This window comes from Lysinibacillus sp. EB271-A1-10B (genome assembly GCF_058791335.1).
Genome location: NZ_JBYTDL010000004.1, coordinates 173,015 through 230,685 on the forward strand (window position 1 = coordinate 173,015; position 57,671 = coordinate 230,685).

The window sequence follows — 57,671 nt, forward strand, 5'->3', positions numbered from 1 at the left end:
TTAGCATTGATTGTGACAAAATAGTTTCCCAAATGACTAATAGCTCTCTCCATACCTTTAGCTCATAAAAAACAGCTTGTTCTTGTAGTAATTTAGCCACGATGTCTACTTTTTGCGCCAATTGGCCAGAAAGCTTGACATAAGGCAGTCTATTGTTCGTTATATAAGGCAGTACATATTTAGTGGCAAAAATACTGTCCTTATGTCCACCTAATAGCAACGGGTCCACGTTAATACACAAAATTGTAGCCTGTTCTACTTGAAAAGGCTTTGCTTCATGTAAGCCTGATGCATTGACAAATAGTCCCTCCCCCGCCTCAAGTACAAAAACATCTGCTCCTACACGATATTCCACAAAACCACTTTTCACATAGACAAATTGAATTTCCTTATGCCAATGTAACGGTAAAAAATCTAAACGATCTAATCGCAAAAGCGTCTCATATAGTGCAACTGGAAATTCCTTCGTCCCATGTAACGTTAGTTCTTGTAAATCCTTTGCAATTCTAATATGTGTTAACATCACTACTTAGCACCTCAATATATTGATATTATTAACCCTTTAAATCGATATTTTTTACGTCAAACATTTTTTATAATTTCTTTATATTGATAGTTTAGGAGATGTTTTAAGTTGAATCAATCATCACAGAAAAATCGTACGCTTGGTTTTATGCTCGTCATTCTAGGGGCAAGCTTTTGGGGTATTGGTGGTACCGTCGCTCAAAAGCTTTTTCAGCAGGAAAATATAGAGGTTGGCTGGCTCGTTTCCAGTCGTCTTCTTTTAGCTGGCCTATTGCTCATTACTGCCTATAAACTTACACACCGCAAAGAGTCTATTTTTGTGATGTGGCGTACAAAGCAAAATGCTTTTAGACAAATTTTATTTAGTTTATTAGGAATGCTGGCGGTTCAATATACTTATATGATGTCGATTGCTATAGGTAATTCAGCTGTTGCGACTTTATTGCAATATTTAGCACCACTTTTTATTATGGCCTATTATTTAATAACGAAGCACAGTCAATTGACAAGGCAGGATGGAATCGCTGTAACTTTTACACTTGTTGGTACTTTTTTATTACTAACAAATGGCTCGTTGTCTACACTTTCTGTACCTGCGACGGCCGTGTTTTGGGGGATTTTATCTGGTCTTTCGGCTGCTTTTTATACGTTATATGCAGTCCCACTTTTACAGCAATTTCACTCATTGTTAGTTGTAGGCTGGTCAATGCTTATTGGTGGTATTGTGATGAGCTTTTTCCATCAACCGTGGCAAATTGATGTGTCAAACTGGGCATTGTCGACTATCGCTTATTTTTTGTTTATCGTTATATTTGGGACAATGCTAGCATTTTGGTTTTATATTGCTAGTTTGAATTATTTATCGCCTAAAGAGACTAGTTTACTTGGTAGTCTGGAGCCCCTAACAGCTGTTATAACAAGTGTGCTTTGGCTTAAAATTACCTTCGGAGGTTTTCAATTTATTGGGACAATCCTTATTCTCTGCATGATTATATATCTTACAGTTTTTCAAAGAAAGCAATCATAGGAAGGTTTAATTAATCCGGATTTATTTCGCACCTTAGACTCAAAAGTCTACGAATCCATACATAAAATTTACATATGCTGAACTTTTCATTAGCGGAGGAAATTTTAGTTTGCATCTATGCATATGCAAAGATCACTGACCATGAACGCAGGAACAATAAAAAGTGCGATCTTTACTGATCGCACTTTTCTCATATATAGCTCTTTATAGCTTGTATAAATTCATAAATAAAATATCCAGCAAATCCTATTAGTAATACGCCCGCTACCATTGTAAGCGACTTAATGACTTTACGACTCATCGCTTTTCGAGTAACCGAAACAATGGCCATCAAGCTTATATCATGTAACAATATGCCACTCAGAACACCTGCAGCAATCACTAGAAAGTTCGATGACTCCCCTTGCCCATATGATTTGGCTAGTACAACACCGAAAACGTTTACCCAGAATACTAGATTTCCAGGCGAAATTGCAACTAGTAAACCATTACGATAAGAAGTAAAAAAAGATTTTTTCACTTTCTCTCCTACAAGCGTAATATCATGATCAGCATTTTTAATAGAATCTAGTCCTAAAAGTAATAAAAATCCAGCCCCTATAATCCACATAGGGATTTGAATGATAGGCATTGCTAAAATGGAAGCTAGCCCCATATATAACGCAAAAACCAGTACAACATCAATTGTCATACCACCAAGTCCGACAGCCCAACCGTGCATAAACCCATTTTTTAGTCCTTGCTTTGTCATTTCTACTGTAATGGCCCCAACAGGCATGGCAATCGCAAGTCCTACCAACACATACGCTACATATAAACTCAAATAAACACTTCTTTCATGCAATAGAATATGTTTCATACGTCCGTTTATAGTTGTATTATAGCATAAAAATACACAATTAGAACATTTCACTAATATTTATTCATTTTTACGTTATTATTTTATAAATCATTTGTATGATGGTATTGGGTGACCTATTCCGATTACTATTCATTTTTTTTGATGCCTATAACCAATTTTTGGTGGTGCTTTATAGTACACCGAGCTCAAAGTGTAGACCTAAACTTAAGATGGGGTCTTCAATATAATAGAAGTTATAATGAATGAAGGACTAATAAACGATTACAAGTAGACTGGAATTATATAAAATTTGGACAGATAGACCTTTGCCAGTTTGCTTAATAAAGTGGGAGTCGACCGCAGATGATACGGTTCGACTCCTTTTTTTAGAGGAAACTCAATAAATTTTTTCCCAAGAATACGATCTATATGGAGATGGCGTAACATAAAGAGAATTGTTCCTTTTAACAAATGTGAAATATGCTTCGCCCTTCTCTGTGGACGATACCCATTTGTACTCCTCTCGAAGAGTACCTTTACCTGATAATACTCCAGGGCCACCAAATATTTTGACTACTTCATCATAGGTCATGCCTTCTTTAATAGTAGCAGTACTTTCAGCTGTAACATCTGGGTAGCTTAAAATGGGTAGCTCCTTTCCTTTATAGATCATCATATTTAAATAATTTGTTTTAATGGGCCCAGATATTATAATTTGATTGGCGCCATCATGGAATGATTCTAGAGCCCCAAATAAGTCAACACTAGGCTTTTTAGCAAAAAGATAATCAAGATCGCTTGAGTTAAAATGATCAGCATCAAGAGCTAGAAATTTTTCATAATTAACTGTTGGCTTACCAAAATCTCTCACCTTACTCAATTCTTTATCATAAACATCCTTTTCAAAATCAGATGGGATCAAGTTCACACCTAAACTAGAAATATATATATCTGTGTTTTGGTAATCCCAACAGACATCTATACCAAGCAGTTCCCCTATAAATCTTAAAGGGACTACAGTTCTTCCATTAATAATCTGACTAGGTACATCTGATAGAATATGTTCTACATCTTCGACACCGTTATTATTCAAATAAGAACTTGAAGTTATAGTAGCCGTTTTTTGACCAATTGGTATGACAACAGTGTAGTTAGTGTGTTCGATAGAATAAACAATAGTGACTACTTTCTTTTTCGAATCCCATTTCACACCATTCCCTAAATATTCAGATACAAATCGAAGCGGTACAAAAGTTCGATCATTTTTTATTATAGGTTTTTGATCCAATATTACTTCTTTGGTGTTTACAAATACTTTAATAGAGTCGTTAGCACTAGCAGTATTATGAGATGTAAACAAAAAGGTTGTTGTAATGAAAGCTATTAAAACAATATTATATCTTTTAAACATCTTTCTCTCCTTTTAAATCATAATTTATTATAAATACTTCTAATAAGAGCTGTTCAAAAATAATATCGGATTTTACCTTCTTTATTTTATAGAAAGATTAAATGGTACATGATAAAGATTTTGGTTATCTTTAAATTTGATAATAGGAATGGATTAGACCTTATTTAATAAAGTCCAAATCATCAGTAAATATGATGAGGAGAATGGATCTTAAGTAAGTGCGGTTAAAAATAGAACCACCATAGAACGTTGTCGTGACAATGTTCTTGGTGGTTCTTTTTGAAAAGATTCAACCAAATTCAACTAAATACTTGGTCAAAGCTCGAAAATCTTATGCTACTATTAATTTCGACTTAGACTTTAAAATTTACTTTATTTCTTTAAACAATAACTCCATAAAGTCTCTTTCTTTTTAAATCCAGCTTTAAAATAAACGTGATTTGCCTGATCATTTTGATTATCTACATTTAGTGTTATTTGAGTGATTTCATTAAATCGAAACATTTCTGTTAAAACTTCTTTTAGTAGCTTGGTCCCTATTCCTTTGCCTCTGTATTCAGGATTGATAGCTATATATTCTAAATGGGCTTCTTTTGCTGTTAAGTCCATCTCAAAATAAGCATATCCTTGAACGACCCCATCCATTTCCATAATTCTTAAAACATTTTCTTTATTTAATTGAACTCTCTTTAAAATTGTATCTGCATCGTAATACGTTTTTGAAAATGCATTTGAATGAATCTTTTTAAATTGCTCATAGTCTGATGTTTTATAATAACGACTAGTAATAGCAACTACAGTTTCAAAGGAATCTTTCGAAACTCCAAGTAATAAATGCTCACCTGTTTTATTGGCGTTTATTTGCTCCAGAAATGCTAATTGTCGAGTATTCAGCTCATTAATGAAGAAATAAAAGTTCGAAATTTGTGGATATGTCTGCTGCAATGTGCAAAGTAATTTCTCTTGGATCGTTACATCTTCATCTATAGAAAATGGTCCCCACACTTCAGTTGAATCGCCGTCTATATCTAATCCAATAAGTGCTTGTATATGTTCATTATCGAAAGCAGCTACAATCGATGTAAAATCACCATCGATAAAATCTTCCTGTAATGTACTCAATAGTTCTTGTTCATTTTGACCACAATACCCAATGTTATGTTGTTCTTCGATATTTAGCTGTGCAATAAAATGGGCAACTTCCTTTAATTCGGTTGGGTAAATTCTTTTTATTGTGTAACACATATCGCAATCTCCTTAAAGTGATTTTTCTTAATTTTGATGACATAAACGTAAAACATAATTAAGATCAATATCTTCATGTAAATGTTGCGGTGTCCAAGGTATATAGATGTGAGGCTTTACGCCTGTAACATTGTAATGATATTTTTCATGCATTTTAGAAATGCTATAAACAAATTCGTAATCATCATAATCTACAGTTACGACATTAAAGAAGTCCATAATTCCCATTGTACGGCGTCCAACTACGGTAACTTTTGGTGACTTTTTAACATTCTGGACAAATGTATCACCCGAACTTCCACAGGTTACATCCGTAAGAACATAAACATTTTTAGGGTTTAGCTGACCTTGAATTGTATAATCCAATTCTTCTGGAACTGCCATCAGCCCTTTCGCATAATTTGTTTCAAACTCTGTTATTTCTTCTTGAATCCATTTTTGCATTTCACTATCTAGTTCTTGTGTTAAATACTCGTTCAACTCTTTTATCCATAGCAGACAATTTCGGTCTGTGTAGTTTGTATACATTAGTTCATCTTCATGAAATAAGCTTTTAAATAATATTTCTCTATCAAATACGTAATTGAGTATTGGAAAATAAAATAGGTCATTCCCACCATAGTTTACTCGTACATCAATAATTAAATTATGTGAATGATTTATATCGCTTTTATGATTGTTCAACAACTCCTGAATAGGTTGAGCCTGAGAAAAATCCGTTATTTTTAGATACACCGTTTTGTTATCCAACTTTTTAAAAACGTAGCTCGGTACATATGGAGACCGTTCATATGTGGCTAACGGCAAAATAAATTTATCATCATTTCGATTTACTAATACTCGTTTTGTATGTTGTAATCCTACATGCCAATATTGTCTTTCTGGTACAGGATCCTCTAAAATTTTCGAATAGAGATTTGCAAATTTTTCAATCGTTAAGCCGTCAATCTCAAGTATTTCATCACCTATTTATAATCTAGTTTCATAGGTCACCTCTGTAACATATAAAGCATTTTGATAGCGTCATACTTTAAACCCTCTATTCGGCATTACTGTCTTTTTCGCTTTAAATGATAAATGTCCATCTTTAAAATCGAGTAAATAGGACTGTATCGTTTCTACAAAATCTTTATCTGTCATGTCATCTGTAATGAGATAATTTTCAGGACAGTTAATATGCTTTTTATCTAAAAAACCCGCATAATCTCTTTTCATTATTTGAATTATATCTTCGTAGATTTGTCTTTTACTATGCATCGTATCATCCCATTCCTTTGAATTTGAATGTAAACGCAAAAACAAATAAAAACTCCCTCTGAAAATAGCTTCAGAAGGATTAGTAAATAAATTTATTGTGAACAAAAAATAAGCCTCCAAAAAGGTAAGCTTTATAAAAGTATAATAAATAGACAGACTAATCCTATTTTTATTTGAAAATGCATATACATTTTACGTTTAAAAATAGAATTATTTGTTCATCGTCCATTCATCATCCCTTCAAATTTAGTACATTATTTGTAACATTCAGTTTCCGAAAATTCAAACTAATTTCCTATTGTTATAATGAAATATATAACAATAATCGCATATAAACATAGTACGGAGAAACGTATAGGTTAGTTCAGGAACTATTAAGAACGTTATTTGGAGCATCGTGCATGTCCGTAAAGTTGCAAAAAGTAGGTACAAGAAAAAATCTTGCACCTACTTTTTTTATGTTGTTGCAATTTCCACAACTTCTGCACCCACATGTACGGGTGGTTTTCGATCTTTCCATGGAGCAGATTCTTCTAATTGTTTTCCAAGCTGTAAAAGGGTTAACTCATCGGCGAAGCGTCCTGTAAATTGCAACCCGATTGGTAAGCCAGACGCACTCATTGCGAGTGGTAATGATAATGATGGTTGACCTGTTGCGTTAAACAAATTGGTAAACGGCGCGTATGTGAAAATCTGCTCTGTCCATTCAATTGCCGAAATATTAGGATTATTTGCATTTAGCTCGCCAATTTTCGCTGGTAATGTGCCGATTGTTGGACTTAAAAGAACATCATAATCTTCAAAGAATGTCGCTACTTGACGTGATACGAGTGCATTCGTATTAATGGCTTCTAAAAGTGCGCTAGCTTTTAAGTTTTTGCCATATTCATAGCATTGCCAAATGGCTGCTTCAATAGTATCGCGTGAAGGAATTTTACCTGTTAATTCTGCTGCCCCCACAATCATTTTATAAATATTCGCTGTCCAAATATTTACCGTTGCGCGTGAAAATGGTGCTTCGTCGTAAGCTGGTCGAGCTTCGACTACTTCATGCCCTAATTCTTCTAATAATTTTATGGCCTTATGTACGGCCTCGATACATTCTGGATCAACGAATGCACCAGAATTTGTTTCTGTTGTCCAGGCGATTTTCAGTGGCCGTACCTTTTGCTGAATCGCTTGACTATAAGGCATTTCTGGGCTTTGAATAATCGAGTAGCATCCTAAGTCTGGCCCAGCTACTTGGTCCAGTAATGTAGCGGTATCACGAATGGTTTTTGTTTGTGCAAATTCAATTGCTAGCCCATTTAATGCCTCACTATTATAAGGCCCCATCGGCACGCGACCACGTGAAGGTTTTAAGCCAACGATACCACTACATGATGCAGGAATTCGAATGGATCCACCTCCATCATTACCATGCGCGATTGGAACGATACCACTTGCGACAGAAGCGGCTGCACCGCCACTTGAACCACCAGGGCTATGTTCTAAATTCCATGGGTTACGTGTTGGACCATAAATGACAGCTTCTGTTGCAGCATTATAGCCGAACTCTGGTGTTGTGGTTGTACCGCTTAACACAAAACCAGCGTTTTTAAAACGTTTCATTAATTCGCTATCGACAGACATTACAGCATTTTCAGCAACACGACTGCCCATACTATGTGGCACACCTTCCGCATGAAGCACAACTTCTTTAATTAAAAATGGGACGCCTGCGAATGGTTGATTATCATTTAAAGTTGAAATCGCTTTGTCAGCCTGTTCCTCTAACACACTGGCAACAGCATTAATCGAAGGGTTAACTTTTTCAATACCTTGTAGCGCTAATTTTGTAAGTTCTTGTGGTGTCACTTGCTTTGTTTTTACTAACTCCGCTAATCCAAGACCGTCACATGATGCGTATTCCTGTAAATTCATCTGATCACCTCATTAAAATTTTGACTTACAATTTCATCTTAAATTGAAATAAAAGAAATTTACATTACCCAAAAGGATAATTTGTTTTGAACGAGAATATATGAGTCTAATAGAGAAAGGGAGGAATTATTTTGGATGAACAAAAAGAGGTGGAGTTTTTATTAGAAACAACGTTTAGGATTTCGAATTTGAATATGCAACAAACAAGTGGAGACTTTAAATTGAATATGTTGCAAGTATTGAGTGAATGTTTTCAATATGAACATGCTATATTTTGGGAAGTAGCAGATGGGGAGTTAAATGAACAGCCTGTCTGTTTCAATGTAGAGACATATACGATACAAAATTATTTACATGAATATAAATATTATGATCCTTTACACCCAGTGAATATGCAAAACCAACCCGATATTCAATTAATGCAACGAAATGAAGCAATATCGAAGAAGAAAAAGCTATATTATGTTGAGCGCTTTTTACAAAAAAATGATTTTATCGATGAAATGGTTATGTACCTGTATAATCAGCAAAAGCCAACAGCTGCTATTGGCTTTTTACGAAAAGAAGGGGAACTTCCATTTACAGAGAAGGATAGTCAAAAGCTATCATATGTAAAGCGGATGATTGAAAATGTTTATTTATTACATCAATATGTTCAGCCTGGCGAATCATTGCAAATTACACAACGTGAAAAAGAGTTGCTACTATATTTATGTAAGGGCTTTAAAAATGCAGAAATTGCTAGGTTTTTATATGTCAGTGAAAATACAGTAAAGAAGCATCTGCAAAATCTGTATCGAAAATTTCAAGTAACTTCCCGAACGCAACTTGCATTAAAATATTCAGAAAGCTTTCGAACATAAAATTAAGATGTTGGAACTTTCATCAGAAGACATATTTGATATGATTCAATCAAATAATAATAAACAAGGCAAAGGTTTCATGATCAATCTCTACCTTGTTTATTATCTAATTACACTATTTCTATTGATATTTAATAATCACTTCCCCACCCGTTACAGTAAATCCAACTAACAGGCTTGAATTGTACCTTTACTTCAATAAATCTATTTTTTTAGCATGCAAATTTTAGGACAACTTCCCTTCTCATCCCTCTTATAACATTTGTTTTTTCCATTGCGACAGCACGTCATTGGATTTCGCAATGTCCACTTTTAATGAAGCCTGTTTATTTGAGCAACGTTTTTTAGCCTTTTCCCAAGCTTCTTCTAGCGCAGGTAAATAGCTTAAATTTTTCGTAGCTGAAACAAGCTGTAAAAAAATATTCCCTTGAATATAGTACCAGCGAGGGTTCATACTATCTAGCTGAATTGCTTCTTCAATAAGACGTAGTGCCAAGTACGGACTGCCTTCATTGCGGTTCAAAAACTGTGCGAATGCTCCCCAGTAAAGAGCTTTATTTGGTTGAAGTTTTATCGCTTCCGCATATTGCACAAGTGCTTTGTCATGCTCCTTAGCAAGAACAAAATATTCGGCCATTGTATAGTAAGCATTCGCTTGTGCCTCTGCCGATCCAGCCAACAAATCATCTACTACTTTACCAAATTGCTTTTCATCCTCACTTCCTATGTATGCAGCGAGTACATCACGTTCTGGATAAGAGCCATCTGTTCGTTCAACACTTTGCTTTACTTTTTCAGCAGTAGAAATAGGCATATTTGCAAATCCGTTCGCTTCCAACAACGCAACGTGCTGTTGAATTGTTGGACATGATTCATGTTCTGTAAACGCACTATTTGCTAAAAGTGCTTTCGCTAATTGATAGCTTTCTTTTACATGACCGTTTAAAAATAATTCATTTATTTGTTGGACTTGCTCATCAAATTGTTTGATCACTATTTAAATCCTCACCTTCACCAAAAGAAAAGTCTTACAGGTATTTTACCATCTTTAAATCTAAAACAAACTAAATAGCAATAATTTTTCTACAATTCTTTTAATTTACGACTTATTCAGTATCTATTATTTTTTTGTGGACCATCACATAACGAAGGTTGATTTCCTTTCCGACTGGGCGCTTTCCTGGGGGCGTCCAGTATTCACCCCAATCAATTTATTTAGCATACGTCTTAACAAACGTCATCCCAAAATTAGGGATAAGTTCCTGTTTTTTAGTTCTATTAGATTTATGTTTTAAATTACGATAAATGAAATGGGGTTGGATAAAGTTCTGAATTATGAGATAATTGAAGTGTATTTTCATTTTTGAGGGTATGTAAACTGTAATTAGGAGGGCTTACTTTGAATAGACGATTGCATTTTGTATCGATTATTATCGGAAATTTGTTAACACTAGGAGTTATTTTCATTTATGCTATGCAAAGTCAAGTGGATGTGGCCCTCAGCACATATGCCCTTGTGATGGGGTTCTTAAGCACATCACTACTAATCTTTTTTTATTTATGGGGGGATGAAAAACAACAAATTTCTAATCGTTTTTTTAAATAAGTCGGGTGATTTAAAATTATGTAATCCTATTTTTAAAAACGCCCGTTGAAGAAGTTTTCCCCTTCTCTACATTAGTAGTTTAGGGATTTTTTTCATGAAAAGCTTCTTTTTTTGTGGTATTCCCCTCTGAATACGACTAATTATTGTTGAAATATAAAAAATTTTGTAGAAAATTTAAAAAGAATGATTGAGTAGTAATTCAATTTTCTGTATAATCAGCTTGTTTGACAATACTAATTTGAACTTGGGGGTAGACAATTGGGTAAAGCATTGATTATAGGAGCTGGCGGAGTAGCCAGTGTTGTGGTACACAAGTGTGTTCAAAATTCGGACGTATTTGAGGAGATTTGTATCGCAAGTAGAACTGTTTCAAAATGTGACGCTCTAAAAGAAAAACTAGAAGGCGGAAAAACAAAGATTCATACTGCACAGGTAGACGCAGACAATACGGAAGAGGTTATTGAGCTTATTAAAGCCTTTGGACCAGAAGTTGTTATTAATGTGGCACTACCTTATCAAGACTTAACGATTATGGATGCTTGCTTAGCGACGGGTGTACACTATGTGGATACTGCAAACTACGAGCCACCTGAAACGGCAAAATTTGAATATAAATGGCAATGGGCTTATAAAGAGAAGTTCGAAAAAGCTGGCTTAACTGCTTTACTTGGTAGCGGTTTTGATCCAGGCGTAACGGGCGTTTTCACAGCTCATGCACAAAAACATGAATTTGATGAAATTCACTATATTGATATTGTGGATGCAAATGCTGGTGATCACGGTTACCATTTCGCAACAAACTTCAACCCAGAAATCAACATTCGTGAAATTACAGCGAATGGTCGTTACTGGAAAGAAGGCGAGTGGGTTGAAACTGCACCACTTGAGAAAAAAGAGGTTTATAACTTACCAGAAATCGGACTAAAAGATATTTACCTTTTATACCATGAAGAACTAGAATCACTTGCTAAAAACATTAAAGGCTTAAAGCAAATCCGTTTCTGGATGACATTCTCTGAAAAATACTTAACTCACTTAAAAGTATTAGAGAATGTTGGTATGACTTCTATCGAGCCTATCGAATTTGAAGGACAAATGATTCAACCAATTCATTTCCTTAAAGCTGTACTACCTGATCCAGCATCCCTAGGACCACGTACAAAAGGAAAAACTAACATCGGTTGTATTATCCGCGGTCTAAAAGATGGTAAGGAAAAAACTTATTATGTTTACAATGTATGTGACCACGAAGAATGCTATAACGAAGTTGGTTCACAGGCAATTTCCTATACAACTGGTGTACCAGCAATGATTGGTGCAATGCTTGTGATGAACGGTCAATGGCGTAAACCTGGCGTTTGGAATGTCGAAGATTTCAATCCAGATCCATTCATGGATGCACTAAATAAATGGGGTCTACCATGGCAAGAAAGCCATAACCCAGAATTACTTGACCTAGAGTTAGATGCAAAGGAATTAAGTCGATGAAGCCAATTGATTTCTCAAAAGTTCCGTCCCCTTCTTACGTAGTGGATGAACGATTATTAACAAAAAATCTAGAACTTTTAAAATCGATTCAAGATCGAACAGGCTGCCGTATTTTACTTGCCTTAAAAGGGTTTTCTATGCATTCAACATTCCCTTTAGTGGGTGAATATTTAGCAGGGGTTACGTCTAGCTCATTATTTGAAGCGCAACTTGGCTATGAAAAAATGGGCAAAGAAGTTCACGTTTATGCACCAGCATACGTGGAGCATGAAATGGACGAGCTACTTGGCTATGTTGATCATATTGTGTTTAATTCCTTTAACCAATGGAACCAGTATAAGGACAAAGTAAAATCGTCTGGTAAAACAATTGAATGTGGTATTCGTATCAATCCTGAGTACTCTGAAATTGAAACAGCACTTTACGACCCTTGCTACACGAATTCTCGTCTTGGCACAACTTTAGCCAACTTCGACAAGTCACAGCTTGACGGTATTGATGGCTTACACTTCCATGCGATGTGTGAGCAAAACTCAGATACGTTAGAGCGTATTATACAAGTTGTCGAAGAAAAATTTGGTGATGTCTTACATCAAATGAAATGGTTAAACTTTGGTGGAGGTCACCATATTACTCGTGAGGATTATGATGTAGAAAAGCTTGTGAATATTATTAATTACATTCAAGACAAGTATAACCTTCTCGTATATTTAGAGCCAGGCGAAGCTGTTGCACTTAATACAGGTTATTTAGTAGCAACTGTCCTTGATATACAGAAAAACGGTATGGACTTAGCAATTTTAGATACATCGGCAACTTGCCATATGCCAGACGTTCTAGAAATGCCATACCGCCCAATGATTATCGGTTCAGGTCAACCAAATGAGCTAGCTCACACATATCGCTTAGGCGGGCTTACTTGTCTTGCAGGTGATGTAATTGGCGATTATTCATTTGAACAACCTTTACAACCAGGCGATCGTCTAGTATTTACAGATATGGCGCATTACTCAATGGTGAAAAATCATATGTTTAATGGTGTAAACCTTCCATCCATCGTTTCTTATAACGATGAAGAAGGCATTAAAGTCATTCGTAAATTTAAATTTGAAGACTATAGCGGTCGACTTTCATAATATCAAAGAAAATCCTCTCCAACTTATCGCTGGAGAGGATTTTTTACGGCTTCATATTCATCCAACTATCAACATAATGAATGGCAAAACCATTATAGCTCGTTTTATTGGCATACTGTTTATGTACTTGTGCTAACTGTTTATTCATATAGGCTTCTCCATTATCATAGAAGGTAATATTTTTCTCTTCATCAGAAGCCCCAGTTTCCACACCAATAACAATTGATTTATTTACTTTTTTGGCATAGTTTATTTCATGTTCAACAATTTTAATAATGTCTTTAGCAGCATCTCGATAAGCCATTATTGAAACACTTTCCACTTGGTCAATAACCCAGTCCGCTAATAAACCAGAACCAAATTGGTTATTATATGAAACTTCGTCAAACCAAAATGGCATATCTGCTTCTAAAGGCAATTGTAATTGCTCTGTATTCCCTTTGGCTCTAGTGAGGAGCGCTTGATAGGATTCAATCGTTTTTTCTTGGTTCGAGCTCCAACCACTATTTAAGTAAGGCTCTACATCGAGATGAACTCCAGAAAATCGCTCTGTTGCTGCTGCATTTTCATTATATGATTGTATCCAATCAAACAGCTGATCCTGCATTTTATAGCCATCTGCTGATACCCAGCTTGCTGAACCATCTAGCGCATATACTTTTATACCTTTTGTCGTAGCTTTATTGATAAAACTTTTGTAATCGTCACTTGCTATATCACTATTAATTTGTAAATATAATTTCTTTACTTGTTTGCCTTCTAAAAATGAGAGTGCCCCTGATTCATCTTCGACAATCTTTGTCGTATCCCATAACCAAGTAGCCTTATCTTGCATGGACTTTGCGTCTACCTTTCCCATTGTTAATCCTAGCATACTTACAATTGTTACTATAAAAACAATAAATGTTTTTGATAGTGAACGACTTACCATATAATCACATCTCCATTCTATTTGCCGAGGCTCATAGAACAGAACCTGGCAACCTGACGATCATGCACTAAAAATAGTGTTTAGACTCACGGCTTTGCGTCCTTCCCTTTCGGTGAAGTTTGCCTTTTACAGTAGTTTTCTTCCTTTACATAATACGACGATAAAACGGAGATGTCTGTAGGTAATACGCATAAATTTTAATAACAACTTTCAACTAGAAAAAAAGAACACAGGTTATTTTTACTATATCAGCATATAAACGTAGAAGAGATTATCTATAAATATTCCTTTAACTGAAAAACAATTTGTACGTAATGTATCCTATAAATAACACTAAAATTAATACTAGCGTTTCTTTCCAACCCATTCACTTTTTCTTAAATTCTCTCTTTTCTCTTCTGGTGTTTCCTTTTTCTTTGAATCCATGTGAGGAATACCTCCCAAATTTATTATTTATTTACGAAAGATATCTTCTGTAGATAGAGGACCTCAGACTAAGAGCACGGCATATCTTCCACCCTCAGTAACTGTCGGAACGGAAACCACCTTTGTTTTGGTAATGAACTTCAAGACATTCGCAGAAAGAAGTTAAAAAAAGAGACAGAATCACATATTTGTAATTCTGTCTAGAACATCAACTTTGATGTGTATTATTGAATTAATTTTTAGCTTTAATAAAAACTCAAGCCTCTACGTTTCCTTTTCATTTTCAAGCATTTTGTGCAAATAATTAATTATTTCACGAATACCTTCTAATGAATTCACAAGAATTTTCGGGTCAACGTAAGTAATCATACGATTTTCTAGATTTGCCACAGCTGTAAAGTAGCGTGTTTTTGAATAATTGACTAGTCCCATCTGTTTTAATACCGACTCATCAAAATCAAGAATTTCACGAGCTTCTGTGACAAGTAATCCATAATTCACAACATCCGTGTTCAACACAATAATACGTGCTGTTGCAGCATTAGAGGAACGATTATAAAGAATACGCTCAAAATCAAGCACTGGCACAAGCTCGCCACGAATTCTTGTGAAACCTAGAAGATAATTAGGCAAATGAGGAATCGGTGTTACTTGCTCTAACTTTTCAATCGAAATCGCTTGCTCCACAGGCACTGCATATTCCTCTGTACCACAAGCAAAAACTACTGCCTTCACACTTTCCATACGGTCACATCCTTCGATTCTGTTGTTATTTTCTCGCAGACTCTTTTACGATTTCAACAAGTAAATCTGCTAATTTTTCTAATTCTTCTACTGGGATCTTTTCATTTGTTGTATGAATGTCCTCGTATCCAACAGAAAGATTGACTGTAGGGATGCCAAAGCCTGCAATAACATTAGCATCGGAACCTCCGCCTGAAATACCTAGCTTTGGTGTACGATCGATGTTCTGTGCAGCTGCAATCGCTACTTGAACAACTTTATCTGATTCTGTTACACGGAATCCAGGATACATTAGCTTTACATCAACCTCTGCCTTTGCTCCTAATGAAGCAGCAACTTGCTCAAACGTCTCCTGCATATGCTGAGTCTGTGCATCTAACTTCGCTTTGTCGATTGAACGAGCTTCTGCAAGAATCGTTACTTCATCACACACAATATTTGTTGCCTGACCACCCTCAAAGCGACCAATATTTGCTGTTGTTTCTTCATCTAATCGACCTAGCTTCATTTTTGCAATACATTTAGAAGCAACCGTAATCGCTGAAATTCCTTTTTCTGGAGCAACACCTGCGTGCGCTGTTTTACCAATTATTTTAACGGAAACTTTCGCTTGGAATGGAGCTGCTGTGACAATTCCCCCTACTTTGCCATCACTGTCTACCGCAAAGCCATATTTCGCCTTAATTTTAGATGGATCTAACTCTTTAGCGCCAACAAGGCCACTTTCCTCGCCAGCTGTAATAATAAATTCAATATCACCGTGTTCAATATTTTGCTCTTTTAAGCGTTTAGCCATTTCAAATAATGCTGCGATACCAGCTTTGTCATCAGCACCTAAAATAGTTGTACCATCTGAAACAATATAGCCATCTTCACGAAGAGATGGTTTAATCCCTTTACCTGGGACAACTGTATCCATATGAGAAGTAAAATAAATTGGTTCGATATCTAATGAACCTTTTAGCGTAGCAAGTATATTACCTGCTCCATGCCCGTTTCTAGTATGTGCATCATCTTGTTCTACTGTAAAACCAAGCGCTGTTAGTTTGTCGACTAAAACCGGCGCAATCACTTGTTCATATTTTGTTTCTGAATCGATTTGTACGAGCTCAAAAAACTCTTCTACTAAACGACTTGTCATGTTGTAGGACTCCCTTAGTTTACGTGTTTTTCCACGTCATAGTTATCTTCTATATTTTAGCATACTGCTGCGTTTGGGAAAATAAAACGATTACATTGTTTTTCAATTGGTGGCTGCAAATACCCGCTTCTATTCGATTCGCAAATTATATAGAGGTAAAAGTACTGATAATTATGGAAGCACCTTTTTTCAGATTGAAAGGAAAGTAGCACTTAACGTAAACAAAAACGACTGAACAAATTTGGACTGGACGGTTAGATGACAAACATGACAAATCAAGTTTTCGTTATCTTCAAAACGTACAGATCAGAACCATTCATGAAGAATTCACACTGCTCACCTCAGGAAGACGAATAGATATCACCAAAATTTAAAAAATATAATTTATCTAGATAGTTAGCTTTTTAAGTAAACTTTTTACATTTAACAGAAAATTACATTAAAATATTTTATAGATTATTAACTTTTATTGGGGAGAGTAGCGACTTGAAGAAAAAAGTTATAATTATTGTTTCTTTGTTGGTTGTAATTATATTGTTACATTCAACACCCAGTATGGCATTAAGAACACATATATTTTTTATGGGTTATCCAAAGGCCGCAATTTCTTCAGGAATTATTGAAGATAAAGAACATAATGAAGTAGATAAAGAAAAATTTGCCGAATTAAATGCCAAAGCATACTCCCTAACAAACCCTCCAATAGAAAAAGCTACTCATGGCGAATTAAGAAACTTTCTTGTGAGGAAATTTGGCTTTTTACATTTTGCAGAATACTACGGTGATACTTAATAACCTTCGGCGTAGTCAAACGGGGGCTTTACACAAAAAAACGCTCAAATTACTGAGCGTTTTTATCTGTCGTTTATGTTACTAAATTACTGTTAAAATAAGTGTCATTGAGGTTGTTATTAACTTCACTTTTAGTGTTTTTCTCCCAATCAACCGAACCCGTTAGAAAAAAGGAAAATCTTTTCACAGTTTACTTTACATCTACGTTTTAAATGATCGCTTCTTTTTCTTTTTGCAGAGACTTCAAATAATCATCTGCCTTGTTATGTTTATCCTGTAAACGCAAAATTGTATTATGTACATCATCTTGTACACGAGAAACCTGATCTCTTGCAGTGGATATTTTAGAATGGACAGACCAAGCCGAAAAAATATCATCAAAGAAATAGTCCGCAAATTTCACGAATCCATCTGTATCAACTTGTAAGGATTTCGTTGACATATCATGTACATCTAGCAGTTCGTTATGGAAGCGTTGTAACGCAATTTGAGCATTGTGAAGATAATTTTCGGTCTTATCCAGTGCATCATGTTTTAAATGCGTAACAAAGAATCCTCCACCAAAAAACGTATCCCAAGTTGAATATCCATTAGCGGAATGCAAGGACTCTGCTGCTTGTCCAAGCTCAGTAAGTGCTGTTTCACCAGCCGCTTCTGCTTCCTTTATCTCTATCAGTAGTTGTTTCGTATGCATTTCCTCATGTGCTAATTGTTCAAGCCTTTTTGCCTGTTCAGGCTCATGGATTTGTAAGTAGCCTTTCTTTTTAGCATTTAATTGGCTTAAAGCTTCTTGTAACTCTTTTTCATTAATTTGAGAAAGCTTGGTGTTTATTTGCCCCAAATCATGCGCCAAATCAACATCCATCTTCTTTGCTTCATTTATTTTTAATTCAAGAATAGCTGCTTTATCAATTTTTTCTGCACGTAGCTCATCTTGTTGCCCTGCCCACGTACGAATCATATTCATAAAAGAAAAGCCTTCTAACTTATCGAGTCTTAAACGAATTTGATTGAGTGCTTTAGAATGTTTGTCAATTTCCTGTTGGGCATGCCCGATTTGCTGTTCAATTAAAACCTTTTGTTCACTTAATCTACTGGCAGTTCTTAATTGTGCATGTATTATTCCTTGCTCTTTTTGTAATTGTTTCCATTCCATTCATCTCAACTCCTATTACATATATGTACGAATGAAATCAAAATATGTTTCAATTATCTGTTATTTATAATTTATCTTTAATTATTTAAAGTTAGTATAAGTCAAAAAAAGCCTAGCAATCCGAATGGACACTAGGCTTGTACAATTGTTATAGAGGAATGTTTCCGTGCTTTTTCTCTGGACGTGTTTCGTGTTTGTTCGCTAACATATCTAGCCCTTGAATTAGCTTAATACGCGTATCACGTGGATCGATAACATCGTCTACCATACCGCGAGATGCCGCAACGTATGGGTTTGCGAATTTCTCTTTATATTCTTCAATTTTCGCTGCACGTGTTGCTTCTGGATCTTCTGATTTGGCAATTTCACGCGCGAAGATAATATTAGCTGCACCTGCCGCACCCATAACAGCAATTTCTGCGTTAGGCCAAGCAAATACTAAATCAGCCCCAATTGATTTAGAGTTAAGCGCAACGTACGCACCACCGTATGCTTTACGTAGAATCACTGTAATTTTTGGTACAGTTGCTTCTGAGTATGCATAAAGGATTTTCGCTCCGTGACGGATAATACCACCATGCTCTTGTTTAACGCCTGGGAAGAAACCAGAAACGTCTTCAAATGTGATGATTGGTATATTGTAAGCATCACAAGTACGAATGAAACGAGCAGCCTTGTCTGAAGAATCAATATCTAAACCACCAGCTAATACTTTAGGTTGGTTACATACAAGACCAACTGATTCACCAGCAATACGCGCAAAACCAACTACTACGTTTTTCGCAAATTCTGAATGCACTTCCATAAATGAATCTGCGTCCACGATTTGCTCGACTACTTTACGAACATCATAAGGTCGAGTTGTTTCGATTGGTATCGTATCCACGATTTCTGGACGATAGTCGTCACCCTCTGGACGTGCCTGGCGTGGAGCTTTTTCTTTATTATTTTGTGGTAAGTAGCTTAATAGTTTCTTAATTTGATCAATCGCTGTTTCTTCAGAAGGTGCGCGGAAGTGTGCGTTACCACTTATAGCGTTGTTTACTTTAGAACCACCTAAATCTTCAGCAGAGATTTTTTCACCAGTAACCGTTTCGATAACTTTAGGTCCTGTAATAAACATTTGAGATGTTTTATCAACCATAAGAATGAAGTCTGTAATTGCTGGAGAATATACCGCCCCACCAGCACATGGTCCCATGATAACTGAGATTTGTGGAATTACCCCAGAGTAGATTGCATTACGATAGAAAATATGACCATAACCATCAAGTGAAAGTACGCCCTCTTGAATACGAGCACCACCTGAATCATTAATACCGATAAATGGTGTACCATTTTTTGCTGCTAGATCCATTACTGTTGCCATTTTTTTAGCGTGCATTTCACCAAGCGCTCCACCAAATACTGTGAAGTCTTGAGAGAATAAGTATACTGGACGTCCATTAATTTTACCGAAACCAGTTACTACTCCGTCACCAGGGCCTTCCATCTTGTCCATGCCGAAGTCTACTGTACGGTGTGTAATGAATGGGTTGATCTCGAAAAATGTACCTTCGTCTAGTAATAATTCAATACGCTCACGAGCAGTTAATTTACCTTTATCATGTTGCTTCTCGATGCGCTCATAGCCGCCACCAAGTTCAATCACTGTCTTACGGTCATACAACTCATTAATTTTGTCGAACATATCCATACTGATCACTTATCCCCTTTTCCACTTTTATCGCATAATTCATATAACACACCGAAAGATGATTTCGGGTGCATGAAAGCAACCTCTGCACCACCAGCTCCTGGTCCTGGCTCTTCTGATAAAAGACGTACACCTTTTTCACGAAGCTCAGCCATACGCTCACGAATCCCCGTTACACCGAAAGCTACATGGTGAATACCTTCTCCACGTTTTTCGATGAATCCATGAATAGTACTTTTTTCACTCATCGGTTCTAATAACTCAATTTTTATATTTCCCGCATCTATGAATGCAACACGAACCTGTTGCGATTCTACTTCTTCCACTTTTAGCAACTTTAAGCCTAAAGTTTCTGTATAATATGTAATGCGTTCATCAAGATTTCGGACCGCAATCCCAATATGATCTACTTTCTCCATGGTGACATCTCCTTCTGTTATGGTACATAATCTATTTTACAGACTTTTTCGTCAAAACTCTACTACTTGAGAAATTTTTCAGATTTGCTAAACTATTTATAAGAAAAGAAGGAGCGAACGAGCATATGAGTAATAAAAAATTTCAAAAAATCGTAGTTTATACTATGGTCGCGATCATGGTAATTTCATCTCTAGCATTCGGCTTATCGATGATAGTGTAATGAAAGGCTAGGCGTCCGCATTACTGCGGGCGCTTTTTCTTTACCTTTAACCCCTTAAAAGACTGCTTTATTTCTAAATATCGATCCATTTCCTCAATAAATTGATAAAGTGCCGCTTGCGCTAAAAATTGCTCATGATTTTTCGGCAATGGTAATTGGGCGAAATCCATCTTTACTTGCTCTAATTTTTCTCTAAAATGACTAGCCGTATTTCCTGAATGAACATGTTCACCAAGGTCTTGTAAAAAGTCAGCAACGATATCAGCCTCTTGTACTATAACAGGAAGTGCCGTTATTTTAGGAAGAACTCTATCAATAATTTCTAACTGCTGTTCACGCATATCAAAATACACGTAGTAGTCATTTTCTCGTCTCGTAAAATGATTTTCAACATCTTTAAACGCTAGGGATTTTGCACTATTCAATACTTTAATCGCTTCAATAATTTCCTGCCCATCCCACAATGTATCGCCTTCTCTTAAATAGTTGGCAATTTCTAAAAAGATCTTACTGTAAAGTTCCTCAATTTTAACTCGATAGTAATTTAATTCCTTTTGAATGTCTGGCATATACATATTTATAGCTATTCCCGTACCATAACCAATTGCCATTAATGCGAATTCATTATAAACAAGCGCTAATGAAAAGCTTTTAGCTGCATATATATGCATGATAATAACTGCACTAGAGACAAATCCATCCGCTACCCTTAATGACACAATTGTTGGTATAAAAATGAGTAGCATACCTGCTAATGCAAGTGGATGATAGGAAAATAGCTCAAAGCTCAAAAATGCATAAATCATTGCGATAATACTTGCGACAAATCGTGTATAAGCAGCATGAATAGATTTTTTCTTCGTTGGCTGTACACATAATATTGTTAGAATACCAGCAGATGCATAAGAAGCTAATTCAAAGTATTGGGCAATGGCAATAGCGAGTGCTGCACCAAATGCCGTTTTTAATGTACGATAGCCGATTGAAAACTTCTTCAAGTCGACTGCCTCCTATCTTTTAGTACTCTACTTATTTTATTCAATTTAAAGAAAACTATAAGCTAATCATTTAGCCAATATTACAAAAATTCTAAATGCAATTCTACTGGAATCAGTGGAGAAAGCGATGCTAATTCGGAGAATTTTTTAGTAGTAAGACTCCGCAGACATTTTATAGCCTGCGGAGTTTTCTGCTAAATGAATAGCTCTTCTATAATTGAATAAAATTAAAGTTCGTCGCAGTATTCCTCAAAGTTTGCTTGTAAGTTTGTTACTACTGACATTGGGTCATGACCTTCAATTTCATAGCGTCCAACTTCTGCTACTACTTGTCCATCCTTTAATAACACAAATGATGGGGAAGATGGTAAATGATCTTCACCGAAGAGATAACGAGCAGCTGCAGTTGCTTCTTTGTCTTGGCCAGCAAACACCGTTACAAGATGGTCTGGACGTTTATCGTAATGTACGCATTGTGCTGCTGATGGACGTGCGATACCTCCTGCACAGCCGCATACTGAGTTTACCATGACTAATGTTGTACCTGGACGAGCAAACGCCTCTTCAACAGCTTCAGGCGTGCGAAGCTGCTCATAACCTGCAGCCTCAATTTCTGCACGTGCTGTTTTTAAAATTTCTTGCATAAATAAATCGTAATCCATATTCATAAAGCGATAGCTCCTTTCAAGTTCGCGTCATCATCAGCAATTATGTCTCGGCATAATTGCGTCCAGAGGCTTTCACTTTTTTCAGCTGAAAGAAGTGAAACTTACTAGCTTTAGATATTCGACGCTCATACATCTCCTATCATAGCAGTTAGTGACGAATTTGTGCACCTACTTGCTCATATATTAGATGATATTATTTCTGTGATTGTTCATCGCTAAATAAACGATCTACACCTTGTGTAACTGTCAACTGTCCATTTAAAATTTGACGTTCTAAAAGCTGCACTTGTGCTTTCCGTTCTGGATTACCATAAAACATATCGATTAATTGGTCGGTAATCATCGATTGGAACCAATCTCTTGTCTGATTTTGACGTCTGATTGACCAGTAATTATTTGCCTCAACGATTTGTCTGAACTCCCCTATTGTATTCCAGACTTTGTCGAGACCACGTTTTTCCCACGAGCTAACCGGCATTGCTGTGGACATCCAACCTGGTGTTGCAGGCTGTAAGAAATGTAAAATTTGCTTGTACTCGGATACCGTTTTTTTAGCCAGACGAACATTATCACCATCCGCCTTATGAACAACAATGGCATCCGCTAACTCCATAATGCCCTTCTTCATGCCTTGTAACTCGTCTCCGGCACCTGTTAAAACTAACAGCAAGAAGAAATCAACCATCCCTCGAACATACGTTTCACTTTGTCCAACACCAACTGTTTCTATTAAAATGACATCATAGCCAGCCGCTTCACAAACAAGCATCGTTTCACGCGTCTTTTTATGAACACCCCCTAGGGTACCAGCTGATGGAGAGGGACGAACAAAAGCATTAGGCTTTTTCACGAGCTCCTCCATTCGAGTTTTATCACCTAAAATACTTCCTCCCGATAAAGAAGAGCTCGGATCGATCGCAAGGACTGCCACTTTTTTCCCTAACTCACAAAGCATCGTTCCGAAAGCCTCAATGAACGAACTCTTTCCTGCACCAGGCACGCCTGTTATCCCAATGCGGACACTGTTTCCTGTATGTGGTAGAAGCTCTTGTAAAAGTTCTTGTGCTTGCACTTTATGTGTTGCATTTGAACTTTCAATGAGTGTAATAGCTTTTGACAATTGTGTACGAGAGCCAGCACGTACTTCTTGTGCAAGCTCCTGTACGTTTAAATTGTCTGCTTTTTTCTTTCGGAACTTTTTCGGTGTACCATATTGCATTCCGTCGTGAGTTGCCTCTACTCCGTCCATAACAAATAGCGCACTTTCCGGCATTCCTTTGTTTTTGTCCATTATTCAGACACTTCCTCATAGCCTAAACGTTTGTATATCTCTTCAATAATCTTTTGTGCAGATACAGGAATTACTGTACCTGGTCCAAAAATTGCTACTGCGCCAGCTTCATAAAGGAATTCATAATCTTGTGCTGGAATAACGCCTCCAACAATAATAATGATATCTTCGCGGCCCAGTTTTTCTAGCTCTGCTACTAATTCAGGAACTAATGTTTTATGACCTGCAGCTAATGAAGATACACCAATGACATGAACATCGTTTTCCACAGCCATTTGAGCTGCTTCTGCAGGTGTCATAAATAATGGTGAAATATCTACGTCGAAGCCTAAGTCAGCATAGCCTGTTGCCACAACTTTTGCACCACGGTCATGTCCATCTTGTCCCATTTTCGCTACTAAAATACGTGGGCGACGACCTTCATTTCCAAGGAACTCCTCTGTCATTTGTTTCACTTCAGTAATTTGCTCTTCATCTGAGAAGTTTGCAGAGTAAACACCAGAGATGGAACGAATTACGGCCTTATGACGACCTGAAACAACTTCGATCGCATCAGAAATTTCTCCTAATGAAGCACGAGCACGCGCAGCATCTACTGCAATTGCTAATAAGTTTTCTTCGCCATCTTGCGCCGCTTTTGTTAAACGAGCTAAATGTTTTTGTACTTCTGCTTCATCGCGCGCTGCCTTCATAGCTTCTAAACGTTCAATTTGCTTTTGACGAACTAACGTATTATCAATGTCAAGAATGTCGATAGGTTCTTCTTTTTCTAAACGATATTTGTTTACGCCAACGATCGTTTCTGTTTTAGAGTCGATTTTCGCTTGACGTTTTGCAGCAGCTTCCTCAACTTTCATTTTTGGAAGACCTGTTTCAATCGCTTTCGCCATACCGCCAAGCTCTTCGATTTCTTCAATTAAAGCCCATGCAGATTTTGTAATCTCGTCTGTTAATTTTTCCACATAGTATGAACCGCCCCATGGGTCAATAACTTTCGTCATAGCTGTTTCTTCTTGTAGGAACAGCTGCGTATTACGTGCAATACGTGCAGAGAAATCAGTTGGTAGAGCAATCGCTTCATCAAGTGCATTTGTATGAAGAGATTGAGTATGCCCCATTGAAGACGCATTTGCTTCGATTAATGTACGTGTCACATTGTTAAATGGATCTTGTTCTGTTAAAGACCAACCAGATGTTTGTGAGTGTGTACGAAGTGCTAATGTTTTCGGGTTTTTCGGATTAAACGTTGACATCATTTGTGCCCAAATTCGGCGTGCAGCACGCATTTTTGCAACTTCCATGTAATAGTTCATACCAATTGCCCAGAAGAATGATAAACGCGGTGCAAAGGCATCAATATCGATTCCAGCTTTAAGCCCTGTACGAACATATTCAAGGCCGTCTGCTAATGTATAAGCAAGTTCAATGTCATTTGTTGCTCCAGCTTCTTGAATATGGTAACCAGAAATCGAAATAGAGTTGAATTTTGGCATATATTTCGCTGTATATTCAAAAATATCTGCAATAATTTTCATAGACATTGTCGGTGGATAAATATATGTGTTACGAACCATGTATTCTTTTAAAATATCATTTTGAATCGTACCCGCTAATTGGTCAGGAGTCACTCCTTGCTCTTCAGCAGCAACGATATAAAATGCAAGAACTGGTAATACTGCACCATTCATTGTCATAGAAACTGACATTTGATCTAAAGGAATTTGGTCAAATAAGATTTTCATATCTTCTACAGAGTCAATCGCTACACCGGCTTTACCAACATCCCCTGTTACACGCGGATGGTCTGAGTCATAGCCACGGTGAGTTGCTAAATCAAAGGCAACAGAAAGACCTTTTTGACCCATTGCTAGATTACGTTTATAGAATGCATTTGATTCTTCAGCCGTTGAGAAACCAGCATATTGGCGAACAGTCCAAGGACGAGCTACATACATAGTAGGGTATGGACCGCGTGTATTTGGCGCAATACCTGCTACATCATTTAAATGCTTTGCCTCTTTAATATCTTCTTTTGTGTATATATCTTTAATTTCGATGCCTTCATTTGTCATGAATTTTTCTTCTGACGCTTGAGGCGCTTCTGCTGTTAAAACTTTTTCAATTTCAACTGCACTAAAATTTGGCTTGCTCATCGTTGGACCTCCTTCATGCTAGCGAACACTGAATTTAATTTTTCAATGATGTTCTGTCCTGCGAAAATAAAGCCGTTTAAGCCATTTGCTAACCAAGCTTCTTCTTCGTCTTTAAATTTACCTGCAACGTCAACAATTACGTTTGCTCGTTTGCCAGCTAAAATGGCTGGTACTAATTGTTTTGTATCGTCATCATTTCCTGCAATGACTACATATGTTGCTTCTGTAGTATTTAACCAAGCTAATGCTTCTTCAGCTGTAGCAATTGGTTCACTTTTTTCTGGTACTAGACCTACAGTATTTAAGAAACCTGACACGAAGTCAGCACGTGGTTTTGAGCTTTTTAGTGTACCTAATGCTAAAATTCCTGTTGTTACATTTGCTGCTGTCATTTCCGTACGTAAATGTTCAAAAGGTTTAGCAATGCGCTTAATTTCTGCAAAAGCTGGGTTTGTTGCACTTTCAAGCACATCTGCTGGATTAGCATAAATATTTGTACCGATTAATGATTGCTTACGTGTTTGTACCGCTTTAATACGAGCTTGGTAGGATTTTTCTAGTTCTTCCGCAAGCTTTCCAGATGCAGTGTAAGCGTCGATACCTCCAGCTGCTTCAATTTCTAAAAATAATGTCCAAGCTTCTTTCACAAAATCAGCTGTTAATGACTCAATAAAGTAAGAGCCACCAGCTGGATCTATAACTTTTAAAACATTTGTTTCTTCTTTTAAGATTAAGGATACATTTCGTGCAATACGAACCGATTGATCTGTTGGTTTCGTTAATGCATCATGAGGGTGAACTGTAAAGACATCCGCACCACCAATTAAGCCAGAAAGAGCTTCATTTGCCGAACGTAATAAGTTTACATAAACATCCAGCTTCGAGAAGCTTCTTACCGATGTTTCAGCAATCGTTGGAACTTTTACGCAATTAGATACTCCATATGCAGATGAAAACGCTTTCCAAAGTACTTTAAAAGCACGGAGTTTGGAAATCTCTGTAAAGAACTGTGTATCCACTGCAAATGATACATAAAACTTCTTCGCGAACGCTTCAAAGCTTTCTTCTTGATTTGCGTATTTTACGGCTAATGCAAGTGCATAAGCTAACTCTTGCACCGCGTTTGCGCCTTCATTATGATAAACCGTTGTGTCCGCACCGACTGAGCGCACGTTCGAGAAATTATTTAAAGAGATAGGATTTTTCGATACGATGAAACCTTTTACAGCTTCTCGCTGATTATTTGCTATTTTGTCGAATACTGCTAATAATGGGTCATTTGAATTTTCAACCGACATTTTAAACGAATATTCAGAGAAATAAGTCGCTAATTGTGCCACTACTTCTTCAGTCCATTCAAAATTCACACGGCTATCAATTGTTACTACTTCATTGCCCCGAGCTAAGCTATCATCAAGCTGTGCAAAAAATGCATCGCTTGTTTCAGCATATATTTGCTGTGCCACTCGAAATGCTTCATTATTTTGTAGGGAACGGATCGTAGCAACTTGTTTATCAAGCTCTTCTCCAAGTTTTGCTACTAAACTTTCTTGGGTGTAAAGAGGTTCTAATGTAATACCTTCACTCGTTTTCGTTAAAAGAGACTCGAATGGTTTCCCTTTTAAAGCCTTGATTGCTGCATCTTGCCATTCTGAATAGGACGGCTTTTCAAATTCAATATTTTTCATGTTGTTTGACATGCGGACGCTTAATCAGCTTCCCCCCTTAGTAGTTTCTATTTGTTATTCTACATGACAAATTGCGACTCGCAAAGCAAAAAAAAATCGGAAACCGTTATATAACAGGCTTCCGACAAGTCATCAGTAGACTGACGTTGAAGATTTATTTGTATTTTCGAGTATTTCTTTTACTCTATTCAGGAATTTACCACAAACAAGTCCATCAAGAACTCGATGATCTAAAGATAAACATAAATTCACAATATCTCGTGCCGCGAACATTCCACCAGGTAAAATAACTGGTTTTTTTACAATACTTTCCACTTGAAGAATGGCAGCTTGTGGGTAATTAATGATGCCCATCGACTGAACAGAGCCGAATGCACCCGTATTATTAACCGTAAATGTACCACCTTTTATATCATCCATCGACAATTTTCCGGCACGAACTTTTCCTGCAAGCTCATGAATTTCCTTCGCAATCCCTTTAATCGATTTTTCATCAGCGTGTTTTATAACAGGAACAAATAACGCATCATCTGTTGCGACTGCAATGGAAATATTGATGTCATGCTTTTGAATAATTTTGTCCTCTGCCCACATAGAGTTCATCATCGGGAATTCCTTTAAAGCTTGAGCAACAGCTTTTACAAAGAAAGCAAAATACGTAATATTAAAGCCTTCTTTTTGCTTAAACTCAGCCTTTATGCTATCACGAAATGCTACTAAATCTGTGACGTCCACTTCCATCATCATCCATGCATGTGGTACTTCATGAACGCTTCGTACCATATTATTGGCAATCGCACGGCGCACCTTCGTTACTGGAATTTCAATATCGCCTGATTGCGGAACTTTTTCATCGACTACAGGTGATGTTTCCACTAGAGGCGTTGGCACATTTCCTGTTTCAATCAGTTTCATTAGGTCTTTTCTTGTAATACGTCCACCTTCACCAGTACCTGTTATTTGATCAAGGGCAATTTCATACTCTTGTGCAAGTCGAAGAACAGCTGGTGAATAACGTACTTTATCCTGACGAACTGTTTTTTGCGATTCTCTTGTAGCAGTAGTTGGTTGTTGAGTCTCTTGTTTCTTTTGTACACCTGCATTTAAAATTGCCGTACTTACCGCTGATTTTTTAGCTGGAGGCGGTGGAGGTAACTCACTGTCACCTGCTATTTCAACGGAACAAACGACTGCACCAACCGGTAACGTTTGCCCTTCCTCTGCAAGTAGCTCTGATATGACTCCTTCAAAAGAAGATGGGATTTCTGCATTTACTTTATCTGTAACTACTTCTGCTAGTGGATCATATTTTTTTACTGTATCACCTGGTTTGACAAGCCATTTTTCAATCGTACCTTCTGTTACACTTTCGCCGAGCTGTGGCATTGTAATATTTTGAATAGCCATCATCTATTCCCCCCATCAATTATGCCTAGGTGTAATTGTATCTATCAAATTACTATCATATTTATAATATTACTCATCACCATAAAGTGGGGTTGATTTTCGCACCGACTTGGGCTCTCCTAAGGGCGTCCAATAACCCCCTAGGAGGAGTCAGCCAGTCTCTACTCTAATCAACTTATATACCACGACATAACGTTTTAAGAAATGTCATCCCGAACTTTCGATGAAGAGTCTTAAAATACCTGTGATATTTATAAACTTTCTTTTAAAAGCTTCTATTTACCACAGAAATAGATCCATTTATATTAGAATGCGGCAAGTTCTCGCATCGCACGCTCTACTTTATCAGGGTTGATCATAAAATATTTTTCCATCGTCGGTGCGTACGGCATTGCCGGAACATCAGGTCCTGCAAGACGCTGAATTGGTGCATCTAGTTCAAATAAGCAATGCTCTGCAATGATTGCTGCAACTTCACTCATAATGCTACCTTCTTTATTATCCTCGGTAACTAGTAAAACTTTACCTGTTTTACTTGCCGCCTCAATGATTGCTTCTTTATCAAGCGGATATACCGTGCGTAGGTCCAGAATATGCGCTGAAATTCCGTCTGCTGCTAGACGTTCTGCAGCTTGTAATGCAAAATGGACAGCTAAACCATACGTAATAACAGTAACGTCTTCCCCTTCCCGCTTAACATCCGCCTTACCAATCGGCAATGTGTAATCGTCTACTGGGACTTCGCCTTTAATAAGACGATATGCACGCTTATGCTCAAAAAATAGCACTGGATCTTCATCGCGAATCGCTGCTTTTAATAAGCCTTTAGCATCGTACGGTGTTGAAGGTATAACAATTTTTAACCCTGGTGTTCCTGCAAAAAGCGCCTCTACAGATTGCGAATGGTAAAGCGCTCCATGAATTCCTCCACCAAATGGTGCACGTATAACCATCGGGCAAGACCAATCATTGTTTGAACGATAGCGGATTTTTGCTGCCTCAGAAACAATTTGGTTAACTGCAGGCATGATGAAGTCAGCGAATTGCATTTCGGCAATTGGACGCATTCCATACATCGCAGCACCAATACCAACACCTGCAATAGCACTCTCTGCAAGAGGTGTGTCAAGTACCCGATGTTCACCAAATTGATCGTAAAGACCTGCTGTCGCTTTGAAAACCCCACCTTTACGACCAACGTCCTCTCCTAAAATGAAAACACGCTCATCACGTTCCATCTCTTCCTTCATCGCTAATGTAATCGCATCAATATAAGACATTACTGCCATTACACGTCACCTCCGTCCACTGGTGCATATACGTATTTCATAGCATGCTCTGGTGGTGCATATGGAGCAGCTTCTGCATAATCTGTTGCTTCATTCACCTCTGCCATGACACGTTCTTCTATTTCAGCACGAAGTTTTTCTGTCATAACTCCAGTATCCATAAGATACTTTTCAAATAACAAAATTGGATCCTTTGCCTTTCCTTCAGCTATATCCTCAGCAGTTCGATATTGACGATCATCATCATCCGAAGAATGCGCCGTTAAGCGATACGTCACTGTCTCTATTAAACTTGGGCCTTCACCTCTACGAGCACGATCAGCCGCTTCTTTCACAACCTTATAGACTTGCAACGGACATTTCCCATCAACTGTAACACCTGGCATACCATAGCCAATACCGCGATCTGATACTTTCGCGCAGCCTAATTGACGTTCAACTGGCACAGAAATTGCATATTGATTATTTTCTACCATTATAATAACTGGAAGCTTATGCACTCCTGCGAAGTTCGCACCTTCATGGAAATCACCTTGGTTAGATGAACCTTCACCGAGTGTAACGAAAGTAACAAAATCTTCCTTTTGTAGGCGCCCTGCTAAAGCTACGCCTACCGCGTGTGGAACTTGTGTCGTAACTGGCGAAGAACCTGTTAAAATACGATTTTTCTTTTGTCCAAAATGACCTGGCATTTGGCGCCCACCCGAGTTCGGATCCTCTGCTTTAGCAAATGCAGATAACATCAATTCTTTCGGTGTCATACCAAAATGTAAAACAACACCCATATCACGATAATAAGGTGCAATATAATCTTTGTTATGATCTAGAGCAAATGCTGCCCCTACTTGCGCCGCCTCCTGACCCTGACAAGAAATAACAAACGGAATTTTACCAGAACGGTTTAATAACCACATTCGTTCATCAAGTCTTCTTGCCATTAACATCGTTTCGAATATTGCAAGCACATCTTCATTTGTTAACCCTAAATCCTCATGCTTAATTTGAACACCTTGCATACGAACACCCCTTTCGAACGTTTCGCTTTCGCTACAAAAACACTTTCTGGATACAGATAACTAAAGCAATTATGGCCCTTCACCAAAATATGTACTTGATTGCACATTCCACTCCAGAAAGGACGTTTTCCACGAACGACGTCACCTACCGCTTTATGAGCACTTTTAATCTACCTGTTAATCAAGAACAGATTTTTGTTTTGACCCTAGACTTTAGTTACAAAAACTACGAATCTTAAAAATGAATGGCGCGATGATCCACTGCTAACGCCGCTTCCGCTAGCACCTCATTGAGTGACGGATGTGGATGAATGGCCTGACTTATTTCCCAAGGCGTTGCATCCAATAATTTAGCAAGTGATGCTTCTCCAATTAAATCTGTCACATGTGGTCCTACCATATGAATACCCAAAATATCATTCGTTTCTTCATCAGCAACAATTTTTACAAAACCATCTGTCTCTCCATTAACTAGTGCTTTTCCGATCGCCTTGAACGGAAACTTACCAATCTTCAACGAATAACCTTGTTCTTGTGCATCCCTTTCTGTTAAGCCAATACTTGCGACCTCAGGATAAGAATAAACACATTTCGGAACATTTAGAACATCAAGTCCCTCTGTTTTATCCGTTGCAATATGCTCAATAGCACACACCCCTTCGTGTGAGGCAACATGCGCTAATTGTAAGCCACCGATAACATCCCCTATGGCATACATATGTGATTCCTTCGTTTGATACGAATCATTGACTTTGATAAATCCATTTTCTACTTCTATTTCAGTATTTTCTAAACCAATACCTTGTGTATTGGCTTCACGTCCAACACAAAGCAATAATTTATCTGCCTCAAATAATTCATCCTTATCATTTACTTTTGCGGAAATGAAAACGTTATCATTTTCAATTTTAAAGGATCCCGAATCTAAGCGAGCATTCGTCACAATGCGGACGCCTCTTTTTTCAAGTTGCTTTGTTACTTCTTTTACAATATCCGCATCCTCTGCAGGTAAAATGGATGGCCCATATTCAATGACCGTTACGTAAACCCCAAAATCGCAAAGCATTGAGGCCCATTCTATTCCAATAACTCCTCCGCCAACAATTAACAACGACTTTGGCAGTTCTTCCATTTCCAATGCATGATCAGAGTTCATCACATATTTACCATCAACCGTTAGTCCCGCCATTCCTCTTGGCTTTGATCCTGTAGCAATCACCACATTTGTTGGAACTAGCATTTCATTTTCATCGCCATTACTCATTTCAACTGAAATAGTGCCAGGCATCGGTGAGAAAATAGATGGCCCTAAAATTCGCCCTAATCCCTGATAAACGTCTATTTTGCCCTTTTTCATCAGTGTATTCACACCTTGGCTCAATTGCTCAACAATAGCTTGCTTCCTTTCTTGCACTTTGTCGAATTGCAATGTCACCCCTTCAATATCAACACCATATTCAGCCGCAGTTTTATTTGCCATACGATACACTTCTGCACTTCGAAGTAAGGCCTTACTTGGTATACAGCCTTTATGCAAGCATGTTCCACCTAGTCGTTCACGTTCGACAATAGCTGTTTTTAAGCCCAACTGCGCAGCTCGAATTGCAGCTACATAGCCCCCTGTACCTCCGCCTAAAATGACAACATCATAGTTTTGAGCCATATAGATTCCCCCTTGTGAGAAAAATGCTAATCATTCATGTAATCTATTAATTTACGATAAAGTTAGAAGAAGTCGACAATGCGACTTCTTTCAACGAATAAGCGGTACTTAACGACCGTTTAAAATATTTTTTTCATTTTTTAAGAATTGGCTACGAGACTTTGATACTCGAGCGATACGTTCTTCTGCTAAACGATTAGCTGCTACATACGTCGGTATACCATCACGTTTAGAAATCGCGAAGATTTTTTCAAGGCTATCGTAAATGCCTTCGACACGTTTCATTGCACGTTCACGGTTATATCCATATAATTCATCAGCTACATTTATTACTCCACCAGCGTTAATTACATAATCAGGTGCATAAACTATCTCTAATTCATGTAAATAATCACCATGTCGAGAATCTTGTAATTGGTTATTGGCAGAACCTGCGATCACCTTTGCTTTTAGTTGCGGAATCGTTTCATCATTTAAAATCGCCCCTAATGCACAAGGTGCGAAAATATCAACTTCCTGTGAATAGATTTCCTCCGGTGCTACAGCAGTTGCATCAAAATCATTCACAACGCGATCAATTGCCGCTTGATTAATGTCTGTAACAACAAGTTTTGCACCTTCATTATGTAAATATTCGCAAAGCTTGTAGGCTACATTTCCTAAACCTTGTACAGAAATAGTACGTCCCTCTAATGAGTCAGATCCAAATGCTTCTTTTGCTGCTGCTTTCATCCCAAGATAAACTCCGTAAGCAGTTACTGGTGAAGGATTTCCTGATGAACCAAAAGCAGGGGAAATTCCCGTTACATAATTTGTTTCCTCATGCATTAAATCCATATCTGTCACTGTTGTACCTACATCTTCTGCCGTAATGTAGCGACCATTAAGCCCTTGGATAAAACGTCCTAACGCACGGAACATTTCTTCATTTTTATCTTTAAATGGGTCACCGATAATAACCGTTTTTCCACCGCCAAGGTTTAAACCAGCTGCAGCATTTTTATAGGTCATCCCTCGTGCCAAACGCAATGCATCCTCTATCGCATTTTCTTCTGATGCATATGTCCACATACGTGCACCACCTAATGCTGGTCCAAGTGTTGTGTCATGGATAGCGATAATCGCTTTTAACCCTGATGCTTCATCTTGGCAAAATACCAATTGTTCATAATCATACTTTTCCATATACTTGAAGATTTCCATGAAAACTCGCCCCTTTGCTTTGGAAAGTGCATCCCCAAACGCCCATTCCAATTCAGTATAATTAGTGTTTCAATTATGCCTCGGCATAACTGCGTCCGGAATCGGCTTTGTGCATAGGCCTGCGATGTTTTTTGTGCGAAAGCGCAGTGCTAACGTAGCGACAGCAACAACACGAGGGCCGACACGATGTCGGTCATTTCGGTAATGCCACAGAACGTGGCGTTTTTACCGATGCAGGTCAGTATGCCGTTATCGCATGGATGCGATGATTTTAGGCTAACATCCTATATTGAATTCCTTTCCGATTCCGTGACATCCGCCGGAGGCTTTAAATTCTTTTAGCAAATATCTTTTGTACCGAAAGCGTAGCGTCAGGTACAGGTATTAGGACACCTGCTGAAAGAATTTAAAATTGTTTAACAATGGATAATATTGCTCCATTTAATTTTACAATACTGACAATTTCACAATTTAGCAACTATTATTACATTTTCTTGTTTAAGTAAGAATTTTCTAAAGATTCAGTTACAATTATCGCATTTTGTCTTACTTGTTTTTGGATTCATCAGTTCCGTAGTTTTATAACGTTTCTTGACATTCCAATATCCACAGGTACAATTAAACTTAGGAATAAGGAGGGACATGCATGGCTCGTTTTGCTGCATTTATAGTAATGCTTATTCCCGGTCTTATGGCTGCAGGTGGCATTAAATTTATGCGTGATACATTATTCGGTAAGCTCATTTCACCTTTCCCATTTTTATGGCTACAATTTGTCGTTGGCATTATTCTTTTTGTTATAGGCTTTGGCTTTTTCGCAGGTTTTTTACTTCACCGCGATCGAAAAAATGGAAAAGTGGCTCCGCGCTTCCAAAAAAAATAAAAATAGCTATCCTAATAAGTCTAAGGCGGACTTATTGGATAGCTATTTTTATCTTCATTCAAAATCTTCAGCTACATTTTTTATCTGTGCGAAAGCGAAGCGACAGCTACAATTTTGCCGAGGCGACAGTGATTAACGTTGTTGTCTCTTAATCACTTTATCTGGAAAATCAGAAATCCAACCAATTACTGAAGGATGAGGATTCGTTAAAAATGTTTCATTCCCATCAATTGCATAAAAACGACATGCTTTATCACTCGCTACACAAGCCTCTAAATATCTTGGTTTATAATACCTTTTATGCATATGAACACTATCAATTGCATTGTAATCACGAAGCAAATCCCATTTTAATTTTTTCGTTGCTATAAGTGCTGTTTCATAGTCTGGCTTATATTGTTTCACAATCTCTAAAAGCTCATAGTGAAACGATGAAAAATGACTGCCAACAGGCAAAGTAAGCCCATGTAGCATTTGAATAAGTGCGCTTTTATTATCAAGGAGTGTTGATTTTAATTCAATATTAAGTGGAAGCTGTTGAGAATTTGCCCATGCTAAAACAACTTCAAACGTCGGAATTTTATACGTTGAAAATAATCGTCTCCACGGCTTCCCAAGTTTAAAGCTTATTAGCTCCTCTTTCGTACATTCGTTCACCAGCTTATTGATGCCTACTAATCTTGATAGCTGTGGATCATGAAACACTACTGGAATGCCCTCTTTCGAAAGCTGGATATCTAATTCAATTCCATCTGCTCCTAGCTCTAATGCCTTTTCAAAAGACTTCAAAGTATTTTCAAGTGCATACGCGGATGCCCCACGATGTGCAAATACAGGAATAAAAGATTCGCTAAGCATTTAGCTCACCAAATTCAATAAGAAATTTACCCTTTTTAATCTTACTTAATAAGGATGATTTTTTGCCAATTTGAATATAGGTACCAGGATGCGCTTCCTTCGTAACAGTAATCTCCTCTTTTCCAGCATGACGCATTTCATCCATTATGAGTTTAACCTCACGATCAATGGTCACTGCATCCGCTTTCAATTTTGTTAAAATTTGTTTTGTACCCTCAAATGTAGCTATTTGCTCCTTAGACATTTGGTTAAGGAGTGGCAGTAAGCTTTTAATTTTTCCTTCGTGCTCAGCGATTTCTGATTGCAGTTTCTTAAGATTCCCCGCCTTCTCTTGCATAATAGAATAGCTTTCCTGTTTATTTACGCTTTCGATGATTAAATCAGTTCGACGCTCTAAACGATTTCCTGAGATGGCCGTAACAATTGTATTTTTGGCCACTGCACGGCCCCCAATAATTTTTCCTTTTCGTTCGTCCACAAAGATAGAATGGGCAGAGAGCTGGGATCCCAATGCATAAGATCCTATATGAATGCTGTCAGCTGCAACTAGATTTGCTTCATTGACATGCTTAACGAAAATATTGCCGCCTGCCTCTACAAGCGTTGAACCTAGACCAAAAATCCCTCCGCGAATATAGACGTCGCCTTCAAGGGATTTAATCAGTTTGGCACCGCTTACACCTTCGGCACCCTCGATGGAAATATCTCCAGTAGCAATAACTGTATAGCCTGATGTAACTGTTCCTTTAATGCTTAAAGAGCCATTAAATTCGAGATTCCCTGTTTCAACGCCAACGTCTCCATGAATTGGCAAATGTCTATTAACTCCGATCATGCCTTTAACATCATCTAATACACCAGCTATTTTCGAACGGATGACAGTTTTCCCATCCTCTTCCACTTCATAAGCTGATTTTTTATCATATCGTATAGGAAAATCACGACCCGGTACTGCAGCCATCATTTCACCTAGTACATTTTCCCCTGGTTTACCTAATGTCGCAGGAATTTTCTCGCCTAACCACGAACCTTCGGATATTTCAGAAATAAAGTTCATGTCATAATAATCAGCTTTGCCATCTTCGCGAATTACTGGCTTTCTCTCTGGTTTAGGTAAGTATGTAATTTGTGCATCTGTTCCTGCTACTGGTTGTGTACCTTGAGCAATTAAAAATGCTTTTCCTGTCTCAATGTTAGAAATATCAAAATCTAATATGCCGTGAGCAATTCCTTCGTTTTTGATAGTTTCCAAAATTTGTTCCGTTAATTTCTCTTTATTCTTTAGAATATAGTCATGTGTTTCATAGATAAATATTGAGGCAGACATTTTATCTCTTGCAACTTCAGCTTCAACATTAGGAAGCCAGCGTCCAATTTCAACAGGGCTTGTGCTTTCGGTTGCTAAGACATTTTTTAATATTGAAAAATTTGATAATTTGAGTCGGGGATGACTTCGTAAAATACTATCAAATTCTTTTAATGGAAAACCGGCACTGAAAGTAAGCATATATACTTTGCCATTTTCTTCCGATATTTCGAATTTATCATTTCGAACTAGAATCAAGCTACCTCCTCCTTCCCTCTAACTGTAAGTATATACAATCTATTTACATTTGTTTAGAGACAATTGTCACTACTCAGAAAGAACATACACATACTTTATAAGTAATATACACATCCATTTTTTTCATTTTCATATGATAATTAGGAGATTTATACTATACAAAAGTAATATTTTATTCAGTCTTCAAAATCTCACTGTCCAAATTGTATAAATTTCACTATTAACAATCAGGAAATTTACTAAATCTTCAACTAACTTAAAAAAAAGATAATATATCAGTCATAATTTTCATAATCTTACTTAGGCCTTCAATACTAAATAAACATCCCTCGGAAACCATTTATACATAGTCGAATAATAGCTCCTAATCTATCCCTAGAATAGACTCAATGCGCAAATGAGCGCCTAATTGATCGAAATTCAGGAGCTGCTCACGTGTCATATAGTAAACGCTAATGCTTCCATTCATTCCAAGCCGCATTTCAAATAAATTATCTTCTATCTGCGTTATTTCTAACGAGTTTTTCTCGTCAAGCTGTATGTTTACGCTTTTCATCTGTTATCACCCCAAATCAATTATACCTCGGTATAATTGTGTCCGGAATAGGCTTTAGGCCAACCCCATGTTGATCACTCATTCGTGTGTTGTTGTTGTTGCTTTCGCACAGTTAAATTGCCACAGTACGTGGCTTTCTTAGACTGATTTCCTCTATTTCAGCGGGTGTTTGGGCACACGCTGAAAGAAGTTATAAACGATCAACAGCATTGTTGATCGTTTAATTTATTACTTTCCTAATACATGTTCCGCTAATACACTTTGAATTTTATATATGTTAGTTGATTTATTAAAGCTTTTCTGTATTGGTAATTCATTACCTGAAACCCAAATTTTCAACTCTGCATCTAAATCAAATGTCCCTGCCGTTTCAACTGAAAAATGAAGAATACTTTTATATGGAATTGAATGGTATTGTGTCTTCTTTCCAGTCACTCCTTGTTTATCGATTAAGATAAGTCTTTTATCCGTAAAAATAAACGTGTCTCTTATAATTTTGTAAGCATTCTTAATTGTTTCATTAGGTGTTAATAAGCCTTTAACTTCTTCCTTTAACTTTTCTAGATTAACTTCACTTGCATTTCCTATTATCCCATCAAATATCCCCATCTTTACTCCCCCTCCAAATGTCCATCCTTCATTTAGAATATGAGAATATTTTTCCATAAATTCAACCCAACTCCTTAAACGATATTATTTATAACTGCGAATAAGTAGCAACCCCTAATTGACTAAACACTAAAATAGTGTAAAATTACACTAAACGATGTTTAGGTGGATAAATTGATCAAATGGTTTGTTTGTAGCTTAATTTTACTCGAAATAATAGGGGGATATCATTTTTCAAAACAAAGCCTATCACACAGCTCATCAAGGATTTGTGCGTAAAAATGATTATTGTTAATAAAGAAGGGTGACGTAAAATGAAGAAAAAAAAGATATATATTACAATTAGTATCCTAATTGCCGTTATTGTCATTGCTATTCCAACAGGTTTTATTTATGTACTAAGCAATGGTAATCCATATACAAAATACATCGCTAACAAATATGTTCCCAAATATTTAGAAGAGAAGGGATATACAGACGAAAAAATTGAAAAATCACATTATGTTGAGCCAAAGTACTTAATAAATAAAGACTTTTATCACGGACACTTTATGGTTATTTTTAAAGATGAGCCGAATACAACCTATTATTATGGAATAACTAAAAAAGGAAAACAAGTTCAGCAGTTTTGTGAAAAAGACGTACTTTCAGCGGATGGTGTTACTGACATATTAGAGGATGAGACAAAATATAGTGAGAAAGAATGTAAAAATTCTTTAGATAATAGAGATTTATAATTATTTGTCCAAGTTGAGATCCCCCCTAGAAAGCCAAATTATGTAAGCGGAATTATTGAGTAACTAAGCGTTCTCAGTACATTTCTGTATTGAAAAGCTCTCAAGGTTGGGTCAATTAATGTAACAAAAGCCGAGCTCATCGTTTCATCAATATGTCTTGTGTAGTGACTGTAAGCTTTTGGCATGGCAATAAAAAAAGATAGAGCAGTTCACTCTATCTTTTTAAACACTTTAGGCTATGCACACCTAATCATATTTTGAAAGAATCTTTTTCATACTATCTTTATCATAATTTACATCTTTCAAATTGGAAGCACCAAATACTTCTTCCAAAGCTTTGAATATATCATTATAATCTTCTTCATTATAATTATAATTGCCCATTGTATCACGATGTAATTTAGCAATATCGTAGATAAGTGTTGCAGCATACAAGTTGCCTAATATTTTTCGTTCTTCTTCTGTCGCATCTTTATCAAACTTTTCATAATAGCTATTAAAAGCACTACCGAATTTTTCGTAATCATTTTGATCTAAATCATCATGAATTGTATCTTTCATGAAAAGAGCAAATTGTATTCCATGATTCCATATATCCTCACGCACATTTTCAGGTGCATCGCTTTTATTCCCACAAGCGCAAATAATAATAGTTGTAATAATTAGTATAATGCCTACAAAAATTTTCTTCATAAAAAACTAAACTCCTACTTATTCTGATTAATACTTTTTAAAATTAACATTGAGCAAGCAAATACCATACATACTAATGCTAATACAAAATAACTCGTTGTATATGTACCGTTGATAATGTAGTTATAAGCATCACCGCCAACATAAGCATTGATATTCTCTTTACTACTAAAATAGCTATCTTCATCAGCATTTTCATAAACAAACATCTTATAGAAGCCCATGCCAATTGATATAATAGCTCCTATGAAGCCAAGAACACTATATAATGTATATGGTGCTTTTGATTGCTTATTTAGTTTTTTGTTATCATTCTGCTCATTAAATCTTTCTTCAATCGGCTTGTATTCTGTTTCTTCCATCTTCTAAACTCCTTACAGTAAATTAAGACTATAGTCTATACATTAAATTTTACTATATTTATGTAAATAATGGTACCTTTTTTACAAACTATAGTACTACTATATAGTCACAACCAAATGTTCAACTGCAACCCACTCCATCTGCAAGATGTATTGACACTGAGAACTAACCTTAGAGCAATCCACGCAACCGAAGTATGCGCCTAATCAATTATCGAATCATCTGAGGGCTGTTTGAGAAGGTGAAAACAGAAAAAGCACAGCAACTTAATGATGTGCCGTACAGATAAAATCCTACGACACCTTAATCTTTGTTTGCCAAACAGTACATAAATACATCGAAGCCTACTGAGTGAGTGTTAGAAACATTATAGAATGTACCTTCCATCTCTATTTTCCTCTAACCACCATCTGCTTTTATGTCCTGTATAACCCTCTTAAATGCCTTTAAAGGGCGCTTCAAGAAGAACATGTTAGGAAATAAAATCGATTGCGGTGAGCAGCTGAAAAATTTTATAACTTTATTCAATTCTGAGAATAGCGAAAGGATTGAGAAATCGATTCTTCTTTTTTATTGTTAATGAGAGATAAAAGAAATCAATAAATATCAAAAAGCATAAGCTTTTTTTTGAACTGCCCAGTAAAAGTTAGACATCAATCTAACTTTTACTGGGGTTTTTTATGGGGAAAGTAAGTGTTGAACAACGTATTCAAGCGGTTCAACGATACTTAAATGGATATGAAACCATGATTGAAGTTGCGAAAGATATCGGAATGACAGTTCAAGTTGTCAGTGAATGGGCTCGCCGTTATCAAAGAAGTGGTGTAGAGACTTTCTTAAAGTCCTATACACAATATTATTGACTATAAAATGAATTAACGAGAAATGGGTAACAAACGTGATAGAGTTCCATTTATTTGGTGAGAAACGTTATTTATCACCCGTCCTTGATTTATGTAATGGCGAAATCATTGCATACACGGTAATGAATCGTCCGGTGTATAAACTGGTTCATGATATGTTAGAATAAGCATTGGAGCGCCTTCAATCAGGTAATCCAAGTCGTTCTTCATTCGGACCAAGGTTGGCGCTATCAAATGAAAAAGTACAACGAACATTAAAACAATATGGGATTACGCAAAGTATGTCCCGTAAGGGGAATTGTTTGGATAACGCAGTCATTGAAAATTTCTTTGGCTTATTAAACTCTGAACTCCTGTATCTACAAGAATTTGAATCCATGGCACATGTTGAACAGGAACTTAAGGACTATATTCACTATTACTATCACAAACGAATGAAGCAAAATTAAAAGACCTAAGCACGGTGGAGTACCGAACTCAGGTCGTAGAAGTTGCTTAACTAAATATGTCTAACTTTTTTGGGTCAGATCATCTACGCCTATGCTTTTTCAAAAATTAATGTGACATCGATATTCTTTTACAAGCTATTTTTGCCGCTGGAGTTCCAACACCAGCATCAAGTGCTGCATCTACTGAATCTCCCCAAGAACCACTGCTAGCCTTTATTTCGTTCCCAGCCGTAAAGACTCCCTCTTCTACAATTTGAACACAATCATAATAGTCTGGGTTAGGATTACTTTCAAGATACTGTGCAGCTAATTCGTCTGCTTTCTTTTGTATTGAAACTCGAGCTTGTTCAGCCAATGAACTAAAAACACTCTCAGCTTGCCCACCAAAGTGTACTATTCCGTCATTAATGTCTCGACCAGTACGATGTATATCTTCCATTTCAGATGACATATTTAGTCCTCCCAATCCTTAAAATTTGAACATTTTTTTAGTTCACAAATATTTTCTCCAATTGAGATTGTTCTTATCCATCAACAACTATCCTAAATAATCCTCAATTTCCACTAGAGTAATTTAACTCCACAACTACATATTCACTAATTTTCCCCAAGTTGTGTATGCCTACCTGTTCAGTCATATATCGATTTCTTTAAACAGCAGTTTTTTGATATTTAATTACCCCTGCATAATTACCTTAAATCAGCATTTAAAATGACCCACAAAACAAATATGTACTAAAATTGTTTAATTATACTCATTGAAAATATTACTTATAATTTCAGAGTGATAAACAAGCTGTTTCTAGAACTTATCACTATTATTACCAAGAAAAATTTTCCATTATTTTATCAATTTTATCTGCACTGCATTAATCCCAATATATTTTAATGTAATGCTTGGTACTGAATCATTAAATAATATTTCAAGCGTAGCTACATCTTTATTCTTCTTGTAGTAATGGTAAACAAATGTTTATTTCATTTTATGAGCTCCAATATCATCAGGTCCTAGTACATCTGCAACCTTTTGAAGGGTTCTATATGCTTGAGTTGTTGAAATATGGCTGTTACCTTTACGTGTTGCAAACAGATAAACATCATTGTGCAAATTCATTGTATACGGTTCAATAGCTTCTCTTGTTACTTTAGGAAGCATGAATCGCTTTGACTTCACCGTCTTTTGTTCTGTGATAAGTAAATGTATTTGCTTTGTCATTGATCGGCATTTCATATTTGCCACGCTCAGATTTGCTTTACATTCTGAGGTGAATCAATTTCAAATCCATCAAACATCCATTTTGCGTATAGCTTTAATGTTTGTTCATAGAAATTCATTGTTTTTACAGCTAGTCCTTTTACCGAACAATCAAGCATAAAACGATCTATTTCAATGGCGAAATCAATCATAAAAAAACACATCCATGAACAGGAATGTCCCATAAATGAATGTGTTTCATAGTTTAATTCAATTAAAATTTACATTAGTTATCTGAACTCGTCGGTATAAATTCAATGAATTCTCTCTAAATAAGTCCTGTAATCCCTTGTGGTTCTAACTTAGCTCGCAATCATATCAATTCGAATCTTGTCAGCGATCATGGCAATGAATTCGCTACTTGTCTAAATTGAAGATTGAAATGTTTAATATCAATGTTTTCAAACACTTTATTTAACCAAAGTTTCATATATTTATCAGTCAATATTTGTAAATTTTTTGGTAGTCAAATTTACTTTCTTCTATTATATTGTTAGACGTGTGAAATTGCTAAAAAAAGGAGGGTATTCCCACTCTTTTTAAAGTTAGTTACTCGTGATTTCCCAACAATGTCATACATTACTTTTCTAAAATGATAAAAATTCCTTTTATAGTTTTAACGTTTGGAACGATTATTTCATGTATCGCCTTATTACCAAATCCTTTAACCTTCCGAGGCATTAATGCTTGTGGAAATAATATGTAACCACTCTCGTACAATCCGAAAATCCGTCCACCTAGGATCTTGATTTGATAATTTTGTCCTTTCTTCATCATATAAACAACCTTTATAATTTTTAATTGCGAACAAATTCCCTCTAATTAAAGTTCTTAATCCAGAAGTACACAAAATTAAATGCTTATAATTCAACAATCTGTTCATTCAAATGAATTATAATCTCAGGAGCATGTTTGAAATATTTTATTTCTATTTGATGTAAGCCTCTTGTTTTAGTTTTTCTGAGTAAACTGTAAATTCATCTATCCACTCTCTTTGTCCATCAATATTCACTATTATGTAGTAATAATTTTATGATTCCTTTTTCTCATACAACCATAACAATAAACTTGTTTACTCAAATTTTTCATATCACACACCCCTATGTATTGCCCTGTATTACAACCCTATTTTACATTAAATTCGTGTAATTAGTACCATCAAATTAAAAAGACATGAACACATTATGTTGTAGTCCTCATAAAAGTAAAAAAAGACTACAGCAAAATACTGTAGTCCTTCCGCTATCTTACACAGTAGTTTTTTCAATCATATATGCCTATAAAGGGAAGGGATTGAAACGTTGGATATATATAAATATAAATATTATTATTACTATAAAGAACAGAACGAGAAAGAATGTTACAGTGATTAATAACCCTCAAAAGCTTTCACAACAGTCATATTCCTTTGTCCTCGTTCATAAATATCACTGGAAATCCTTGCCACATTTTTCATATCAACATTTCCATATAATCTTGCTAGATATACGCTGTCAAATGAATCTCTATCAAAATATAAATACCACAAATCAGAATATCCACCATCAACAGGTGTTAATTGACCAGAAAAGAATGTTCCTTCATTTGTATATCCATGATTGTAGTAATCACATAATTAATCATTACCATTCAAATAGAAATCTTCATCTAGATTATTTGATAAGTTAAATCGAACTTCTCAACCCTTTAATCTTAAATCATACTTTTCCATAAATTCTGGACAATGTATTCAGTAGCATATCTTTCAGAAGGAGGAACATCTTGACCTGTCCTATCTTCTTCTACATTTGTATTTTTCGCATCATTTTCCCCACCGTTAGCACAATACACAAGATATGCAGTTCCACCGGCAACTATAAACAATAGTGCCAAAATAGCTATTAAAAATATAGATTTCAACATAAAACTCCCCAAAATACAACATATTACTCAAATTAACCGTATTACACCAACTAGTTTTTTCTAATATTCATTCTATAACAATAGTACTGGTTAGTTACTATTGTTATAGAATTATGTGCGTGTGAAAATTGATATGGTATTAGTAGAAGAAACTCGATTGGGGTATCATTATCTAATCATCAAGCAATGGAAGTAACACATCTTCTGATTGCACCTTTAGTTCTATCAGTCCAACCTTCACAATCTCAGCATTAATCACTTTGTATGATCGCCCATGAATCACTATTGTACTATTCACTTGGAAGCCTTCTCGGTTTTTAGCGTTATCCTGCACATTGATAACAAGTGTCTTAGTAGCCGTTACAATGGAATCCTCATCAACTGTCATTTCCTTATAGCAAATCACAGCAGGTTCGGAACGGTCTACAACTGTTTCCGTTTTGTAGATTGGTCTACCCATAGCGTCAGTTCCTACCTTGATTTTTACTGTAGTAGTTGGCTCAATGATATAGTTGCAAAATTCCACTAAGGCTTTATATTTGAACCCTCTATGAGCTACTATATCACCTGTCACAAGGTAGTAACTACCGTTAATAGTAAAGTAATCGCCACGCTTAAACTCACTTACGGAATGGAAGTGAAATGTACTGTTCGTAGACAGCCTAGTATTTGTCACCAAGCCCTCTAAGGTACTTGGTGTAGCAGTCAACTCATTCTTCATGTAAGGTTGAACAAGTTCTGAGAATGTGTCTGTGAGCGTCTGTGCGTCAAATAATTTCATCTTGCCACCACCTACACATATAGCATGAACACATCTGCGTTACTATTTTCAGTTCTCATGGTTCTTACCTTAAAAGTTAATTGGTCAATACGCTTCATTAGGTTCTCGTGGAACTCACTGACTGTCATATCATCAATTTTAACGGCTTTCATCAGTGTTGGATTGTTAGCTACTGATTCAAGCATACTGAGAGCAGTAGAATAGATTGCCTTCTTGTCTGTCATAGACTGTGGATTGTATTCTAAATAAGCATCAAGACCGTTTTCAGCAAGATACACCATCAACTCATTCTGTTCAAGGTCAATACCTTTTGTTTCCAACTGTAAGCGCTGTAAATTATTCATTTTTAGTAATCACTCCAATTAATTTATTTTGCATAATATTCATCTTTAACTGCCGACAACCTTAGTTAGGTAAACTAAAAGTAGTCACAAACAACTGATACAACAAAATTGTTTAAGTTCGGCAGAAATACTTCTTTTATAAATTTTCTATACATTGTTGATATATCAAGGTTTCCACCAAAACATCAATAGACTATTGAAAATACAACATAAAAAAAGATATTATACATTAATATTTTTGTTGATTTTCCTCATTTGCTAACTGTAATAGACGTTCCTTTACCCCTTTAGGCAATGGCACACCAATCCTAGCTAAGTTTTCAGTGATAGATAAGCCTTCCATTCCGATATAGAAGTATATAGCCATTGTTCTAAAGACAGGAATACCTGACGCTGTAAGGACGTCTAATAGGTTCGCCAAGACTATCACAATCATAATAGTGGCTTTCTTTAAGAATCCGACAAAAGCAATCTTTGAGGATAGACGCTTTTGTACAAGTGACACAATTACACCTGTAACAATATCAATAACCATAAAAACTACTAGGACAGTCAATGATACATGCCACCCACCAATAAGGAAGGATAAGGATGTTCCTGTTAAGGCTAGAATAGTGAATAAACTCATTTTCTCCATTGTTCATTCACCTCCAATACAACTGTTGTAACAGGCGTGAAAAATTGGACATAATCATTCCAACCCTCTACACCCGAAAAAACACTAATTTTCGCCAAAATAAAAATGCCTACACATAACGAAAATCTTTATGATTTCTATTAAATATAGACACCTATTTTATTCTGATTTTATCCATCTCTATGATACCTTTTCAGCAAGGTTACTAGAGCCACCAAGATTCTTGTGTTCTATTTGTTCAAATGGTTTCACATCTTGTATGCGATTCATTTCAAGCGTAACATCATTCACATACGGCGACTGCTCAAGGATTGTTTCAGTGCTTAAAGCACCCATTGCATGTTGCTTACTCATATTGTCAATAATCTCAGCGTGGTTAGAAGGTGTGTTGTATTGAAAGTTAAATTCAAGGGTCATAAAATCGTCTTCTAAAATATGAACCCCTTTGTATCTCAACAGCTCACAGACCTTCTCCCAACGCTCATAAAAGCCTTGCTTCAAGTATGTTTCATTTAATCCTGCTTTCGTATCTGCCAATGAGAACAGCAACTTAATACTAACCTCCGATAGATTGCTTACATCAGTTTTGTTCATGGATACAGCAGGCGTTGAACTTACATCTAATAATGCCTGTTGTAACGTCTTGTAGACTAATTCAAAAGACTTTGAATCTAATTGGTTTGATACCATTTTGAAGTCAGAACCATCATCAAGGTTTAAGCCTCCCCCAACAATATCAGTAGGCAATGAGTCTTTGAGTTGCTGACCAACTGCAACAGGGATAGGATTCATAAACTTATACATGCTATCAACATACTTAGATAATACATCTTCCATGTTATCCAATATCCCCATATAATCATCTAACTCTGAGCGACCTTCTGTATCACTAAATTCATTGTCAGTTTTATATAGGACAGGTAAGCCACTTAGATTAGCATACTGAGCAACTAGTTTTAATTCTCCACCTTCATTTGACCATTCTTGGACTAACTTATCGGTATAAATTGTGTAATAAGCAATACCATCAAAGACATAATGCTCAACAAAGGCAATCATTTCCCCATGATGGTTGAAAACAGGTGTTCCATCCTCCGCGTCAATAATTTTTGAATCAATTCTCCCTTTAGCATTAATGAAAAGATATTCAGCTACCTGACCAAACTTGATTAATTTGTTTAGAATAATAACATTCTTATCATCAAAGCGACCTAGCTTATTTACCTTCAAAAATTGCTCAACCATTTTCTCTACTCCAATGATATTGACACTGTTCTTCAACAGGTATTGCGTTTGGAAGTTCAAAATAGTCTTAGCCAACTGGATCACAATCTTGCGTGGCTCAATGAACTGACCATTGTACTTAAATGAATCACGCTGTAGTATCTTGTGCTGACCATCTAAATACTTTTTCTTACTAAACACTTCTTGCAAACGCTCTTGGTTGTCATAAGAGTTTATTTCCTCTAAGAACCAAGTGGGGTTACCCTTGTGCTTTACTTGTAAATATCTATCTAAATTCATCTTCTTTTTCCCTTTCTTATTCAAAATAAACCTTACCCTGAATGAGTATGGCTAAAAACTACTTTCTCTCGTACCAACCTTGCCAATGATATATTGATTCAATACTGTCACAATACTTTTTAAATGCTTCCATTTTGCTATTCTCCTATACATACCACTTATTTATCTTCATGCCTTGAATAGCCAATGCTGTTGAAATAACACTATCATCGTGGTGCAATTCACTATTCCCTCGCTTATTTCCTAAGCGACCATTTGTTTCAACAAACATCTGCATTTGCTGTAAGGTAGTCTTACATTCTATATTGATAAGCCCAAGCTCAAATTGTTCTTTCATATCACTTATCATTATCGCCTTTGTTTTCTCAGAAGTGATAAAGCCTATTTGCAATTTCTTCTTTCCTCGGTCATCGAAGGTTTTCATCTTATACATATTTAGATAGCCACGCTCTTTGCGTAAGCGTTCAATAACAGGTAAACCATATGAATTGCGTTCCACTGTCAAAAAAGCATAATTATAAAAAATCCCCAAGTCATAGATGACCTGAGCAAATTCATAGACTGGAATTTTATTATGGTAGAAACTTATGACTTGATGCCCTTCTGAATCAAATGCAGTAATTGTTGAGTAATCATTACCTGAGCCACTCGCTGTATCGACACCAAAATAATATTTTGTATTGCGTTTAGGAAATTCGAAAAGGTCTAGGCCCTTACCAATATATTTCCGAACGCTCTCAGGTACTTCTGACAACATCTCATTTTTAGGTAACGGCTCAATTGTATAAGAAAGCCTAGTTAAAACCTTATGTTGATCAAATACACTTCTACCTGTAGAAATAAAGGATTCAAAGGGATTTGAGGGGTACTCTTGCATAAACTGCTGTTCGTTTTCCATGTCCTGAACCTTCCATCTTCTCCACATTAATTGCCTTAAAGTTGCACCTGCTCTATAGAGAGCTACTTCATCTTCTTCTAAATTATCAGAAGCAAATCGCTTGCCACCATTGGTTGCTTTATACCAACGCTCTGCTTCATCATAGTCATGGGCAAATTGCTTTTTGTATAGCTTGTGGTAAAAAGGAATGAAATAAGGAACATACTTAGACTTACCTTTGAGGGCTTGCATATACAGGCGGTAGAAATGGTTGCTTGTACCATTGGAGGTTGTTTCAATTGTTAATTTACTCTCAGCCCCTTTTGCAAGGGATTGTTCAACCGAGAGTAGTTGCGTTTCCTGTGACGCATAGAAAGCAAACTCAGATAAATGAACATAGGTATATGTTGAACCACGTCCAATATCTTTGTTCCCTGCTGTAACACTTGATATTCTTGAACCATTAGTGAACAAAAGCTCGCTTCTGTTATCCCTGCGAACCTTTGGGAATATATTAGGGAATTTTTCTCTTGGAACAGTGTCATTCATTTGCTTCAACTTTTCAAAAAGCGCTTTTGCTGAATCACCCTTATAACTAACAATCAAGATGTTTTCGTTAGGCTTAGTTAATGCTCGCCATAATGCCCTAGCAAGCACAAATGTTGAAATACCTGCTTGCCTTGCTTTACCAATCACAACAAAGCGATTCTCTAGCATTAGATTTTCAATTTCTTGCTGTGCTTCATTGATTTCAAAATTAATGACCTGATTTTCGTTGTCTGTAATAAAAATAAAATTCTTAGCAAAAAGTGGGAACTCACTAAGAACTTTTTCAAGTTTATTTGATTTAGTTGCCATGTGCTACATCACCAATTCATCATAAGCATTGCTTTCTTGTGGCTCGTAGACCCGAGTAAGCTTAAACTCTTTATTAAATGCTCTGACCTGCTTTTGAAGGTCTAATAAAAGCTTAATAGCCTTTTCATCCCCCTCAATGGCCCTTTCTGCTGTGACTTGATAAATTTGCTCTAAATCATTCGCCATGCGTGATTCAAGATACAAATTAGTCAACATCAAATACTCAGAAGATTTCTCCCACTTCTTCATGTGGTTCAATGTTTTCACATCTAACTTTAGACACAATGCTTCTTCTGAGAGTTCTTCTGTTCGATTAACATATAGGTCAAACTTCCATTTGAAGTATTCCCTTTTCTTGTATGGAACAGCTTCAAGTGCTTTGTAAATATCCATAAATATCAATCCTCTCTTTTAGTGATATTCAGAGTTCATTTCATCCCTGTTTTGGATGTAAAGTCTTGCATTTTCAATGTGTCTATCAACAATTTTAAACTCATTGCCATACTCATCTATTAAATAGTCTTGTTTTTTCAGTTTCTTAATGCGGTTTTCCCCCGCTCTCAAGACTCTTTTCTCAATGTCAGTTAAACCTACTTCTCTTTTTTGTTTTCGCAGGTCTAAAACAGCAACATAATCCTGTTCAATAGGGAATACATCTTCACCATTTTCATCTTTAAATTTGTTGAATCGCTGCTCTGTTTCCTTTAACTGTTCTACAGTCGAATGTTCTAGGTCTGTTTCTTCTTCAACTAATTTTTCAACATACTTTTTCTTAAATGAATGATGTGTAATTTCATCATTTTCAAAAGGCGTTGTTCTGTATTGGTTGGTATTTTGCTTCCCTGTATCGTTGTAATCACCAATATTTTTGTGAATTAGACCTGCCGCAATTGTTTTATTTACTGCTTGGATTGCTGTTGACTCTGAGCAATTTAAAATTATAGCCCAACGTGATTTAGAACAAGTAAATATACCATTTTCACTTTTAGACCATCTATAGGTAGCAAGATATACATACAATTGGCGGATGTCTGTAAGCTCATTGAACACATCAAATTTAAGTTGTGTATGGCTTATATCCTCAAATTTCACTAATTCAACAATAAGAATATCATTAGCATTAAACTCATCTACAAGCTCACCATCAATACTAGTAAATCTAATAACCTTTTTATCTCTCAAAGAAATAAGAGTATCTTTGATTACTTTAACTGCTCGCTTTTTGTTACTTGCAAGCTCAATTTGTCCTTTGGCATGAAGCAATGAAACCGAAATATAAATATCTTCTCTAAAGTCCCTGCTTATTGACAGCAACGAATAGATAAATAATTCCTGCGGTGTTAGTTGAAACTCATTTCCATCTGAAATAAGTTGATTGTTAATCATTATAAATTCCATCATGTAAAAACTCCTGTGTGATTGTATTTTTGTTATAAAAAGAAGTCACCCTCTCGGTAACGATCTAGTTAATTTTCTTATATTTATCTAACGCTCGCTGTAGTTCATCAGTTTTGTGATAGACCGTATAAATCGCATTGTCCTTAATGCTTCTAGCTTTTATGATGTATGAAATTCCCTCTTCTTTCAAATAGATTGATAGTTTCTTTGTAAAGCAAAAGAAGAAGTCTTTTTCAGTTAAGTTTGTCATGTTATATACCCCTATCTGTCCATTTGAACACTTAGTTTTTCAGAATAAATTCTTTGTATTTCTGTACTTTATTTGCTTCCATAGCTACTTTGTTATTCTCATATTTTGAGAGCAAAGCTATCGAGCAACCAATGTGCCTAGCAATATCAGTTAGTCTAATTTGCTTCTGTCTACGCATTAAGAACAACTCTATTTGTGTCATGGTCTTACTTCCTTTCTTCTAGTTAAAAATTTTCATGAAATGAATTGAAAAAGACACTCCCATTTCTGAGAGTGTCTAAGGGATTATTTACCCTGTGTTAATACTGCAACTGCTTTCTTTGAACCAACCTTTAAAGTTGCTTCTGCAATTACTTGACCTTTCACTGAATCACCTGTTTTTGCAAGTGGTTCAAAGTGTGGCTCTCGCAAATATGCTAAATCAACATAAGCATCATTGAAGAACACAACTTTATCAGCAGGAACATGTTTTGATAACACAAATTTTACTGAACCATAATTAGTGTTGATTTCATCTACTAGTAAGCCAAATGATGTTGTCACATGGTTGTATGAGTAGTTATCCTTATATATAGCGTCAATTCTTTCTTTAATATCAGCATTGACAAAGGCATATACTTGACCTTCTGCTAAATCCTGATTCCAAAGATTACGCATAACTTGCTTAATTGCAATTTCATCAATCGGAGCTGTTACAGCATTAGAAGCATCAGCCATTTCAATTAGACCTGATAATTGGCGTTTGAACGGTGTTTTTGAACCATCCGCTCTAAGACCATTGATAAATTTCTTTTCCATGTTAACTTTTAACTCTAGTAATCGGTCAGCTACTTCCCCTGAGAACTGAGTTGATTGCATAGCTTCTGCTGTACCTGATACCTGAACACCCTTCTTGAAAATCTCAAGGATATTACTTAGCTCTGCCCTAGCAGATTCATAGAATACTGTTGTGTCTGCTCCTTCAACTGCTGAAATATCTTCATCATTAGATAGTGAGTTTTCTCGCCAAGTATACACAGTGCTAAGTGCTTTTTCAATATTGCCTTTCGCCATAAGTAATGATGTAAATGGCGTTGCTTGAACCCCAATTACTGCAATCTCATTTGCTAATGAAATGCGTTCTGATTCTGTAAATGATTGTGATGTAAACATTATAAAATTCCTTCTTCCTGTTAATTTGTTTTACTTAAATATTTTTTCGAACTTACTAGCAATCATGCCTTTAGCGTCACCATTTTGCTTATGAGCTGTATAATCATCTTGCTTAGCAACTTCTTTAGGCTTAAAGCCCATATCAAGTTTTACTTCATTTATTAACTCTGCTAGAGCATCAACTTTTTCTATTGGTGTTTTAGTAAGACTAAACTTCTCTACAAATTCCTTTGCAAAGCCAAACCCTCGTTCTTCAAGCTGTAACTGTAATCTTAAATTTTCTAATTCAATTTTTTCTTGTTCCAAACGCTCGGTTTCTTTTTGTAGCTCTTGTTTTTCATGTTCCAACGGATTTACACTTTGTCCCTGTTCAGTTACGTCAACTCCCTCAGTAACCTCAATAGAATTCATTTCAATTGCTTCTGCTGTTTGTAAATTCCCCATTAATAATTCTCCTTCTGATTTGATATTTTCCATATTTACACAAACTAAAAAAAGCCAATAAGCAACTACTCATGGCTTAATTGTCCATCACTCCATATAAGTCCATAGAACGTCATATAGAGCGTTCTGAGTAAACCACTCATAAATATCAGGAATGACTCATTGACGCTCACTAGACTTTACAGGTGGTGTTCCAAGCTGTCATTCACTCAATAGATGTTATGAACATGCTCAGTTAAAGATTTGAATAATGGCTAACAAAAAAAGGACTACAATTAGTAGCCCTCAAACAATGGCCCTGATTACGTTCAATAGTTACCATTTTTTTGATTATAATATTAAAATTATGCCAAGGTTCTATTGTAACCTCAACAAATTTAAGAGGAAAATTATCCTCTCACTATGAACAGTTTGTACGCAAAAAGTGTGACTTTTGAATTTAGGTCATCTCCAAGAGTCATACTTGTCTTGCACACGCTTTAATCTTTTTTTGAAGTTGCTTTCTTCCAGCATCATCAATCTAGCAAAGTTGCGTTTGTTGAAATCGATAATTTCCCCATTTTGATTAAATGTAAATACATTTGTCTGCTTGCTATCCAAAGCCCGTTGCAAGTGATCTAGCAACTCATTTGTAAATTCCTTTTGTCTTTCCGACAAATTTAAGAAATCAAACTTAAATATCCTACGAAAATTTGTTTGATTTTTGAGTAACTTCATATCATTTTGATTGATAAAATAACGCTCTCCATCAATGTTAAACTCTCTAGTACCTGTTGCTTTGGCAATCTCACGATAGATTTTTTTGTTAATACCATGATTGATATACTTTACAATCTCTTTGTCAGTTTTCATTGTATCGACCTTTTGGATAATTTCATTTAGCACCTTTTTTAAAGGCTCAACTGTCTCAGCAATCTTCTCTGCTTTTTCTTTTTTGACATATGGCAATACCCGTAATATGTCATTAAAGCACTCATCAAATTCTTCATGCTCTACTTGCTTCAACACTTTATCAGGTATCTTATCAAAATCATCAACGTAATAATACTCGCCAATCTGTGACAAATAGTAATAAATATAGTCCGCAGCTTTCATGTCATCATGCGATCTCTCAATATTTGACAGATACTTTTTGTATACATACTTTGCGTATCGTTGTTGTAGCGAATTGATATAGATTGCTATATAATCCTCTGCAACTTCTGCCTTTGCTTTTCGTTTCGGCTCCATGTAACTGTACATATGCTTTGTCACTAAATGAAAGGACAACTCATATTCAACCTTTGCGCCCATGGCTATCAACTCTGTTGTTAAGTCATATTTGCCTAATTTGTGTTGATCTATTTTTTGTTTAAAATCCATTAAATATGCTCCTTTTATTTTTCATAAATCACAGTTCTCTAGTTCTCATTATATATTGTTTTATTATTTACCAATGCTTTTTCCGAAAATAATTATCGAAATATATTATTACAAAAAATATTAGCAATACTTTTCACGCATAAAAAGACCCCTACAAAAATAGGTGCTTGCACTACTTCCAGGGTACTTATCCTAGTTATTAAATCACTGAAATAACAGCTATATCCGTCTGACTGAATCGTCTTTGCGGTCATGCAGTACATTGTTTGGAAATCTATAACATAGAACACAGTTCTACTAATGTGTTCAAATAATAAATATATCCATGAAAGTAAACTAAGGCGCAAGCCCGTCCATAGTTTTTTCTTTATCACTATTTATTTCTTTAAATAGTTTTTTTCTTTAAACTTGTCAGAATGTGTTCCAACTAAGCGTATATTTTAGACCCACTTATCTAAAAAATGTTCCGAATTGGCACATTTTATATAGGATAGGGTCTAAACACTGTACAAAATTAGCACAATATTTATATAACTGTATTTACATATTTATATTAATATTATTTACGCCCACCCTAACATGAAGCTGAGTGTGTATCAACATCTCGTCGAAAAAGTGCTGCCTTGATCTCAATAAATCTATAAATAGACTTAAAGGAACAAGACCTCATAGTTCCATGAACCTCTTTCCTAGCATCCTTATACTTCTGCCCCCAGTAGTTGCTGTAAGCCGTACGCTTATAAATACTTATCCCTTTATTGGCCAGGAATTCTAACTTTTTAGTATATGATATGTTCTTCGTTGCCGTAGCCACTCAAAATTCGCTCCTGATCTTTAACGATGGCATTCAAAGCGAGACAAGGCACGCTTACATAGAGTAATAACGATAATTATTACATCGGCTATCGTAAAAACCTGTCAAGTTTTAGTTTGAGCATATGTACTAGGCTTCCACGTTCTACTACGGAAAATAAGCACACTTATTTAGCCTAGACGTTGATTTTTTTCGAATAGGCTGTACAATAGCGTTACATTGGTGTGTATGCTATTGCTTTGCGGTAGTCATATTCAGTTAAAAGTCGTTAGTGTTCGCGCACTAACAGCTTTTTTCTACGCAATTTCTCACTTCGCCACTAGGACAAAAGGAGAATTCACTAAGCCTAATGCCTGTTTATACTCGCTTAGTCGAGTTTTCTAAACACTTTTTTTCTGTTCTTCATCTACATCAATCTTGACTGCTCCAAGCTTTTCACATCATTTAAGACCCTTTTCTGACCACCTTTAGATACAATTAGTGTCAATATTCCCCTGCACTGTTGCAAATCATTGAACCCTGCAAAATTCTGCGGTACTGAAAAAAATCTTTGTAGTTTATCATTCTTATCTTCTCCTTTTTTTCCTCCTCTTGTTCCGTCCCCTAAAAGTCTAAATTATTTTGTAGACTGAAATTGTTATTTTCTATCTATCTCATTTTCAGTAAAATCTAGACAAGCTTTATTGTCGTTTCCACACTTCTATGACCTAAAATTTTACTCAATCTTACATATTTCACCTTTCCTTCAATGATGTAATAAGTTATTTCGTATTAAACGTGGATGAACAGATAAACCCACACTTAAACCTTCCCTTCTTATTGATCTTCAAAATATTCACACCTACTATAGCTTGTTGGAAATAAAAATGGCGAATCTGAAATATCTGTCTAGTTGCATCAACGTCTTAAATTACCTACCGTTTTATGCCCCAAAATACATAACGTTGATGTCCATTCTTGGCATTTTTGACAAGAATAGAATTATTTTTAAATCTATATCCTCGGTCATTAAGGAACAACACTCATTAGCCTTAAGCCCCGTAGAATCCAAGTCCTGTACTCATAATATTTTGTAAGATTGAAAGCACCTAGTATTAATTTAGTTTCCTCAGGGGGAAGCAATTGTTTCTACTTACACTTTGGTTTAATCTGTTCTATTGTGTCAATCGGATTAACCGTTATTTCTCGTTCAGCTTTCAAAAAGTAAAATACTTTCATATTCCTTGAACAATTGGCTATGGTAGTATCTGACATAGGTTTTTGATAATCTTCCCTACGTTTAGTAAAGTTATTGTTTAATACCTTGTCAGAAGAAGAAACAGTGTCCTTTCCACGCGCTCTCAAGTATTTGATGTATTGTTGAATATAAGATGATTTTACCTTCCCTGCATCCTTAATTTTGAAATCTCGCACTGTGTAATTTCTGAATAGCGTTAAAGTCTGTTCATAACTTTTCATGGTTTTTGGAGATATTTTGGAGAAAGATGTATAGCGTCACAACGAAACATACAGCAATCCAACATATAATGGTCAACTTCGATTAAAAACGGACTTATAGACATAAAAAATACGCCCCCTCAAACAGTCGGCGTAAACTGTCTAAAAAGGCGTTATAATTTTCGCTAAATAAACGTTATCTAATTTAGATTTACCGGTCATTCTCCGCTAAGCCAATCGCTACAAACCTTGATATACCATGACTAGCTCGCCATCATATCAATACGAATCTTGTCAGCGATCATGGCGATGAATTCGCTATTTGTCGGTTTCGACTTCAAATGATGTACCGTATAACCAAACATCGACGAAATCGATTCATAATTGCCACGGTTCCATGCAACTTCAATGGCATGACGAATCGCACGTTCAACTCGTGATGGTGTTGTATTGAATTTCTTAGCAATTTCTGGATATAAAATTTTCGTCACAGATCCTAATAACTCGATATCTTCGAATACCATCTGAATAGCTTCTCTCAAATAAGAGTAACCTTTTATATGTGCAGGAACGCCAATTTCTTTAATAATGGCCGTAATCGTGCTATCTAATTGATGTTGATTTAATTTTTGAGGTGCCGTCGGTTGTAAAACACTTGTCTTTTTAGGAAGTGTTGCTTTCTGTCCAGCACAATGTAAGATCTTTTGAACCAATTGATCAAATTCAAATGGCTTTAGCATGAAATAGGATGCACCTAAGTCTACAGCTTGTTTCATCACATCTTCTTGACCAAATGCAGTTAACATTATTACTTGAATTGATGACATTTGTTCATTT

The 57,671-nt window shown here is 36.2% G+C and carries 59 protein-coding genes, 2 pseudogenes and 1 riboswitch (2 of these 62 running past the window's edge); of the genes and pseudogenes, 11 read left to right on the forward strand and 50 right to left on the reverse strand.

The features are described 5' to 3' along the window. Nucleotides 1-523, reverse strand: the 5' portion of a protein-coding gene (locus tag AC3WSK_RS08160; RefSeq protein ID WP_240518286.1) for an AraC family transcriptional regulator. Its footprint begins 362 nt before the window's first position; the window shows 523 of its 885 coding nt (coding positions 1-523); it begins with the start codon at nucleotides 521-523; the stop codon falls past the left edge of the window. 111 nt (nucleotides 524-634) lie between these two features. Between AC3WSK_RS08160 and AC3WSK_RS08165 the strand changes: the two genes are divergently transcribed. Then, nucleotides 635-1,552: an EamA family transporter gene (locus AC3WSK_RS08165; RefSeq protein ID WP_492412100.1), complete on the forward strand. Its 918-nt coding sequence runs from the start codon at nucleotides 635-637 to the stop codon at nucleotides 1,550-1,552. Between the two features lie 190 nt (nucleotides 1,553-1,742). Here the strand turns inward: AC3WSK_RS08165 and AC3WSK_RS08170 are convergent, their stop codons facing one another. The 6 genes from AC3WSK_RS08170 to AC3WSK_RS08195 form a co-directional block, all read right to left on the reverse strand. After that, complete coding sequence (locus tag AC3WSK_RS08170; RefSeq protein ID WP_492412099.1) at nucleotides 1,743-2,375, reverse strand: LysE family transporter; 633 nt, start codon at nucleotides 2,373-2,375, stop codon at nucleotides 1,743-1,745. A gap of 415 nt (nucleotides 2,376-2,790) precedes the next feature. Further along, nucleotides 2,791-3,804, reverse strand: coding sequence for a copper amine oxidase N-terminal domain-containing protein (locus AC3WSK_RS08175; RefSeq protein ID WP_492412097.1), 1,014 nt, complete (start codon nucleotides 3,802-3,804; stop codon nucleotides 2,791-2,793). A gap of 372 nt (nucleotides 3,805-4,176) precedes the next feature. After that, on the reverse strand, nucleotides 4,177-5,049 hold the full coding sequence (locus AC3WSK_RS08180) for a GNAT family N-acetyltransferase (protein ID WP_492412095.1): 873 nt from the start codon (nucleotides 5,047-5,049) through the stop codon (nucleotides 4,177-4,179). A 27-nt stretch (nucleotides 5,050-5,076) separates the two neighbouring features. Next, the gene (locus AC3WSK_RS08185) at nucleotides 5,077-5,784 is read right to left on the reverse strand and encodes a S41 family peptidase (protein WP_492412093.1); all 708 of its coding nucleotides are present in this window, start codon (nucleotides 5,782-5,784) and stop codon (nucleotides 5,077-5,079) included. A 288-nt stretch (nucleotides 5,785-6,072) separates the two neighbouring features. Then, nucleotides 6,073-6,411, reverse strand: coding sequence for a hypothetical protein (locus AC3WSK_RS08190; RefSeq protein WP_492412091.1), 339 nt, complete (start codon nucleotides 6,409-6,411; stop codon nucleotides 6,073-6,075). A gap of 351 nt (nucleotides 6,412-6,762) precedes the next feature. Further along, the gene (locus AC3WSK_RS08195; protein ID WP_492412089.1) at nucleotides 6,763-8,229 is read right to left on the reverse strand and encodes an amidase; all 1,467 of its coding nucleotides are present in this window, start codon (nucleotides 8,227-8,229) and stop codon (nucleotides 6,763-6,765) included. 131 nt (nucleotides 8,230-8,360) lie between these two features. Between AC3WSK_RS08195 and AC3WSK_RS08200 the strand changes: the two genes are divergently transcribed. Then, on the forward strand, nucleotides 8,361-9,092 hold the full coding sequence (locus AC3WSK_RS08200) for a response regulator transcription factor (RefSeq protein ID WP_427483819.1): 732 nt from the start codon (nucleotides 8,361-8,363) through the stop codon (nucleotides 9,090-9,092). A gap of 253 nt (nucleotides 9,093-9,345) precedes the next feature. On the opposite strand, the gene AC3WSK_RS08205 is transcribed toward AC3WSK_RS08200, so the two are convergent. After that, on the reverse strand, nucleotides 9,346-10,086 hold the full coding sequence (locus AC3WSK_RS08205) for a tetratricopeptide repeat protein (RefSeq protein ID WP_240518284.1): 741 nt from the start codon (nucleotides 10,084-10,086) through the stop codon (nucleotides 9,346-9,348). Nucleotides 10,087-10,491: 405 nt separating this feature from the next. Here AC3WSK_RS08205 and AC3WSK_RS08210 point away from each other — a divergent pair, with 405 nt between their 5' ends. The 3 genes from AC3WSK_RS08210 to nspC all read left to right on the forward strand — a co-directional run bounded on the left by AC3WSK_RS08210 (nucleotide 10,492) and on the right by nspC (nucleotide 13,322). Further along, nucleotides 10,492-10,698 (forward strand): hypothetical protein, encoded by a 207-nt coding sequence (locus AC3WSK_RS08210; RefSeq protein ID WP_427483821.1) that lies wholly within the window; start codon nucleotides 10,492-10,494, stop codon nucleotides 10,696-10,698. Nucleotides 10,699-10,956: 258 nt separating this feature from the next. After that, nucleotides 10,957-12,186 carry a saccharopine dehydrogenase family protein gene (locus tag AC3WSK_RS08215; RefSeq protein ID WP_492412086.1) on the forward strand — a complete coding sequence of 410 codons (1,230 nt, stop codon included), beginning with the start codon at nucleotides 10,957-10,959 and terminating at the stop codon, nucleotides 12,184-12,186. Beyond that, nucleotides 12,183-13,322: a carboxynorspermidine decarboxylase gene (gene nspC, locus AC3WSK_RS08220; protein WP_492412084.1), complete on the forward strand. Its 1,140-nt coding sequence runs from the start codon at nucleotides 12,183-12,185 to the stop codon at nucleotides 13,320-13,322. The genes AC3WSK_RS08215 and nspC overlap by 4 nt, the downstream gene beginning before the upstream one ends. Before the next feature lie 43 nt (nucleotides 13,323-13,365). On the opposite strand, the gene AC3WSK_RS08225 is transcribed toward nspC, so the two are convergent. The 4 genes and pseudogenes from AC3WSK_RS08225 to AC3WSK_RS08240 all read right to left on the reverse strand — a co-directional run bounded on the left by AC3WSK_RS08225 (nucleotide 13,366) and on the right by AC3WSK_RS08240 (nucleotide 16,564). Beyond that, a complete protein-coding gene (locus AC3WSK_RS08225; protein WP_492412082.1) occupies nucleotides 13,366-14,253 on the reverse strand; it encodes an amidase in 888 nt (295 codons plus the stop codon). A 44-nt stretch (nucleotides 14,254-14,297) separates the two neighbouring features. Further along, a riboswitch (cyclic di-GMP riboswitch) is annotated at nucleotides 14,298-14,387 on the reverse strand. A gap of 155 nt (nucleotides 14,388-14,542) precedes the next feature. Then, nucleotides 14,543-14,679 (reverse strand): annotated as a pseudogene (locus AC3WSK_RS08230) (DUF6366 family protein). A 264-nt stretch (nucleotides 14,680-14,943) separates the two neighbouring features. Continuing rightward, the gene (locus AC3WSK_RS08235; RefSeq protein WP_492412080.1) at nucleotides 14,944-15,423 is read right to left on the reverse strand and encodes a chemotaxis protein CheW; all 480 of its coding nucleotides are present in this window, start codon (nucleotides 15,421-15,423) and stop codon (nucleotides 14,944-14,946) included. 25 nt (nucleotides 15,424-15,448) lie between these two features. After that, on the reverse strand, nucleotides 15,449-16,564 hold the full coding sequence (locus AC3WSK_RS08240; protein WP_492412077.1) for a M20/M25/M40 family metallo-hydrolase: 1,116 nt from the start codon (nucleotides 16,562-16,564) through the stop codon (nucleotides 15,449-15,451). A gap of 486 nt (nucleotides 16,565-17,050) precedes the next feature. Between AC3WSK_RS08240 and AC3WSK_RS08245 the strand changes: the two genes are divergently transcribed. Beyond that, the gene (locus AC3WSK_RS08245; protein WP_079561754.1) at nucleotides 17,051-17,356 is read left to right on the forward strand and encodes a YjcN family protein; all 306 of its coding nucleotides are present in this window, start codon (nucleotides 17,051-17,053) and stop codon (nucleotides 17,354-17,356) included. Nucleotides 17,357-17,564: 208 nt separating this feature from the next. Here the strand turns inward: AC3WSK_RS08245 and AC3WSK_RS08250 are convergent, their stop codons facing one another. The 3 genes from AC3WSK_RS08250 to mce form a co-directional block, all read right to left on the reverse strand. Continuing rightward, on the reverse strand, nucleotides 17,565-18,512 hold the full coding sequence (locus tag AC3WSK_RS08250) for a hypothetical protein (protein WP_492412075.1): 948 nt from the start codon (nucleotides 18,510-18,512) through the stop codon (nucleotides 17,565-17,567). Nucleotides 18,513-18,660: 148 nt separating this feature from the next. After that, nucleotides 18,661-20,208: an acyl-CoA carboxylase subunit beta gene (locus tag AC3WSK_RS08255; protein WP_079561756.1), complete on the reverse strand. Its 1,548-nt coding sequence runs from the start codon at nucleotides 20,206-20,208 to the stop codon at nucleotides 18,661-18,663. A 5-nt stretch (nucleotides 20,209-20,213) separates the two neighbouring features. Beyond that, nucleotides 20,214-20,627, reverse strand: coding sequence for a methylmalonyl-CoA epimerase (gene mce / locus AC3WSK_RS08260; protein WP_079561757.1), 414 nt, complete (start codon nucleotides 20,625-20,627; stop codon nucleotides 20,214-20,216). A gap of 125 nt (nucleotides 20,628-20,752) precedes the next feature. Here mce and prli42 point away from each other — a divergent pair, with 125 nt between their 5' ends. Then, nucleotides 20,753-20,848: a stressosome-associated protein Prli42 gene (prli42, locus tag AC3WSK_RS08265; protein WP_170938970.1), complete on the forward strand. Its 96-nt coding sequence runs from the start codon at nucleotides 20,753-20,755 to the stop codon at nucleotides 20,846-20,848. A 20-nt stretch (nucleotides 20,849-20,868) separates the two neighbouring features. On the opposite strand, the gene AC3WSK_RS08270 is transcribed toward prli42, so the two are convergent. The 10 genes from AC3WSK_RS08270 to AC3WSK_RS08315 all read right to left on the reverse strand — a co-directional run bounded on the left by AC3WSK_RS08270 (nucleotide 20,869) and on the right by AC3WSK_RS08315 (nucleotide 34,224). Continuing rightward, complete coding sequence (locus AC3WSK_RS08270; protein ID WP_492412072.1) at nucleotides 20,869-21,846, reverse strand: aromatic acid exporter family protein; 978 nt, start codon at nucleotides 21,844-21,846, stop codon at nucleotides 20,869-20,871. 227 nt (nucleotides 21,847-22,073) lie between these two features. Beyond that, nucleotides 22,074-22,514, reverse strand: a complete 441-nt coding sequence (locus tag AC3WSK_RS08275) for a BrxA/BrxB family bacilliredoxin (protein ID WP_079561759.1) — start codon at nucleotides 22,512-22,514, stop codon at nucleotides 22,074-22,076. 193 nt (nucleotides 22,515-22,707) lie between these two features. Then, complete coding sequence (gene meaB, locus AC3WSK_RS08280; RefSeq protein WP_079561760.1) at nucleotides 22,708-23,805, reverse strand: methylmalonyl Co-A mutase-associated GTPase MeaB; 1,098 nt, start codon at nucleotides 23,803-23,805, stop codon at nucleotides 22,708-22,710. Next, complete coding sequence (scpA, locus tag AC3WSK_RS08285; RefSeq protein ID WP_427484932.1) at nucleotides 23,805-25,958, reverse strand: methylmalonyl-CoA mutase; 2,154 nt, start codon at nucleotides 25,956-25,958, stop codon at nucleotides 23,805-23,807. Before scpA ends, meaB begins: the two co-directional genes overlap by 1 nt. Further along, complete coding sequence (locus AC3WSK_RS08290; RefSeq protein ID WP_492412069.1) at nucleotides 25,955-27,646, reverse strand: methylmalonyl-CoA mutase family protein; 1,692 nt, start codon at nucleotides 27,644-27,646, stop codon at nucleotides 25,955-25,957. The genes scpA and AC3WSK_RS08290 overlap by 4 nt, the downstream gene beginning before the upstream one ends. A 132-nt stretch (nucleotides 27,647-27,778) precedes the next feature. Continuing rightward, the gene (locus AC3WSK_RS08295) at nucleotides 27,779-29,053 is read right to left on the reverse strand and encodes a dihydrolipoamide acetyltransferase family protein (RefSeq protein WP_492412281.1); all 1,275 of its coding nucleotides are present in this window, start codon (nucleotides 29,051-29,053) and stop codon (nucleotides 27,779-27,781) included. A 305-nt stretch (nucleotides 29,054-29,358) separates the two neighbouring features. Then, nucleotides 29,359-30,342 carry an alpha-ketoacid dehydrogenase subunit beta gene (locus AC3WSK_RS08300; RefSeq protein WP_079561764.1) on the reverse strand — a complete coding sequence of 328 codons (984 nt, stop codon included), beginning with the start codon at nucleotides 30,340-30,342 and terminating at the stop codon, nucleotides 29,359-29,361. Beyond that, entirely contained in the window at nucleotides 30,342-31,358 is a 1,017-nt protein-coding gene (locus AC3WSK_RS08305; RefSeq protein ID WP_079561765.1) for a thiamine pyrophosphate-dependent dehydrogenase E1 component subunit alpha, read from the reverse strand. The genes AC3WSK_RS08300 and AC3WSK_RS08305 overlap by 1 nt, the downstream gene beginning before the upstream one ends. A gap of 235 nt (nucleotides 31,359-31,593) precedes the next feature. Continuing rightward, nucleotides 31,594-33,021, reverse strand: coding sequence for a dihydrolipoyl dehydrogenase (lpdA, locus tag AC3WSK_RS08310; protein WP_079561766.1), 1,428 nt, complete (start codon nucleotides 33,019-33,021; stop codon nucleotides 31,594-31,596). A gap of 108 nt (nucleotides 33,022-33,129) precedes the next feature. Continuing rightward, on the reverse strand, nucleotides 33,130-34,224 hold the full coding sequence (locus tag AC3WSK_RS08315) for a Leu/Phe/Val dehydrogenase (protein ID WP_079561767.1): 1,095 nt from the start codon (nucleotides 34,222-34,224) through the stop codon (nucleotides 33,130-33,132). 646 nt (nucleotides 34,225-34,870) lie between these two features. Here AC3WSK_RS08315 and AC3WSK_RS08320 point away from each other — a divergent pair. Next, the gene (locus tag AC3WSK_RS08320; RefSeq protein WP_079561768.1) at nucleotides 34,871-35,107 is read left to right on the forward strand and encodes a DUF2627 domain-containing protein; all 237 of its coding nucleotides are present in this window, start codon (nucleotides 34,871-34,873) and stop codon (nucleotides 35,105-35,107) included. A 132-nt stretch (nucleotides 35,108-35,239) separates the two neighbouring features. Here AC3WSK_RS08320 and AC3WSK_RS08325 read toward each other — a convergent pair whose 3' ends face one another. From AC3WSK_RS08325 to AC3WSK_RS08340, 4 genes are all read right to left on the reverse strand, one after another. Further along, nucleotides 35,240-35,965 carry a glycerophosphodiester phosphodiesterase gene (locus tag AC3WSK_RS08325; protein ID WP_079561769.1) on the reverse strand — a complete coding sequence of 242 codons (726 nt, stop codon included), beginning with the start codon at nucleotides 35,963-35,965 and terminating at the stop codon, nucleotides 35,240-35,242. Further along, nucleotides 35,958-37,529, reverse strand: coding sequence for a flagellar assembly protein A (locus AC3WSK_RS08330; RefSeq protein WP_427484928.1), 1,572 nt, complete (start codon nucleotides 37,527-37,529; stop codon nucleotides 35,958-35,960). Before AC3WSK_RS08330 ends, AC3WSK_RS08325 begins: the two co-directional genes overlap by 8 nt. 364 nt (nucleotides 37,530-37,893) lie before the next feature. After that, the gene (locus tag AC3WSK_RS08335; protein ID WP_079561771.1) at nucleotides 37,894-38,085 is read right to left on the reverse strand and encodes a hypothetical protein; all 192 of its coding nucleotides are present in this window, start codon (nucleotides 38,083-38,085) and stop codon (nucleotides 37,894-37,896) included. A 228-nt stretch (nucleotides 38,086-38,313) separates the two neighbouring features. Next, a complete protein-coding gene (locus AC3WSK_RS08340) occupies nucleotides 38,314-38,694 on the reverse strand; it encodes a PH domain-containing protein (RefSeq protein WP_197141056.1) in 381 nt (126 codons plus the stop codon). Between the two features lie 314 nt (nucleotides 38,695-39,008). On the opposite strand from AC3WSK_RS08340, the gene AC3WSK_RS08345 reads away from it, so the two are divergent. Next, nucleotides 39,009-39,431: a DUF3139 domain-containing protein gene (locus AC3WSK_RS08345; RefSeq protein WP_492412066.1), complete on the forward strand. Its 423-nt coding sequence runs from the start codon at nucleotides 39,009-39,011 to the stop codon at nucleotides 39,429-39,431. Nucleotides 39,432-39,677: 246 nt separating this feature from the next. Here the strand turns inward: AC3WSK_RS08345 and AC3WSK_RS08350 are convergent, their stop codons facing one another. Then, nucleotides 39,678-40,124 carry a hypothetical protein gene (locus AC3WSK_RS08350; RefSeq protein WP_079561773.1) on the reverse strand — a complete coding sequence of 149 codons (447 nt, stop codon included), beginning with the start codon at nucleotides 40,122-40,124 and terminating at the stop codon, nucleotides 39,678-39,680. 14 nt (nucleotides 40,125-40,138) lie between these two features. Continuing rightward, nucleotides 40,139-40,486, reverse strand: a complete 348-nt coding sequence (locus AC3WSK_RS08355; protein ID WP_492412064.1) for a DUF4064 domain-containing protein — start codon at nucleotides 40,484-40,486, stop codon at nucleotides 40,139-40,141. Between the two features lie 681 nt (nucleotides 40,487-41,167). On the opposite strand from AC3WSK_RS08355, the gene AC3WSK_RS08360 reads away from it, so the two are divergent. Both AC3WSK_RS08360 and AC3WSK_RS08365 read left to right on the forward strand, forming a co-directional pair. Next, nucleotides 41,168-41,350, forward strand: coding sequence for a helix-turn-helix domain-containing protein (locus tag AC3WSK_RS08360; protein WP_492412063.1), 183 nt, complete (start codon nucleotides 41,168-41,170; stop codon nucleotides 41,348-41,350). A gap of 14 nt (nucleotides 41,351-41,364) precedes the next feature. Then, nucleotides 41,365-41,849: pseudogene (locus AC3WSK_RS08365) on the forward strand (IS3 family transposase); the annotation flags it as partial. Nucleotides 41,850-41,905: 56 nt separating this feature from the next. Here AC3WSK_RS08365 and AC3WSK_RS08370 read toward each other — a convergent pair. From AC3WSK_RS08370 to spo0A, 19 genes are all read right to left on the reverse strand, one after another. Beyond that, nucleotides 41,906-42,250, reverse strand: a complete 345-nt coding sequence (locus tag AC3WSK_RS08370; RefSeq protein ID WP_427484925.1) for a hypothetical protein — start codon at nucleotides 42,248-42,250, stop codon at nucleotides 41,906-41,908. A 522-nt stretch (nucleotides 42,251-42,772) separates the two neighbouring features. Continuing rightward, entirely contained in the window at nucleotides 42,773-43,015 is a 243-nt protein-coding gene (locus AC3WSK_RS08375) for a site-specific integrase (protein WP_492412061.1), read from the reverse strand. Between the two features lie 26 nt (nucleotides 43,016-43,041). Beyond that, entirely contained in the window at nucleotides 43,042-43,206 is a 165-nt protein-coding gene (locus AC3WSK_RS08380) for a hypothetical protein (RefSeq protein ID WP_427484923.1), read from the reverse strand. A gap of 427 nt (nucleotides 43,207-43,633) precedes the next feature. Then, nucleotides 43,634-43,831, reverse strand: coding sequence for a hypothetical protein (locus AC3WSK_RS08385; protein WP_139376969.1), 198 nt, complete (start codon nucleotides 43,829-43,831; stop codon nucleotides 43,634-43,636). Between the two features lie 915 nt (nucleotides 43,832-44,746). Further along, on the reverse strand, nucleotides 44,747-44,956 hold the full coding sequence (locus tag AC3WSK_RS08390; protein WP_079561779.1) for a hypothetical protein: 210 nt from the start codon (nucleotides 44,954-44,956) through the stop codon (nucleotides 44,747-44,749). A gap of 172 nt (nucleotides 44,957-45,128) precedes the next feature. After that, the gene (locus AC3WSK_RS08395) at nucleotides 45,129-45,737 is read right to left on the reverse strand and encodes a hypothetical protein (protein ID WP_427484922.1); all 609 of its coding nucleotides are present in this window, start codon (nucleotides 45,735-45,737) and stop codon (nucleotides 45,129-45,131) included. A gap of 11 nt (nucleotides 45,738-45,748) precedes the next feature. Then, the gene (locus AC3WSK_RS08400; RefSeq protein WP_079561781.1) at nucleotides 45,749-46,081 is read right to left on the reverse strand and encodes a hypothetical protein; all 333 of its coding nucleotides are present in this window, start codon (nucleotides 46,079-46,081) and stop codon (nucleotides 45,749-45,751) included. A gap of 229 nt (nucleotides 46,082-46,310) precedes the next feature. Beyond that, nucleotides 46,311-46,718 (reverse strand): phage holin family protein, encoded by a 408-nt coding sequence (locus tag AC3WSK_RS08405; RefSeq protein WP_079561782.1) that lies wholly within the window; start codon nucleotides 46,716-46,718, stop codon nucleotides 46,311-46,313. A gap of 180 nt (nucleotides 46,719-46,898) precedes the next feature. Continuing rightward, the gene (locus AC3WSK_RS08410; protein ID WP_079561783.1) at nucleotides 46,899-48,242 is read right to left on the reverse strand and encodes a phage portal protein; all 1,344 of its coding nucleotides are present in this window, start codon (nucleotides 48,240-48,242) and stop codon (nucleotides 46,899-46,901) included. A 145-nt stretch (nucleotides 48,243-48,387) separates the two neighbouring features. After that, nucleotides 48,388-49,977, reverse strand: coding sequence for a terminase large subunit domain-containing protein (locus tag AC3WSK_RS08415; protein WP_079561784.1), 1,590 nt, complete (start codon nucleotides 49,975-49,977; stop codon nucleotides 48,388-48,390). 3 nt (nucleotides 49,978-49,980) lie between these two features. After that, nucleotides 49,981-50,370, reverse strand: a complete 390-nt coding sequence (locus AC3WSK_RS08420) for a hypothetical protein (RefSeq protein WP_079561785.1) — start codon at nucleotides 50,368-50,370, stop codon at nucleotides 49,981-49,983. A gap of 18 nt (nucleotides 50,371-50,388) precedes the next feature. Continuing rightward, on the reverse strand, nucleotides 50,389-51,378 hold the full coding sequence (locus tag AC3WSK_RS08425; RefSeq protein WP_492412058.1) for a hypothetical protein: 990 nt from the start codon (nucleotides 51,376-51,378) through the stop codon (nucleotides 50,389-50,391). A 61-nt stretch (nucleotides 51,379-51,439) separates the two neighbouring features. Beyond that, nucleotides 51,440-51,625 (reverse strand): DUF5659 domain-containing protein, encoded by a 186-nt coding sequence (locus AC3WSK_RS08430; RefSeq protein WP_079561787.1) that lies wholly within the window; start codon nucleotides 51,623-51,625, stop codon nucleotides 51,440-51,442. A gap of 31 nt (nucleotides 51,626-51,656) precedes the next feature. After that, a complete protein-coding gene (locus AC3WSK_RS08435; protein WP_079561788.1) occupies nucleotides 51,657-51,827 on the reverse strand; it encodes a helix-turn-helix domain-containing protein in 171 nt (56 codons plus the stop codon). Nucleotides 51,828-51,910: 83 nt separating this feature from the next. Continuing rightward, nucleotides 51,911-52,777 carry an SU10 major capsid protein gene (locus AC3WSK_RS08440; RefSeq protein ID WP_492412057.1) on the reverse strand — a complete coding sequence of 289 codons (867 nt, stop codon included), beginning with the start codon at nucleotides 52,775-52,777 and terminating at the stop codon, nucleotides 51,911-51,913. A 30-nt stretch (nucleotides 52,778-52,807) separates the two neighbouring features. Further along, entirely contained in the window at nucleotides 52,808-53,221 is a 414-nt protein-coding gene (locus AC3WSK_RS08445) for a hypothetical protein (RefSeq protein WP_079561790.1), read from the reverse strand. Nucleotides 53,222-53,665: 444 nt separating this feature from the next. After that, nucleotides 53,666-54,583, reverse strand: coding sequence for a hypothetical protein (locus tag AC3WSK_RS08450; RefSeq protein ID WP_492412056.1), 918 nt, complete (start codon nucleotides 54,581-54,583; stop codon nucleotides 53,666-53,668). A 1,942-nt stretch (nucleotides 54,584-56,525) separates the two neighbouring features. Further along, complete coding sequence (locus AC3WSK_RS08455) at nucleotides 56,526-56,870, reverse strand: hypothetical protein (protein WP_492412278.1); 345 nt, start codon at nucleotides 56,868-56,870, stop codon at nucleotides 56,526-56,528. A gap of 227 nt (nucleotides 56,871-57,097) precedes the next feature. Then, nucleotides 57,098-57,671, reverse strand: partial view of a sporulation transcription factor Spo0A gene (gene spo0A / locus AC3WSK_RS08460; protein WP_079561794.1) — the 3' portion only. 218 nt of this gene lie beyond the right edge of the window; 574 of the gene's 792 nt are visible here — the last part of the coding sequence; the start codon falls outside the window, past its right edge — the gene reads right to left on this strand; its stop codon occupies nucleotides 57,098-57,100.

Excerpts from the sequence above, each read along its gene's own strand:
- AC3WSK_RS08175 (WP_492412097.1), bottom strand. The coding sequence starts at position 3,804 with ATGTTTAAAAGATATAATATTGTTTTAATAGCTTTCATTACAACAACC.
- AC3WSK_RS08180 (WP_492412095.1), bottom strand. The coding sequence starts at position 5,049 with ATGTGTTACACAATAAAAAGAATTTACCCAACCGAATTAAAGGAAGTT.
- AC3WSK_RS08195 (WP_492412089.1), bottom strand. The coding sequence starts at position 8,229 with ATGAATTTACAGGAATACGCATCATGTGACGGTCTTGGATTAGCGGAG.
- nspC (WP_492412084.1), top strand. The coding sequence starts at position 12,183 with ATGAAGCCAATTGATTTCTCAAAAGTTCCGTCCCCTTCTTACGTAGTG.
- AC3WSK_RS08225 (WP_492412082.1), bottom strand. The coding sequence starts at position 14,253 with ATGGTAAGTCGTTCACTATCAAAAACATTTATTGTTTTTATAGTAACA.
- AC3WSK_RS08235 (WP_492412080.1), bottom strand. The coding sequence starts at position 15,423 with ATGGAAAGTGTGAAGGCAGTAGTTTTTGCTTGTGGTACAGAGGAATAT.
- AC3WSK_RS08240 (WP_492412077.1), bottom strand. The coding sequence starts at position 16,564 with ATGACAAGTCGTTTAGTAGAAGAGTTTTTTGAGCTCGTACAAATCGAT.
- AC3WSK_RS08250 (WP_492412075.1), bottom strand. The coding sequence starts at position 18,512 with ATGGAATGGAAACAATTACAAAAAGAGCAAGGAATAATACATGCACAA.
- AC3WSK_RS08255 (WP_079561756.1), bottom strand. The coding sequence starts at position 20,208 with ATGGATATGTTCGACAAAATTAATGAGTTGTATGACCGTAAGACAGTG.
- mce (WP_079561757.1), bottom strand. The coding sequence starts at position 20,627 with ATGGAGAAAGTAGATCATATTGGGATTGCGGTCCGAAATCTTGATGAA.
- prli42 (WP_170938970.1), top strand. The coding sequence starts at position 20,753 with ATGAGTAATAAAAAATTTCAAAAAATCGTAGTTTATACTATGGTCGCG.
- AC3WSK_RS08275 (WP_079561759.1), bottom strand. The coding sequence starts at position 22,514 with ATGAATATGGATTACGATTTATTTATGCAAGAAATTTTAAAAACAGCA.
- meaB (WP_079561760.1), bottom strand. The coding sequence starts at position 23,805 with ATGGACAAAAACAAAGGAATGCCGGAAAGTGCGCTATTTGTTATGGAC.
- scpA (WP_427484932.1), bottom strand. The coding sequence starts at position 25,958 with ATGAGCAAGCCAAATTTTAGTGCAGTTGAAATTGAAAAAGTTTTAACA.
- AC3WSK_RS08290 (WP_492412069.1), bottom strand. The coding sequence starts at position 27,646 with ATGAAAAATATTGAATTTGAAAAGCCGTCCTATTCAGAATGGCAAGAT.
- AC3WSK_RS08295 (WP_492412281.1), bottom strand. The coding sequence starts at position 29,053 with ATGGCTATTCAAAATATTACAATGCCACAGCTCGGCGAAAGTGTAACA.
- AC3WSK_RS08300 (WP_079561764.1), bottom strand. The coding sequence starts at position 30,342 with ATGGCAGTAATGTCTTATATTGATGCGATTACATTAGCGATGAAGGAA.
- AC3WSK_RS08305 (WP_079561765.1), bottom strand. The coding sequence starts at position 31,358 with ATGCAAGGTGTTCAAATTAAGCATGAGGATTTAGGGTTAACAAATGAA.
- lpdA (WP_079561766.1), bottom strand. The coding sequence starts at position 33,021 with ATGGCTCAAAACTATGATGTTGTCATTTTAGGCGGAGGTACAGGGGGC.
- AC3WSK_RS08315 (WP_079561767.1), bottom strand. The coding sequence starts at position 34,224 with ATGGAAATCTTCAAGTATATGGAAAAGTATGATTATGAACAATTGGTA.
- AC3WSK_RS08320 (WP_079561768.1), top strand. The coding sequence starts at position 34,871 with ATGGCTCGTTTTGCTGCATTTATAGTAATGCTTATTCCCGGTCTTATG.
- AC3WSK_RS08325 (WP_079561769.1), bottom strand. The coding sequence starts at position 35,965 with ATGCTTAGCGAATCTTTTATTCCTGTATTTGCACATCGTGGGGCATCC.
- AC3WSK_RS08335 (WP_079561771.1), bottom strand. The coding sequence starts at position 38,085 with ATGAAAAGCGTAAACATACAGCTTGACGAGAAAAACTCGTTAGAAATA.
- AC3WSK_RS08340 (WP_197141056.1), bottom strand. The coding sequence starts at position 38,694 with ATGGGGATATTTGATGGGATAATAGGAAATGCAAGTGAAGTTAATCTA.
- AC3WSK_RS08345 (WP_492412066.1), top strand. The coding sequence starts at position 39,009 with ATGAAGAAAAAAAAGATATATATTACAATTAGTATCCTAATTGCCGTT.
- AC3WSK_RS08350 (WP_079561773.1), bottom strand. The coding sequence starts at position 40,124 with ATGAAGAAAATTTTTGTAGGCATTATACTAATTATTACAACTATTATT.
- AC3WSK_RS08355 (WP_492412064.1), bottom strand. The coding sequence starts at position 40,486 with ATGGAAGAAACAGAATACAAGCCGATTGAAGAAAGATTTAATGAGCAG.
- AC3WSK_RS08360 (WP_492412063.1), top strand. The coding sequence starts at position 41,168 with ATGGGGAAAGTAAGTGTTGAACAACGTATTCAAGCGGTTCAACGATAC.
- AC3WSK_RS08370 (WP_427484925.1), bottom strand. The coding sequence starts at position 42,250 with ATGTCATCTGAAATGGAAGATATACATCGTACTGGTCGAGACATTAAT.
- AC3WSK_RS08375 (WP_492412061.1), bottom strand. The coding sequence starts at position 43,015 with ATGACAAAGCAAATACATTTACTTATCACAGAACAAAAGACGGTGAAG.
- AC3WSK_RS08380 (WP_427484923.1), bottom strand. The coding sequence starts at position 43,206 with ATGATTGATTTCGCCATTGAAATAGATCGTTTTATGCTTGATTGTTCG.
- AC3WSK_RS08385 (WP_139376969.1), bottom strand. The coding sequence starts at position 43,831 with ATGATGAAGAAAGGACAAAATTATCAAATCAAGATCCTAGGTGGACGG.
- AC3WSK_RS08390 (WP_079561779.1), bottom strand. The coding sequence starts at position 44,956 with ATGTTGAAATCTATATTTTTAATAGCTATTTTGGCACTATTGTTTATA.
- AC3WSK_RS08395 (WP_427484922.1), bottom strand. The coding sequence starts at position 45,737 with ATGAAATTATTTGACGCACAGACGCTCACAGACACATTCTCAGAACTT.
- AC3WSK_RS08400 (WP_079561781.1), bottom strand. The coding sequence starts at position 46,081 with ATGAATAATTTACAGCGCTTACAGTTGGAAACAAAAGGTATTGACCTT.
- AC3WSK_RS08405 (WP_079561782.1), bottom strand. The coding sequence starts at position 46,718 with ATGGAGAAAATGAGTTTATTCACTATTCTAGCCTTAACAGGAACATCC.
- AC3WSK_RS08410 (WP_079561783.1), bottom strand. The coding sequence starts at position 48,242 with ATGAATTTAGATAGATATTTACAAGTAAAGCACAAGGGTAACCCCACT.
- AC3WSK_RS08415 (WP_079561784.1), bottom strand. The coding sequence starts at position 49,977 with ATGGCAACTAAATCAAATAAACTTGAAAAAGTTCTTAGTGAGTTCCCA.
- AC3WSK_RS08420 (WP_079561785.1), bottom strand. The coding sequence starts at position 50,370 with ATGGATATTTACAAAGCACTTGAAGCTGTTCCATACAAGAAAAGGGAA.
- AC3WSK_RS08425 (WP_492412058.1), bottom strand. The coding sequence starts at position 51,378 with ATGATGGAATTTATAATGATTAACAATCAACTTATTTCAGATGGAAAT.
- AC3WSK_RS08430 (WP_079561787.1), bottom strand. The coding sequence starts at position 51,625 with ATGACAAACTTAACTGAAAAAGACTTCTTCTTTTGCTTTACAAAGAAA.
- AC3WSK_RS08435 (WP_079561788.1), bottom strand. The coding sequence starts at position 51,827 with ATGACACAAATAGAGTTGTTCTTAATGCGTAGACAGAAGCAAATTAGA.
- AC3WSK_RS08440 (WP_492412057.1), bottom strand. The coding sequence starts at position 52,777 with ATGTTTACATCACAATCATTTACAGAATCAGAACGCATTTCATTAGCA.
- AC3WSK_RS08445 (WP_079561790.1), bottom strand. The coding sequence starts at position 53,221 with ATGGGGAATTTACAAACAGCAGAAGCAATTGAAATGAATTCTATTGAG.
- AC3WSK_RS08450 (WP_492412056.1), bottom strand. The coding sequence starts at position 54,583 with ATGGATTTTAAACAAAAAATAGATCAACACAAATTAGGCAAATATGAC.